Source organism: Streptomyces sp. NPDC097129, assembly GCF_055668065.1.
In genome coordinates this window covers 223354-279141 of record NZ_JBVOQE010000008.1, presented here as the reverse complement: position 1 = coordinate 279141, position 55788 = coordinate 223354, and the positions used below count along the sequence as shown (strand labels likewise).

General features: G+C 73.7%; 52 protein-coding genes (1 of these 52 only partly in view). 24 read left to right on the top strand and 28 right to left on the bottom strand.

The window, feature by feature from the left end; genetic code table 11:
• The 4 genes in view from AC0B9F_RS23910 to narI are tightly spaced (each overlapping or abutting the next) and all read left to right on the top strand, a layout consistent with a single transcriptional unit that may run on beyond the window.
• On the top strand, window positions 1-2822 hold the 3' portion of the coding sequence (locus tag AC0B9F_RS23910) for a nitrate reductase subunit alpha (protein WP_472005828.1). The gene continues 826 nt to the left of window position 1, outside the view; only the last 2822 of its 3648 coding nucleotides appear in the window; its start codon lies off the left edge, out of view; its stop codon occupies window positions 2820-2822.
• Window positions 2822-4453, top strand: coding sequence for a nitrate reductase subunit beta (gene narH, locus AC0B9F_RS23905; protein WP_472005826.1), 1632 nt, complete (start codon window positions 2822-2824; stop codon window positions 4451-4453). The genes AC0B9F_RS23910 and narH overlap by 1 nt, the downstream gene beginning before the upstream one ends.
• On the top strand, window positions 4450-5055 hold the full coding sequence (narJ, locus tag AC0B9F_RS23900; protein ID WP_472005824.1) for a nitrate reductase molybdenum cofactor assembly chaperone: 606 nt from the start codon (window positions 4450-4452) through the stop codon (window positions 5053-5055). The genes narH and narJ overlap by 4 nt, the downstream gene beginning before the upstream one ends.
• A complete protein-coding gene (gene narI / locus AC0B9F_RS23895) occupies window positions 5052-5765 on the top strand; it encodes a respiratory nitrate reductase subunit gamma (RefSeq protein ID WP_472005822.1) in 714 nt (237 codons plus the stop codon). The genes narJ and narI overlap by 4 nt, the downstream gene beginning before the upstream one ends.
• 1 nt (window position 5766) lies before the next feature.
• Here the strand turns inward: narI and AC0B9F_RS23890 are convergent, their stop codons facing one another.
• Window positions 5767-6312 (bottom strand): YciI family protein, encoded by a 546-nt coding sequence (locus tag AC0B9F_RS23890; protein ID WP_472005820.1) that lies wholly within the window; start codon window positions 6310-6312, stop codon window positions 5767-5769.
• A gap of 129 nt (window positions 6313-6441) precedes the next feature.
• On the opposite strand from AC0B9F_RS23890, the gene AC0B9F_RS23885 reads away from it, so the two are divergent.
• Both AC0B9F_RS23885 and AC0B9F_RS23880 read left to right on the top strand, forming a co-directional pair.
• Window positions 6442-6849 carry a 5-carboxymethyl-2-hydroxymuconate Delta-isomerase gene (locus tag AC0B9F_RS23885; RefSeq protein ID WP_472005818.1) on the top strand — a complete coding sequence of 136 codons (408 nt, stop codon included), beginning with the start codon at window positions 6442-6444 and terminating at the stop codon, window positions 6847-6849.
• Window positions 6843-7532 carry a DUF6882 domain-containing protein gene (locus AC0B9F_RS23880; protein ID WP_472005816.1) on the top strand — a complete coding sequence of 230 codons (690 nt, stop codon included), beginning with the start codon at window positions 6843-6845 and terminating at the stop codon, window positions 7530-7532. Before AC0B9F_RS23885 ends, AC0B9F_RS23880 begins: the two co-directional genes overlap by 7 nt.
• 107 nt (window positions 7533-7639) lie before the next feature.
• Here the strand turns inward: AC0B9F_RS23880 and AC0B9F_RS23875 are convergent, their stop codons facing one another.
• Both AC0B9F_RS23875 and AC0B9F_RS23870 read right to left on the bottom strand, forming a co-directional pair.
• Window positions 7640-8206: a TetR/AcrR family transcriptional regulator gene (locus AC0B9F_RS23875; RefSeq protein WP_472005814.1), complete on the bottom strand. Its 567-nt coding sequence runs from the start codon at window positions 8204-8206 to the stop codon at window positions 7640-7642.
• 10 nt (window positions 8207-8216) lie between these two features.
• Window positions 8217-8798 carry a sugar O-acetyltransferase gene (locus tag AC0B9F_RS23870; protein WP_472005812.1) on the bottom strand — a complete coding sequence of 194 codons (582 nt, stop codon included), beginning with the start codon at window positions 8796-8798 and terminating at the stop codon, window positions 8217-8219.
• 153 nt (window positions 8799-8951) lie between these two features.
• Between AC0B9F_RS23870 and AC0B9F_RS23865 the strand changes: the two genes are divergently transcribed.
• Complete coding sequence (locus AC0B9F_RS23865; RefSeq protein ID WP_472005810.1) at window positions 8952-9377, top strand: plastocyanin/azurin family copper-binding protein; 426 nt, start codon at window positions 8952-8954, stop codon at window positions 9375-9377.
• A gap of 58 nt (window positions 9378-9435) precedes the next feature.
• Here the strand turns inward: AC0B9F_RS23865 and AC0B9F_RS23860 are convergent, their stop codons facing one another.
• The 5 genes from AC0B9F_RS23860 to lnt form a co-directional block, all read right to left on the bottom strand.
• Complete coding sequence (locus tag AC0B9F_RS23860) at window positions 9436-10797, bottom strand: MFS transporter (RefSeq protein ID WP_472005808.1); 1362 nt, start codon at window positions 10795-10797, stop codon at window positions 9436-9438.
• A 226-nt stretch (window positions 10798-11023) separates the two neighbouring features.
• A complete protein-coding gene (locus AC0B9F_RS23855; protein ID WP_472005806.1) occupies window positions 11024-13057 on the bottom strand; it encodes a helix-turn-helix domain-containing protein in 2034 nt (677 codons plus the stop codon).
• Window positions 13058-13180: 123 nt separating this feature from the next.
• Entirely contained in the window at window positions 13181-13981 is an 801-nt protein-coding gene (locus AC0B9F_RS23850) for a 3-hydroxybutyrate dehydrogenase (protein WP_472005804.1), read from the bottom strand.
• Between the two features lie 54 nt (window positions 13982-14035).
• Window positions 14036-14515 (bottom strand): NUDIX hydrolase, encoded by a 480-nt coding sequence (locus AC0B9F_RS23845; RefSeq protein WP_472005802.1) that lies wholly within the window; start codon window positions 14513-14515, stop codon window positions 14036-14038.
• 29 nt (window positions 14516-14544) lie between these two features.
• Window positions 14545-16194, bottom strand: a complete 1650-nt coding sequence (gene lnt, locus AC0B9F_RS23840; RefSeq protein WP_472005800.1) for an apolipoprotein N-acyltransferase — start codon at window positions 16192-16194, stop codon at window positions 14545-14547.
• Window positions 16195-16617: 423 nt separating this feature from the next.
• On the opposite strand from lnt, the gene AC0B9F_RS23835 reads away from it, so the two are divergent.
• Window positions 16618-17622 (top strand): O-antigen ligase family protein, encoded by a 1005-nt coding sequence (locus AC0B9F_RS23835; RefSeq protein WP_472005797.1) that lies wholly within the window; start codon window positions 16618-16620, stop codon window positions 17620-17622.
• Window positions 17623-17759: 137 nt separating this feature from the next.
• On the opposite strand, the gene AC0B9F_RS23830 is transcribed toward AC0B9F_RS23835, so the two are convergent.
• Together AC0B9F_RS23830 and AC0B9F_RS23825 are read right to left on the bottom strand one after the other, a co-directional pair.
• Window positions 17760-18308, bottom strand: coding sequence for a hypothetical protein (locus tag AC0B9F_RS23830; protein ID WP_472005795.1), 549 nt, complete (start codon window positions 18306-18308; stop codon window positions 17760-17762).
• A 92-nt stretch (window positions 18309-18400) separates the two neighbouring features.
• Window positions 18401-19186, bottom strand: a complete 786-nt coding sequence (locus AC0B9F_RS23825; protein WP_472005793.1) for a glutamate racemase — start codon at window positions 19184-19186, stop codon at window positions 18401-18403.
• 69 nt (window positions 19187-19255) lie between these two features.
• Here AC0B9F_RS23825 and AC0B9F_RS23820 point away from each other — a divergent pair, with 69 nt between their 5' ends.
• The gene (locus AC0B9F_RS23820) at window positions 19256-20419 is read left to right on the top strand and encodes a glycosyltransferase (protein WP_472006120.1); all 1164 of its coding nucleotides are present in this window, start codon (window positions 19256-19258) and stop codon (window positions 20417-20419) included.
• A gap of 15 nt (window positions 20420-20434) precedes the next feature.
• Here the strand turns inward: AC0B9F_RS23820 and AC0B9F_RS23815 are convergent, their stop codons facing one another.
• Window positions 20435-21844, bottom strand: coding sequence for a TerD family protein (locus AC0B9F_RS23815; RefSeq protein WP_472006118.1), 1410 nt, complete (start codon window positions 21842-21844; stop codon window positions 20435-20437).
• A gap of 305 nt (window positions 21845-22149) precedes the next feature.
• On the opposite strand from AC0B9F_RS23815, the gene AC0B9F_RS23810 reads away from it, so the two are divergent.
• The 4 genes from AC0B9F_RS23810 to AC0B9F_RS23795 all read left to right on the top strand — a co-directional run bounded on the left by AC0B9F_RS23810 (window position 22150) and on the right by AC0B9F_RS23795 (window position 26912).
• Window positions 22150-22584, top strand: a complete 435-nt coding sequence (locus AC0B9F_RS23810; protein ID WP_472005791.1) for a DUF6643 family protein — start codon at window positions 22150-22152, stop codon at window positions 22582-22584.
• Between the two features lie 40 nt (window positions 22585-22624).
• Window positions 22625-23461 (top strand): MOSC domain-containing protein, encoded by an 837-nt coding sequence (locus AC0B9F_RS23805; RefSeq protein ID WP_472005789.1) that lies wholly within the window; start codon window positions 22625-22627, stop codon window positions 23459-23461.
• Between the two features lie 256 nt (window positions 23462-23717).
• The gene (locus tag AC0B9F_RS23800) at window positions 23718-24323 is read left to right on the top strand and encodes an Rv1733c family protein (protein ID WP_472006116.1); all 606 of its coding nucleotides are present in this window, start codon (window positions 23718-23720) and stop codon (window positions 24321-24323) included.
• A 153-nt stretch (window positions 24324-24476) separates the two neighbouring features.
• Window positions 24477-26912 carry a right-handed parallel beta-helix repeat-containing protein gene (locus AC0B9F_RS23795; RefSeq protein ID WP_472005787.1) on the top strand — a complete coding sequence of 812 codons (2436 nt, stop codon included), beginning with the start codon at window positions 24477-24479 and terminating at the stop codon, window positions 26910-26912.
• Between the two features lie 12 nt (window positions 26913-26924).
• Here AC0B9F_RS23795 and AC0B9F_RS23790 read toward each other — a convergent pair whose 3' ends face one another.
• Window positions 26925-29276: a hypothetical protein gene (locus AC0B9F_RS23790; RefSeq protein ID WP_472005785.1), complete on the bottom strand. Its 2352-nt coding sequence runs from the start codon at window positions 29274-29276 to the stop codon at window positions 26925-26927.
• A 298-nt stretch (window positions 29277-29574) separates the two neighbouring features.
• Here AC0B9F_RS23790 and AC0B9F_RS23785 point away from each other — a divergent pair, with 298 nt between their 5' ends.
• Window positions 29575-30438: a DeoR/GlpR family DNA-binding transcription regulator gene (locus tag AC0B9F_RS23785; RefSeq protein WP_472005783.1), complete on the top strand. Its 864-nt coding sequence runs from the start codon at window positions 29575-29577 to the stop codon at window positions 30436-30438.
• A gap of 58 nt (window positions 30439-30496) precedes the next feature.
• Window positions 30497-30967, top strand: coding sequence for an SRPBCC family protein (locus AC0B9F_RS23780; protein WP_472005781.1), 471 nt, complete (start codon window positions 30497-30499; stop codon window positions 30965-30967).
• A gap of 147 nt (window positions 30968-31114) precedes the next feature.
• On the opposite strand, the gene cds1 is transcribed toward AC0B9F_RS23780, so the two are convergent.
• Entirely contained in the window at window positions 31115-32245 is a 1131-nt protein-coding gene (cds1, locus tag AC0B9F_RS23775) for an L-cysteine desulfhydrase Cds1 (protein ID WP_472005779.1), read from the bottom strand.
• Between the two features lie 712 nt (window positions 32246-32957).
• On the opposite strand from cds1, the gene AC0B9F_RS23770 reads away from it, so the two are divergent.
• A complete protein-coding gene (locus AC0B9F_RS23770) occupies window positions 32958-33524 on the top strand; it encodes an ATP-binding protein (protein ID WP_472005777.1) in 567 nt (188 codons plus the stop codon).
• 203 nt (window positions 33525-33727) lie between these two features.
• Here AC0B9F_RS23770 and AC0B9F_RS23765 read toward each other — a convergent pair whose 3' ends face one another.
• The 4 genes from AC0B9F_RS23765 to AC0B9F_RS23750 all read right to left on the bottom strand — a co-directional run bounded on the left by AC0B9F_RS23765 (window position 33728) and on the right by AC0B9F_RS23750 (window position 37911).
• Window positions 33728-36289, bottom strand: coding sequence for an ABC transporter permease (locus AC0B9F_RS23765; protein ID WP_472005775.1), 2562 nt, complete (start codon window positions 36287-36289; stop codon window positions 33728-33730).
• Window positions 36286-37038: an ABC transporter ATP-binding protein gene (locus AC0B9F_RS23760; protein ID WP_472005773.1), complete on the bottom strand. Its 753-nt coding sequence runs from the start codon at window positions 37036-37038 to the stop codon at window positions 36286-36288. Before AC0B9F_RS23760 ends, AC0B9F_RS23765 begins: the two co-directional genes overlap by 4 nt.
• Window positions 37035-37316 carry an SHOCT domain-containing protein gene (locus AC0B9F_RS23755; RefSeq protein WP_472005771.1) on the bottom strand — a complete coding sequence of 94 codons (282 nt, stop codon included), beginning with the start codon at window positions 37314-37316 and terminating at the stop codon, window positions 37035-37037. Before AC0B9F_RS23755 ends, AC0B9F_RS23760 begins: the two co-directional genes overlap by 4 nt.
• Before the next feature lie 127 nt (window positions 37317-37443).
• The gene (locus AC0B9F_RS23750) at window positions 37444-37911 is read right to left on the bottom strand and encodes a hypothetical protein (RefSeq protein ID WP_472005770.1); all 468 of its coding nucleotides are present in this window, start codon (window positions 37909-37911) and stop codon (window positions 37444-37446) included.
• A 126-nt stretch (window positions 37912-38037) separates the two neighbouring features.
• On the opposite strand from AC0B9F_RS23750, the gene AC0B9F_RS23745 reads away from it, so the two are divergent.
• Genes AC0B9F_RS23745 through AC0B9F_RS23735 form a run of 3 tightly spaced genes read left to right on the top strand, consistent with a single transcriptional unit; the run spans window position 38038 to window position 40109 of the window.
• The gene (locus tag AC0B9F_RS23745) at window positions 38038-38592 is read left to right on the top strand and encodes a TetR/AcrR family transcriptional regulator (protein WP_472005768.1); all 555 of its coding nucleotides are present in this window, start codon (window positions 38038-38040) and stop codon (window positions 38590-38592) included.
• Between the two features lie 27 nt (window positions 38593-38619).
• The gene (locus tag AC0B9F_RS23740) at window positions 38620-39204 is read left to right on the top strand and encodes a DUF4865 family protein (RefSeq protein WP_472005766.1); all 585 of its coding nucleotides are present in this window, start codon (window positions 38620-38622) and stop codon (window positions 39202-39204) included.
• Window positions 39201-40109, top strand: coding sequence for a phosphotriesterase family protein (locus AC0B9F_RS23735; protein ID WP_472006114.1), 909 nt, complete (start codon window positions 39201-39203; stop codon window positions 40107-40109). The genes AC0B9F_RS23740 and AC0B9F_RS23735 overlap by 4 nt, the downstream gene beginning before the upstream one ends.
• 81 nt (window positions 40110-40190) lie before the next feature.
• Here the strand turns inward: AC0B9F_RS23735 and AC0B9F_RS23730 are convergent, their stop codons facing one another.
• The 7 genes from AC0B9F_RS23730 to AC0B9F_RS23700 form a co-directional block, all read right to left on the bottom strand.
• Entirely contained in the window at window positions 40191-40610 is a 420-nt protein-coding gene (locus tag AC0B9F_RS23730; RefSeq protein ID WP_472005764.1) for a PPOX class F420-dependent oxidoreductase, read from the bottom strand.
• A gap of 37 nt (window positions 40611-40647) precedes the next feature.
• Complete coding sequence (locus AC0B9F_RS23725; RefSeq protein ID WP_472005762.1) at window positions 40648-41538, bottom strand: NAD(P)-dependent oxidoreductase; 891 nt, start codon at window positions 41536-41538, stop codon at window positions 40648-40650.
• Window positions 41539-41679: 141 nt separating this feature from the next.
• Complete coding sequence (locus tag AC0B9F_RS23720; protein WP_472005760.1) at window positions 41680-42570, bottom strand: carbohydrate ABC transporter permease; 891 nt, start codon at window positions 42568-42570, stop codon at window positions 41680-41682.
• Window positions 42567-43475, bottom strand: coding sequence for a carbohydrate ABC transporter permease (locus tag AC0B9F_RS23715; RefSeq protein WP_472005758.1), 909 nt, complete (start codon window positions 43473-43475; stop codon window positions 42567-42569). Before AC0B9F_RS23715 ends, AC0B9F_RS23720 begins: the two co-directional genes overlap by 4 nt.
• 43 nt (window positions 43476-43518) lie before the next feature.
• Window positions 43519-44850: an ABC transporter substrate-binding protein gene (locus tag AC0B9F_RS23710; protein WP_472005756.1), complete on the bottom strand. Its 1332-nt coding sequence runs from the start codon at window positions 44848-44850 to the stop codon at window positions 43519-43521.
• 29 nt (window positions 44851-44879) lie between these two features.
• Window positions 44880-45698 carry a PfkB family carbohydrate kinase gene (locus AC0B9F_RS23705; protein WP_472005754.1) on the bottom strand — a complete coding sequence of 273 codons (819 nt, stop codon included), beginning with the start codon at window positions 45696-45698 and terminating at the stop codon, window positions 44880-44882.
• A 101-nt stretch (window positions 45699-45799) separates the two neighbouring features.
• Window positions 45800-46828, bottom strand: coding sequence for an SIS domain-containing protein (locus tag AC0B9F_RS23700; RefSeq protein WP_472005751.1), 1029 nt, complete (start codon window positions 46826-46828; stop codon window positions 45800-45802).
• 160 nt (window positions 46829-46988) lie between these two features.
• On the opposite strand from AC0B9F_RS23700, the gene AC0B9F_RS23695 reads away from it, so the two are divergent.
• From AC0B9F_RS23695 to AC0B9F_RS23685, 3 genes are all read left to right on the top strand, one after another.
• Window positions 46989-48065 (top strand): LacI family DNA-binding transcriptional regulator, encoded by a 1077-nt coding sequence (locus AC0B9F_RS23695; protein WP_472005749.1) that lies wholly within the window; start codon window positions 46989-46991, stop codon window positions 48063-48065.
• Between the two features lie 33 nt (window positions 48066-48098).
• Window positions 48099-48683 (top strand): TetR/AcrR family transcriptional regulator, encoded by a 585-nt coding sequence (locus AC0B9F_RS23690; RefSeq protein WP_472005747.1) that lies wholly within the window; start codon window positions 48099-48101, stop codon window positions 48681-48683.
• A 246-nt stretch (window positions 48684-48929) separates the two neighbouring features.
• Window positions 48930-49694 carry an SDR family NAD(P)-dependent oxidoreductase gene (locus tag AC0B9F_RS23685; protein ID WP_472005745.1) on the top strand — a complete coding sequence of 255 codons (765 nt, stop codon included), beginning with the start codon at window positions 48930-48932 and terminating at the stop codon, window positions 49692-49694.
• 7 nt (window positions 49695-49701) lie between these two features.
• Here the strand turns inward: AC0B9F_RS23685 and AC0B9F_RS23680 are convergent, their stop codons facing one another.
• Window positions 49702-50949 carry an ROK family protein gene (locus AC0B9F_RS23680; protein WP_472006112.1) on the bottom strand — a complete coding sequence of 416 codons (1248 nt, stop codon included), beginning with the start codon at window positions 50947-50949 and terminating at the stop codon, window positions 49702-49704.
• 28 nt (window positions 50950-50977) lie between these two features.
• A complete protein-coding gene (locus AC0B9F_RS23675; protein WP_472005743.1) occupies window positions 50978-51583 on the bottom strand; it encodes an alpha-ketoglutarate-dependent dioxygenase AlkB family protein in 606 nt (201 codons plus the stop codon).
• Window positions 51584-51642: 59 nt separating this feature from the next.
• Between AC0B9F_RS23675 and AC0B9F_RS23670 the strand changes: the two genes are divergently transcribed.
• Window positions 51643-52776 carry a methyltransferase gene (locus AC0B9F_RS23670; RefSeq protein WP_472006111.1) on the top strand — a complete coding sequence of 378 codons (1134 nt, stop codon included), beginning with the start codon at window positions 51643-51645 and terminating at the stop codon, window positions 52774-52776.
• Window positions 52777-53092: 316 nt separating this feature from the next.
• Here the strand turns inward: AC0B9F_RS23670 and AC0B9F_RS23665 are convergent, their stop codons facing one another.
• Both AC0B9F_RS23665 and AC0B9F_RS23660 read right to left on the bottom strand, forming a co-directional pair.
• Window positions 53093-53941, bottom strand: coding sequence for a class II fructose-bisphosphate aldolase (locus AC0B9F_RS23665; protein WP_472005741.1), 849 nt, complete (start codon window positions 53939-53941; stop codon window positions 53093-53095).
• A 29-nt stretch (window positions 53942-53970) separates the two neighbouring features.
• Complete coding sequence (locus tag AC0B9F_RS23660; RefSeq protein ID WP_472005739.1) at window positions 53971-54852, bottom strand: SIS domain-containing protein; 882 nt, start codon at window positions 54850-54852, stop codon at window positions 53971-53973.
• Between the two features lie 133 nt (window positions 54853-54985).
• Here AC0B9F_RS23660 and AC0B9F_RS23655 point away from each other — a divergent pair, with 133 nt between their 5' ends.
• Window positions 54986-55765: a DeoR/GlpR family DNA-binding transcription regulator gene (locus AC0B9F_RS23655; RefSeq protein WP_472005737.1), complete on the top strand. Its 780-nt coding sequence runs from the start codon at window positions 54986-54988 to the stop codon at window positions 55763-55765.
• Window positions 55766-55788: the final 23 nt, after the last annotated feature.

Here is a 55788-nt window from a genome sequence, read left to right as displayed (position 1 = left end):
GCACACCCGACGCGCACTGGATGACCGAGGCCCGGTACCGCGGCCAGAAGGTGGTCGTGGTCTCCCCCGACTACGCCGACGCGACGAAGTTCGCCGACGAGTGGCTGCACCCGCACCCCGGCACCGACGGCGCCCTCGCCCTGGCCATGGGCCATGTGATCCTGCGCGAGTGCTTCGTCGAGCGGTCGGTGCCGTACTTCACCGACTACGTCAAGCGGTTCACCGACCTGCCGTTCCTGGTGGCGCTGGACGAGCGCGCGGCCGGCACGCACGCGCCGGGCGCCTTCGTCACCGCACGCGACCTCGACCTGGCCGGGAACGCGGACCCGCAGGCGCGCCGGTGGATGCCGGTGCTCTACGACGCGGTGACCGACGGCCCGGTGGTGCCGAACGGCACGCTGGGCGACCGCTGGGGCAAGGAGAGCGAGGGCCGCTGGAACCTGGACCTCGGGCAGATCTCACCGGTGCTCACCTTCCACGGCCGCACCGGCGCGACGCAGGCCAGGGTCGACCTGCCGCGTTTCGACGGCGAGGAGGGCGTGGTGCGCCGTGCGGTGCCGGCGCTGCGGCTCGGGGACCGTTTGGTGACGACGGTCTTCGATCTGATGCTGGCCCAGTACGGCGTGGGCCGCGAGGGCCTCGGCGGCGCCTGGCCGGCGTCGTACGAGGACGCGTCGCCGGGCACTCCGGCGTGGCAGGAGGCGATCACGTCGGTGCCGGCGGGCGCGGTGGTGCGCACAGCCCGGGAGTTCGCCCGCACCGCGGAGCAGACCCGCGGCCGCTGCATGATCGTCATGGGCGCGGGCACCAACCACTGGTTCCACTCCGACACGATCTACCGGTCGTTCCTGTCGCTGCTGCTGCTCACCGGCTGCCAGGGCGTCAACGGCGGCGGCTGGGCGCACTACGTCGGGCAGGAGAAGGTGCGCCCGTACGCCGGCTGGCAGCAGCTGGCGAGCGCGGCGGACTGGGTGCGCCCGGCGCGGCAGATGGCGGGGACGCCGTACTGGTACCTGCACACCGACCAGTGGCGCTACGAGAAGTTCACCGCCGACGCGCTGACCGCGCCGACCGCGTCCGGCACCCTCTCCGGGCGGCACACCGCGGATCTGGTCGCGCATTCCGTGCGCCGGGGCTGGATGCCGTCGGCTCCCATGTTCGGCGCGAACCCGCTGGAGCTGGGCAGCAGGGTGCGGGAGGCGGGCGCCGACCCGGCGCGCTGGGTCGCCGAGGAGCAGGACGCGGGCCGGCTGGGCTTCGCCTGCGAGGACCCGGACGCTCCGGCCAACTGGCCGCGGGTGCTGACGGTGTGGCGGGCCAACCTGATCGGCTCCTCGGCCAAGGGCAACGAGTTCTTCCTGCGGCACCTGCTGGGGGCGTCCGACAACGCGAGCGCCGAGGAGGCCCCTCCGGAGCACCGGCCCCGGGAGGTGGCCTGGCGCGACGAGGCGCCGCGCGGCAAGCTCGACCTGCTGCTGGCGCTGGACTTCCGGATGACCTCGACGACCCTGTTCGCGGACCTGGTGCTGCCGGCGGCGACCTGGTACGAGAAGCACGACCTGTCCAGCACGGACATGCACCCCTTCGTGCACGCCTTCTCCCCCGCGATCAGCCCGCCCTGGCAGGCGCGCACGGACTTCGAGATCTTCCACGGGCTCGCCACCGAGATCGCCCGGCTGGCCGCGGGACGCCTGGACACGGCGTACGACCTGGTGGCGACCCCCTTGCAGCACGACACGCCGGGCGAGGCGCCGCCCGACGGGCCCACCGGCCCGCACGTCACGCTGGTGGAGCGGGACTACACGGCGATCGGCGCGAAGCTGGCCGCGCTGGGGCCGCTGGTGCAGGAGCTGGGGATCACCGTCAAGGGTGTGACCGTCAGCCCGGGTCCCGAGTGCGACCGGCTCGCCGCCCGGTGCGGCACGGCAGGCGCCGGGCCCGCGCGGGGGCGGCCCCTGCTCGACACGGACGTGAAGCTGTGCGAGGCGATCCTCGCCCTGTCGGGCACCACCAACGGCCGGCTCGCCGCGGAGGGGTTCGAGCGGCTCGCCGAACGCTGCGGCGCCGACTCGGGCCTCGCGGAGCTGGCGGCCCAGGTGGCGGAGCGGCGCGTGCAGTTCTCGGACACGCAGGCACGGCCGGTGCCGGTCGGGGCGAGCTTCGAGTGGTCCGGCAAGGAGGGACCGGACCGCCGCTACTCCCCCTTCACGATCAACACCGAGCACTTCAAGCCCTGGCACACCCTCACCGGGCGCCAGCACTTCTACCTCGACCACCCGTGGATCGCCGAGTTCGGCGAGCAACTACCCGTCTACCGGCCGCCGTTGGACCAGGCGGCGCTGGGCGAGCAGCTCGACGGGGAGCACGCGGTGACGGTCCGCTATCTGACCCCGCACTCCAAGTGGTCGATCCACTCCGAGTACCAGGAGAACCTGCTCATGCAGACCCTGGCGCGCGGCGGCCCGGTCATCTGGATCAGCGTGCGCGACGCGGAGGCGATCGGCGTGGCGGACAACGACTGGATCGAGGCGGTCAACGCGAGCGGTGTGGTCGTCGCCCGCGCCATCGTCTCGCACCGTATGCCGCCCGGCACGGTGTTCATGTACCACGTGCAGGAACGCCTGGTGAACGTTCCCAAGTCCGAGACCACCGGACGGCGCGGCGGCGTGCACAACGCCCTGACCCGGCTGCTGATCAAGCCGACCCATCTCATCGGCGGCCACGCGCAGCTCTCCTTCGCCCCCAACTACTACGGCCCCACCGGCAATCAGCGCGACGCGGTCACCGTCATCCGCCGCCGCGCCCAGGAGGTCACGTACTGATGTCCCGTCGCGAGACGACGATCGGGCGCCCCATGGCACAGGTCGCGATGGTGATGAACCTCGACAAGTGCATCGGCTGCCACACCTGCTCGGTCACCTGCAAACAGACCTGGACCAACCGCTCGGGCACCGAGTACGCCTGGTTCAACAACGTCGAGACCCGCCCCGGCCAGGGCTACCCGCGCACCTACGAGGACCAGGAGAAGTGGCAGGGCGGCTGGCGGCTGAAGCACGGCCGGCTGGTGCCGCGCAGCGGCGGCCGCGCCCGCCGCCTGGCGCGCCTGTTCGCCAACCCGCATCTGCCCTCGCTCGACGACTACTACGAGCCGTGGACGTACGACTACGAGAACCTGACCGGCGCCCCGCTCGGCGACGACGTGCCCACCGCCGCGCTCCGCTCCCTGATCGACGGCCGGCCCACACAGGTCACCTGGGGCCCGAACTGGGACGACGACCTGGGCGGCGGGCCCGAACACCTGGCGGGCGACCCGGTGTTGCGGCAGATGAACGAGCAGGTGCGGCTGGAGTACGAGCAGGCGTTCATGTTCCATCTGCCCCGGATCTGCGAGCACTGCCTCAACCCGTCGTGTGTGGCGGTGTGTCCCTCGGGCGCGCTGTACAAGCGGGTCGAGGACGGCATCGTCCTGGTCGACCAGGACCGCTGCCGGGGCTGGCGGATGTGCGTGACGGGATGCCCGTACAAGAAGGTGTACTTCAACCACCGCACCGGCAAGGCCGAGAAGTGCACCCTGTGCTATCCGCGCATCGAGGCCGGGCAGCCCACCGTGTGCTCGGAGACCTGCGTGGGCCGGCTGCGCTATCTCGGGGTCGTCCTCTACGACGCCGACCGGGTCGGTGAGGCCGCCGCCACGGCCGACGAACGGCAGCTGTACCAGGCCCAGTTGGACTGCTTCCTCGATCCGGAGGACCCGGCGGTGCGGCGCGCCGCCGAGGCGGCCGGCATCCCGCACGACTGGATCACCGCCGCCCGCCGCTCCCCGGTGTACGCGCTGATCAGCCGGTACAAGGTGGCGCTGCCGCTGCATCCGGAGTACCGCACGATGCCGATGGTCTGGTACGTCCCGCCGCTGTCGCCGGTGGTGGAGTCGCTGACCGCGTCCGGACACGACGGGGAGGACCCGGCGAAGCTGTTCGCCGCGATCGACTCCCTGCGCATTCCGCTGGAGTATCTGGCCGGACTGTTCACCGCTGGTGACGTGGCCCCGGTGGAGGCGGCCCTGTGCCGGCTGGCGGCGATGCGCTCGCACATGCGCCGGGTCAACCTCGGGGAGGAACAGGACCCGGCCATCGCCCGCGCCGTCGGCCTGGACACCGAGGGCGTCGAGGCGATGTACCGGCTGCTGGCCCTCGCCAAGTACGAGGAGCGGTACGTCATTCCGACGACGTACACGGCGGGCTCCCCCGCGGACCCGGACGCGGCCGGGTGCAGTCTCGACGGCCACGGAGGGCCGGGCATGTATGAGGCGGAGCTGTTCCACGCGCCGCCGTCCGCACCGCCCGAGCCGGAGCACGCGGGCGCGTCGCTGCGCGGCCGGGTGAACCTGCTGAACTGGAACGGCCGCGGACGCCCCGACGGGCTCTTCCCGCACGGCGGGGGGCGGCAGGCGTGAGCACCGCGGTCATCCATCAGGCGGCCTCGCTGCTGCTGCAGCACCCGGGACCCGACTGGCCGGAGCGGATGCGCCTGGTCACCGGCGCTCTGACCGGCGCCGGCGGCACGGCGGCCGAGCCGCTGGCCCGCTTCTGCGCGAGCGTCGCCGGCACCCCCGTACTGGAGCTGTCGGCCCGGTACGTCAGCACCTTCGACCGCAGCCGGCGGCGCACCCTGCACCTGACGTACTACACCGACGGGGACACCCGGCGACGCGGCCAGTCCCTGCTGGCCTGGCGGCAGTTGTACGGCGCCCACGGCTGGCGGCCGCCGCAGGACGAGCTGCCCGACTTCCTGCCGCTGGCGCTGGAGTTCGCCGCCCGCTGCCCCGAACCCGGCCGCCGCGCCCTCCAGGAGCACCGGGCGGCGCTGGAGTTGCTGCGCCTGGCGCTGCGCGACCACCGCAGCCCGTACACGGACGTGCTGGAGGCGGTCTGCCGCACGCTGCCCGGCGCCTCCCCCGCCGACCGTGCGGCGGCGCTGCGGCTGGCCCGTACGGGTCCGCCGGCGGAGACCGTCGGACTGCTGCCCTTCCCGCGCGTCAAGGAGACCGCCCGGTGAACCACTTGCACATCACCCTGTGGGGCGTTCTGCCCTACCTGGTCCTGACCACCCTGGTCGCGGGCACGGTGTGGCGCTACCGCTACGACCGGTTCGGCTTCACCACGCGCTCCAGTCAGCTGCACGAGCACCGCCTGCTCGGCATCGGCGGGCCCCTGTTCCACTACGGGCTGCTGTTCGTGGCGGCCGGGCACGTGAGCGGGCTGCTGGTCCCGGAGTCCCTGACCGAGCGGCTCGACGTCCACGAGTGGCTGTACCACGACAACGCGCTGCTGGTCGGCGGCACGGCCGGCCTGGCCACCCTGGCGGGCCTGACGGTCCTGCTGGTGCGGCGGCTGCGGGTGCCGGCGGTCCGGGCCTCGACCAGCCGCAGCGACCGGGCCGTCTACCCGGTCCTGGTGTGCGTGCTGCTGGCCGGACTGGCGGCGACGGCGACCAGCGTGCGCTCCCACCCGTACGACTACCGGCTCGGCGTCGCGGTGTGGTTCCGCTCCCTGTTCACCCTCGACCCGGACGTGACGGCGATGGCGCACGCGCCGCTGGTCTACCAGCTCCACGCCCTGCTCGGCATGGCGCTGTTCGCGCTGTGGCCGTTCAGCCGTCTCGTCCACGCCTTCACCGCCCCGCTCGGCTATCTGGCCCGGCCGTACGTGGTCTACCGCTCCCGCGGGGCGCGCCGGGCCGCGCCGGGGCGCGCCCTCGGGTCGTGACCTATCTGCGGCCGCCCGGCTCCCAGGGGTGGACCTCGACGGCGGCGTACCGGTCGGCGTCGAGCACCGCGCGAGCGGCGTCGGCGTCGGGCGCGCGGACCAGGGCCGCGGTGCCCAGCCAGAGGGCGCCGTCGTCGGACAGCAGCGGGCCGTAGGCGACGAGGTGGTCCCGGTCGGCCGGCGGTACGTCCTCGTCGGCCGCCCGGCCGGAGCCGAACCCGAGCACCAGGTGGCCGTCATCGTCGACCGGGCCGCCGGGGAACTCCCACATCGTGCGCCCCAGTATGTTGCGCCACCGGCGCAGCAGCACATCGCGGTAGACACCGGCCCGCTGGTTGGGCTCGTCGAAGGCGAACGCGCGGGCGGCGGCCGCGTCGGGCAGGTCGACGATGTGCACGCTGCCGCTGGGCAGGTCACCGGAGAAGGTGGGGCCGCGCGCGATCAGCTCCTTGTCGTAGCCGTCCATGTAGGACCAGTGGTCTTCCAGGAGTTCGGCGCGCAGGGGCAGGGAGCCGGGCCGGTCGCGGTGGTGGACGAAGAATTCCATGGCCGCAGTGTTCACCAGGTCGCCGTGCGCACGGAACCGAGTTCCGGTGGGGCCCCGGCGCCGTCGGACCGTCGACGTGCGCGAAAATGGTTGCCTGAAGTAACCAGCAGTCGCGCGAAGGGGCTCGCAGTGCCGCACATCACCATCGACTACTCCTCGCAGCTGGACGGCGCCTTCGACCGGGAGATCCTCGTGAAGGAGCTGCACACGACCGTGATCGCGGAGTCCGGCTCGACAGGGGTCTGCAAGACGTTCCTGCGCCCGTCGCAGGCCTACGTCGGCGGCCGGGCGCCCGCAGAGTCGCTCTTCGTGCACGCCGAGGTGGGTCTGCTGCCGGGCCGCTCCGAGGCGCTGAAGTCACGGCTCGCCGAGACCGTCCTGGAGATCATCGGGCGCCACCTGCCGGCCGCCGAGAGCGTGGTCTGCTCCGCCGAGGTACGGGACCTGGCCGATTCCTACCGCCTGTCCCCCTACCGCGCGAGGGGGGACCTCCGGGCAGACGCCTGCCACCCGGCCCCTACGCTCGGGGCATGGTGAGTGAATTCAGCGACGCGTTCCTCCTCGATGCCGAACGGCACGCCGCCTGGGGCGCGGCCCAGCTCGACGCCCTGACCGCGTTCCTGCCCGAGGCCCCGTGGACCGCCGACCTCGACGCCTGCCGCTACCGGCAGGGGGACGTCGAACTGCGCGTGGCCGTGCTCGGCACCTACGACACGGACGAGCAGTCCTGGATGTGGGGTTGGGCGAACCCGGGACTGAAGGGCACCGAGGCGGTCGCGCTCACCGGCGCGGTGGAGCGTTACGGGCGCGTCCACGGCATCCCCGAACTGACCGAACCCGTACTGGGGTTGTCCGCTTTCCCCGATCCACGGCGCGCGGCGGAGATGCTCGCCTTCACCGGCATGGGGGTGGCCGAGGCCCCCGGGTACATCGGCGTCGCGGCAGGAGGGGCGACGCGGGTGTATTTCCTTCCCGACGACCCGCGGGTGCCGCGCGCCGGCCTGGACCCGGTGACGCTGCCACGGACGCTGCTCACGGGCGCGGGCCTGATCGGCCGGTCGGCCCGGCACATGGTGGGCGGGTACTTCGACCACCACGGCGTCTCCCGGCGCAACGAGGACGACCGGATCGTGGCGGGTCTGCCGGGCGGCAGCGCGGTCGAGGTGCGCTTCGACGCCCTGGGCCGGATCGGGGGCGTGGAGGTGAAGGTCCTTCCGTAGAGGCGGCGTTTTCCCGCGCCTCGTCCGGTCGTGGTCCTGATGTCACTGCCTCGCAGTCAGGCCGCAGTCAGGCTGCAGTCCTGCGGCAGTCCCGTGGTGAGGAGACGTCAGGGCCGGGCGGGGACGTCCGGGGCGGGTGCCGTGATGCGGGCGACCGCCTCGGCGGTCAGGGCGCGCCCGTGCGGTTCGACGGCCAGCGCCCGGTGCAGGGTCAGCCCTTCGATCAGGGCGTCGAGCTGCCGGGCGGTGTCCGGGTCGAAGTGTTGCTCCAGGTGTGCGCGGCTGCGCTGCATCCAGGCCTGGGTGAGGGTCCGGTAGGCCGGGTCGCGGGCGGCGAGCGTGTACAGCTCCTGGGCGAGCACGAGGTCGCGCCGGCTGTCCTCGGACAGGGCGTGCACGAGGTCGGCGACGGCCTCCCGGGCCTGGTCGCGGTCCGCCGCGGCGCCGAGGTGGGCGTCGAACAGCTCCGCCATGCGGTCGGTGAAGCGGCCGAAGGCCTCGCGCAGCAGCTGGTCGATGCCCTTGAAGTGGTAGGTCATCGATCCCAGCGGAACACCGGCGCGCTGGGCGATCCTGCGGTGGGAGACATGGGCGATGCCCTCGTCGGCGATGACGTCGAGCGTGGCGTCGAGGATGCGTACGCGGCGCTGCGGGTCGGTGTGTCCGGTGGCCATGGCGGCGCGCTCACAGGCTCCGGACGGGCCGGGCGGGGTTGCCGACGGCGACGGTGCCGGCGGGGACGTCCTTGGTGACCACGGCGCCGGCGCCGATGACGGAGTCGTCCCCGATGCTCACGCCCGGCAGGACGATGGCGCCGCCGCCGAGCCACACGTTGTCGCCGATGGTGATCGGCCGGGCGGCCTCCAGCTTGTCGCGGCGCGGCCGCGGTTCCAGGGGGTGGGTGGGGGTGAGCAGTTGGACGTTGGGTCCGATCTGGCAGTCCTCGCCGATGGTGACGGCGGCGACGTCGAGGGCGGTCAGGTTGTAGTTGACGAAGGTGCGGGCGCCGATCGTGATGTTGGTGCCGTAGTCGACGTACAGCGGCGGCCGCACCTGCGCCTCGTCCCCGAGGAAGCCGAGGAGCTGCGCGAGGATCGGCCGGGCGGCGTCGGCGTCCTCGACGTAGGCGGCCTGGTAGCGGGCGGCCAGGCGCACCGCCCGCTGCTGCCGCAGGGCGATCTCGGGGTCGTCGGCGATGTACAGGTCGCCCGCGAGCATGCGTTCCAGGTTCGTCCGCCGATCGCCCGCGAAGTGGTCCGAGGTCATGCGTACGATCGTACACTCCAAAGTGTACGAACGTACGCTCTCGGCGTACGCTCTCGGGTGTACCTGCGACGCTCCCCATCGATGACGCCCTGAACAGTCCGGCATTTCCCTGCGTATGTGACATAGGGGTCGACCTCGAAGGGGATGAGCCACATGGCGATCTCGGCACACACGACCCGCAGGGCGGCCGGCACCGCGGCGGCGGCGTTCACGGCGGCGCTGGTCCTGGCGGCCTGCTCCAGCGGGGGCGGCGGCCAGTCGAAGAGTTCGGGCAGCTCCGCCGCGCAGCCCACCGGTTCGGGGACCCGGGTGACCGTCACGGAGACCGAGTACGGGCTGAAGCTGTCCCGGGCGTCGTTCACGCCCGGCACCTACACCTTCGTAGCCGACAACGCCGGCCACATCACGCACGCCCTGTCGATCGACGGTCCCGGCGTGCAGGACGCCCGGACCAAGAACATCCAGGGCGGCCAGATGGCCCCGCTGACGGTGACGCTGAAGAAGGGCTCGTACGACGTGTACTGCCCCGTGCCCGGACACAAGGCGCTCGGCATGGACAAGCACATCCAGGTCGGCTGACACGGCGGCGCCCCCCTCGCCGCGACGAAGGGGGCGTACCGAAAGGGGCCGTGGCCGTTCAGGCGTCCGCCCGCACCGGGGCCGGGGTGTCCGGGACCACCTCGGCGAGGTCCCGGCTGCGGGTCTCCTTGGCGCAGACGATCGCGACGACCGTGAGCAGGGCGGCGGCGATGACGTACAGCGCGATCGGGGTGGAGCTGCCGTAGTCGGACAGCAGCGCGGTGGCGATCAGGGGCGCCGGGGCGCCGGCGGCCACGGACGAGAACTGCGCGCCGATCGACGCGCCGGAGTAGCGCATCCGGGTCGCGAACATCTCGGCGAAGAAGGCGGCCTGCGGGGCGTACATCGCGCCGTGCAGGATGAGACCGACGGTGACGGCCAGCAGCAGGCTGCCGAAGCTCTTGCTGTCGATCAGCGTGAAGAACGGGAACATCCACAGTCCGACGCCCACCGCTCCGATGAGGTAGACCGGCCGCCGGCCGATCCGGTCCGACAGGGCGCCCCAGGCGGGGATGACCGCGAAGTGCACGGCCGAGCCGATCAGCACCGCGTTGAGCGCGGTCTGCTTGCTGAGCCCCACGGAGGTGGTGGCGTACACGAGGATGAAGGCCGTGATGACGTAGTAGCTGATGTTCTCCGCCATCCGCGCCCCCATGGCGACGAGGATGTCCCGCCAGTGGTCGCGCAACACGGCCAGCAGCGGCATCTTCTCCACGGTGCCGGTCGCCGCCACGCGCTGTTCGGCCGCGGCCAGCGCGGCCCGGAAGACCGGCGACTCGTCGACGGACAGCCGGACCCACAGACCGACCATCACCAGCAGGCCCGACAGCAGGAACGGGATCCGCCATCCCCAGTCGCCGAACGCGTCGTCCGACAGCACGGCGGTCAGCAGCGACAGCACGCCGGTCGCCAGCAACTGCCCGGCGGGCGCCCCGGTCTGCGGCCACGAGGCCCAGAACCCGCGCCGCCGGGCGTCCCCGTGCTCCGACACCAGCAGGACGGCGCCGCCCCACTCGCCGCCGAGCGCGAAGCCCTGGACCAGCCGCAGGACGGTCAGCAGCACGGGCGCCGCGGTCCCGATCGTCGCGTGGGTGGGCAGCAGTCCGATGGCGAAGGTGGCCCCGCCCATCATCAGCAGGCTCAGCACGAGCAGTTTCTTACGGCCGAGCCGGTCGCCGTAGTGCCCGAACACCAGCGCGCCCAGCGGCCGCGCCGCGAATCCGACGGCGTAAGTCAGGAAGGACAGCAGTGTGCCGACGAGCGGGTCGGAGCCGGGGAAGAACAGCTTGTTGAACACCAGCGCCGCGGCCGACGCGTAGAGGAAGAAGTCGTACCACTCGATGGTGGTCCCGATGAGGCTGGCGGCGACGATGCGCCTGAGGTTCGCCGGGGGCGGGGATGCGGTCGTTCCGGAGGCCATGTGCGCCACTTCCTCGTGTGCGGTGGGGACGGGTACGTGCTGGCACACCGTAGAAACGCGCAGGTCAGGCGGACATGTGGTGGGGCACCATAGTTCGGGGGGTGGTTATGCGTGTTGCCCCCATGCTCGCCTCCGCCGCAGGTCGGGGCCGGCCCGTTCCCTGAGGGTGCGGTGGACCCGGTGGGCGACATCTCCCGGAACGAGTACGGCTGCCCCCCTTCCCCCCTCAGGCCCCGTCCGCCGTCGCCGACAAGCGGTGCAGGCGCAGGGCGAGTTGGATCTCCAGAGTGCGGGCGGGGGTCTGCCAGTCGTCGCCGAGGAGGCGGGCGACGCGGTCCAGGCGTTGCGCGACCGTGTTGACGTGGACGTGCAGTTCGTCCTTGGTGCGCGCCGGGCTCATACCGCAGGCGAAGTAGGCCTCCAGGGTGCGCAGCAGGTCCGTACCGCGCCGTGCGTCGTAGTCGGCGACCCGGCCTATCGTGCGCTCGACGAATCCGGCGATGTCCCGGTCGCCGGCCAGCAGCAGGCCGAGGAATCCGAAGTCCTCGGCGGCCGCGCCGTCTCCCGTACGGCCCAGCAGGCGCAGCGCGTCCAGGCAGCGGCGGGCCTCGCCGTAGGCGGCGGTCACGGCCTCGGGGCGGGCGGCCAGGCCGGCGACGGGCGCGGAGGCGCCGACGGTGACCGCTTCGTGAACGGCGGTGCCCAGCTGGCGGGCGGCGGAGCGGGCCAGCGCGGTGGCCGTCTTCCCGGCCGGCAACGGGAGCAGCAGGACGGTGCCGCCGTCGCGTGCGGCGGCCAGTCCCTGCCGGGTCGCGGCCAGGTGGGAGGCGGCGGCCCACAGCCGGCGGCGGGCCTCGGCCTCCCGGTCGGCGTCGGCCGCCGGGCCGTCGAGGCGGGCGGCGAGCACGACATGCGTGGCGTCGAGGTCGGCACGCAGCCGTGCGGCCCGCTCGCGCAGCAGGCGCGGGTCGCGGTCGTGGGCGTCGAGCAGGTCGTCCAGCAGTTCGCCGCGCACGCGCTGTTCGGCCTCGGCGGCGGAGCGTCGGGCCAGCAGCAGCAGGGAGGTGACCATGGCCGCGCGCTCCAGGGTGCGCTGGTCGACCGGGTCCAGGCCGCGGTGGCCGCGCAGGACGAGCGCCCCGAGCAGTTCGCCGCCCGCGGCGACCGCGGCGATCCAGTCGTCGCCGTGCCGCACGGCGTGTCCGTCCGCGCGGGAGGCCTCCAGTGCCGCGGTGGGCGCCGCGCCGGCTTCCGCGAACTCGACCGTGCCGGAGAGCACTTGGGAGACGGCCGCGGCCACGTCGTGCACTCCGCCGCCGCGCAGGACGAGCTCGGCGAGCCGGTCGTGGACGTCCGAGGCCCGTTCGATGACGGCGCTGCGGTCCCTGATGATCTCGTTCGCCCGCTCCAGGCCGGCGAGGGCCGACCGGGTCTCGGTGAGCAGGTTGGCGGTGTCGATGGCGGCCGCGGCGAGGGCGGCGAAGGAGCCGAGCAGGGCGATCTGTTCGCGTTCGAAGACCCGGGCCCGGCGGTCGGCGGCGAACAGCACGCCGATGACGTGCGGGCCGAGCATCAGGGGCACACCGAGGATGGCGACCAGTCCCTCGTCGCGCACGCCGGTGTCGATGCTCGTGGTGTGCTGGAAGCGGGCGTCCTTGAAGTAGTCGTCGGTGACGTAGGGGCGGGCGGTCTGGGCGACGAGGCCGCCGAGGCCTTCGCCCATGCCCAGGCGCAGCTGCTGGAAGCGGGCCGCGACCGAGCCCTCGGTGACCCGCATGTAGGTGTCGCCGCGCTCGGGGTCGTTGAGGCTGAGGTAGGCGACGTCGGTGCCGAGCAGGGAGCGGGCGCGCTGCACGATCGCCTGGAGGACGGCGTCCAGGTCCCTGAGGCCCGCGAGGTCGTGGGCGGTCTCGAAGAGCGCGGACAGCTCGGCCTCGCGGCGGCGCCGGCCGTCCAGTTCGGCCCGCACCCGCAATGCGAGCAGCTTGGCGTGCTCCAGAGCGGCGATCCGCTCGGCGGGCCATCCCTCGGCGCGCGCCCGAAGCACCGGCTGCTCGTAGGCGTCGGCGGCCGCGCCCCGTGCCAGGAGCGCGAGGAAGGGCGCTTCGAGGTCGAACTGCCGGGGCGCTGCGCCGACCTGCTCACCCGCGTGCGGGGGCGCGTCGACGGGCCGGTCGTCGTCGGCCGGGCCGCCCGGATGCCGGGGCTGGGTGTCGAGCCGTGCGGGGTGCCGGTCCGACGGGACGTGATCGCGGGACATGGTCACAGGATTCCTCATCGCCCGGCCGTCGCGTCAGGCCTGTGGAAAACCGACGGCGCCCAGGTCAGTCGTGGTCCCCCCGTGGCGTCCTGGTCGGTGCACGGTCCACGCACGGCGCCCTGCTCAGTGCGCGGTCCACCCGCCGTCCAGGACGAGTGAGGTGCCGGTCATGAAGGAGGCGTGCGGGCCGCACAGGTACGCCACGGCCTCGGCCACCTCCTCCACCTCGATCAGCCGTTTGACCGCGGTGTCCTGCAGCAGCACCTCGCTCAGCACCCGCTCCTGCGGAATCCCGTGCGCCGCGGCCTGGTCGGCGAGCTGCTGCTCGACCAGCGGGGTGCGCACATAGCCGGGGTTGACGCAGTTGGAGGTGACGCCGTGGGCCGCGCCCTCCAGGGCGGCGGTCTTGGACAGTCCCTCCAGACCGTGCTTGGCGGCGACGTAGGCCGACTTGTAGGCGGAGGCCCGCAGCCCGTGGACGGAGGAGATGTTGACGATGCGGCCCCAGCCCTGCCCGTACATGTGCGGCAGCGCCCCCCGGATGAGCCGGAACGGAGCCTCCAGCATCACGGTGAGGACCGTGTGGAAGACGTCGGGCGGGAACTCCTCGATCGGGCGGACGAGCTGGATCCCGGCGTTGTTGACCAGGATGTCGGTGCCGGCGGCGGCGTGTTCGGCGGCGTCCAGGTCGGTGAGGTCCAGGACGTGGGGTTCGACAGTGCCGGGCAGGCCGGCGGCCGGTTCGGCGAGCGCGGCCAGGCCGGCCGCGTCCCGGTCGACGGCCCGGACCTTCGCCCCGGCGGCGGCCAGGCGCAGCGCGCAGGCGCGGCCGATGCCGCCGGCGGCGCCGGTGACGAGGGCGGTGCGACCGCCGAGGTCGAGCGAGGGGGCGTGGGGACCCGGGAGGGGGCTGGGCGCGGTCATGGCACGACCCTAGGCGGGGCCCCCGCCCCACCCCATGTGGTCACCCCACATACTTCACAGCGTGTTGCTGGGGTCGAACCATGTGGGTGCGTCGGACATGGCCTGCTTGATCCGGAAGCGCGCGAACTCCTGCAGTTCGGGCAGGGCGTCCACCGCGAACCAGCCGACCTCCAGCGACTCGTCGTCGTTGACCCGCGCCTCGCCGCCGACGGCCCGGCAGCGGAAGGTGATGTCCATGTACTGGCAGATGTCACCGTTGGGGTAGGTGAAGGAGTCGAGGGCCTGGACGAGCACCACCCGTTCGGCGACGCAGTGCACGGCGGTCTCCTCGTACACTTCGCGCACCGCGCAGGCCGCGGGCTGCTCACCCGGGTCCGGGATGCCGCCGATCACCGACCACGCGCCGGTGTCGGCACGCCGGCCCAGCAGCACTCTGCCGTCGTCGTCGAACGGGACGGCGGTCACGCCGGGCAGCCACAGCAGCTGCGTTCCGGCCGAGGCCCGGAGCGTGCGGATGAAGTCGGGAGTAGCCATGGGCCGACCCTAACGGGCCGGCCCGCGCGTCACCCTGCGGAGTCGGTGGACGTACGGCGGGCGTACGGCGGCACGTCACCGGCGCGCCGCCCGCGCACGCCGGCGCCGATCGCCCAGCCGAGACCGGCGGCCGCGAGGAGCACCAGGGCGATCTCGGGCGCCACGCCCAGTTCGGTCGCGGGCGTCGTGGAGGAGCGCAGCGGGATCTTCTGGACCAGCGAGTCCGCGACGAACATGCCGGTCCTCTGGGTGATCCTGCCGTCCGGCATGATGATCGCGCTGACGCCGCTGGTCACCGGTACGGTGACGGTGCGGCTGTGCTCGACGGCCCGTACCCGGGACATGGCGAGCTGCTGGTAGGTCATCTCGCTGCGGTCGAAGGTGGCGTTGTTGCTCGGCACGGAGATCATCTGCGCCCCGTGCGTGACGGTGTCGCGCACCGCCCAGTCGAAGGCGGCCTCGTAGCAGGTGGCGATCCCGACCTTGGTGCCGTGCATGGTGAAGACGCCCGGCTCGGTGCCGGGGGTGAAGTCCTGCCGGGCCATCGCGGTCCAGTCGCTGTTGATCGCGCCGACCAGCGACCGCAGGGGCAGGAACTCGCCGAACGGCTGGGTGCGGCGCTTGTCGTACGTCTGGGTGGGGCCCTTGGCGGGGTCCCACAGGATCTGCTCGTTGTACAGCTTGCCGTCCCGCTCGACGACGCTGCCGACGGAGACGGGGACGCCGACGGCCTTGACGGCCTGGTCGATGACGTAGGCCGCGTCCGCGTAGGCGAAGGGGTCGAGGTCGGAGGAGTTCTCCGGCCACAGGACGAAGTCGGGCCTGGGCTGCTTGCCCGCCTTGATCTCGGCCGCGAGCCGCTCGGTCTCGCGTGCGTGGTAGTCGAGCACGGCCCGGCGCTGGGAGTTGAAGTCCAGGCCGAGACGCGGGACGTTGCCCTGGACGAGGGCCACGGTCGCCGTGCCGTCCTCGGCCCGGTCGCTCACCAGGGTGCGCGCGGCCAGCGCCCCCGCCACGGGGACGGCCATGCTCAGCAGGGCCGCCGACGCGGCGCCGCGCCGCAGCACGCGCATGCGGCGCCCCTCCAGGAGGAGCCGTACGGTCTCGTACAGGCCGAAACCGCACAGCACGACCGCGAAGCCGAGGACCGGGGTGCCGCCCACCGCCGCCAGCGGCAGGAAGACGCCGTCCGCCTGACCGAAGGCGATCTTGCCCCAGGGGAAACCGCCGAACGGCACACGCGCGCGTGCCGCCTCGCCCGCGATCCATACCGCAGCCGCCCACACGGGCGAGGCCGGCAGCCGCGAGACCGCGGCGATGCCCACGCCGACCAGGGCGACGAACAGGGCCTCCACCGCGCACAGCGCCAGCCAGGGCAGCGAGCCGACCTCGACGCCGGTCCACACCAGCAGCGGGAGCAGGAAGCCGAGGCCGAAGAGGTAGCCGAGGCCGAGCGCCGCCTTCCAGCTGCGTCCGCGCAGCACCCAGCCGAGGCCCGCGAAGGCCGGCAGGGCCAGCCACCACAGGGTGCGGGGCGGGAAGCTCACGTACAGCAGCACTCCGCAGAGCACCGCCGCGACGGCCGGGACGAGGCGTTTCAGGCGCGCGCCGCGGGCGGGGGACGCGCTGTCGGGGTCCAGCTGGTCCGCGTGGCCCACGGATGTTGCGGTGACGGTCACTCGGGGAGTGTACGGCGGGTGACCTCGGCGTTGACAGCGCCGGCCGTCCGGTGGGCCGTTCCCGTCGGCCCCGCCCGGGGCTAAGGCCGGCGGCAACCGTCCGCGGACCGGACCGGCATCCGGAGGGCATCGTCCCTGCGTATCCGCGTATTCGGGCTCCCGCGGTTTCCCGTATCCGGGTTCCCGCGGTCCCGTATCCGGGTGCCCGAGGGTCCCGCCCCTGCGTGCTTGCCTGTCTGCGCACAACTCCTCCACAAACCGGCCATCAGCCGTTACGGTGTGCCCCAGTCCCGGCGACGCGGCCGGGCGCGGGTCGGGGGCGACCGGGTGCGGGGGGACGGGGTGGAGTCCACGGCGAGAACGTCGTCCGGGGGCGGTCCGGAACCGGACGAGGACAGAGGAAACGTTTCTGATGCGGCGGGGATGGTGCTCCTCGGCGCCTGCTCCGCGTGGTCGCTGATCACGGCGGGCCTGCACGACGGGCGCCCCGAGGGCGTGCTGCTCGCGGTGCTGGCGGTGGCGGCGGGCTGTGCCGCCGGGCGGATCTGCGGAGCGCTGCTCCCGGTGGCCGCGCCCGGTGCCGCGGCGGTGGCCGGGCTCGCTCTGGTGGCGACCACGCCGGGCCTGGCGGCGAGCCCGCAGATCAGCGCGCCACTCGGGCACGCGGGCGCGACGTCCGCGGTCCTGACGCTGTCCGCGGGCGCCGCGTGCTGTGCCGCCTGGGCGTCCACCGCACCGGCCGTGCGGCTGGCGCTGCGGCTGCTGGCGGCCGGGACCGCGGCGACCGCGGCGGCGGTCGGTTCGACCGCGGGCGTCCTCGGCTGCACGGCGGTGCTGCTCTCCTCGCTGGCCGCCGGCCGGATGCGGCACCGCGGGCTGGGCGTCGCCGGCCTGGCCGCGGCCGCCGCCGCGGTGACCGGCGCCGTGGGGGCGATCGCCGCCGGAGCGCTGCCGGCCGGCCCGGCCGCCGCTCTGGAGGGCGCGCTCTCACCGCACCGGGTGCTGCTGTGGCGGGACGCCCTGGGGCTCGCGGGCGACGACGCGGTGTCCGGGGTCGGTCCCGGCCGCTTCGGGGACCTCAGCCAGGCAGCGGCTCAGGCGCTGCCGCCTGACGGACGACCGCACTCGGCGCCCTTGCAGCAGGCGGCGGAGCAGGGCGTGGTCGGGGTGGCGCTGCTGGCGGCGGTGTTCGGCTGGGTGCTGTTCGCGCTGTGGCGCTCGCGGCGGCCCACCGCGCTCGTGCTGACTGCGGGCGCGACCCTGACCGCGCTCGCGGCGATCGCCTCGATGAGCAACGCGCTCAGCTTCACGGCGGTGTCCGTGGGTGCGGGCCTGGTGGCCGGAGTGGCGACAGCGAGGCCCCTGACGGAGGAGACCCGGCAGACCCCACCTGCCGCACAGCAGCGGAGCGACCGGCTGGTCGGGTGAGCGTCAACGGCGGTCCGGCCGGCGGCAACGCACGCACGCGTGGGCCCCCGTACGACAAAAGCCGGGGCTCCACGCGCGTGGAGCCCCGGCTTTTGTCGTACGGGCCTTTCAGGTGACCCTCCGTCCACAGCGGAGCGTCACCGCAGTGCGCCCGGGGACGTCGGCCGCAGCCGGTCGCGGATCATCCGGACCGCGGCCTCCGCGTTGTCCACGGTGATGGTGAACGTGTGCCCGTCCCACAGCCGCAGCACCACGCCCTCGCCGCGGCGCACGACCACGGCCGTGCCCTTCTCGGGCCGCCACCGGTAGCCCCAGCCGCCCCAGTGGCGCGGGGTGACGTGCGGGGCGACCTCGGCGCCCGCGATGAGGTCGAGGGGGATGCGCCGGCGGGGCAGACCGATGTGGCCGCAGCGCACCTCGAGGCACTCGGGGTCGAGCTTGAGGTCGACGTGCACGAAGGCGAGAGTGCCGAAGACGACGAGCAGGCCGGCGGCGATGCAGCCCACGACGGCCATGACGAGCGCGGTGACCCCGGAGGTCCAGGCCGAGTCCACGGCGAGCTGGACACCGAGGGCCACGCAGGCGACTCCCACCAGGGCCAGCAGCCACTGGATGCGATTCGTGGCACGTCCGTGCCAGACCACGGGCTGCGGGGTGTCGGCGTCGCGGAGGCGGTGGTCCCTCATGCCTTGAGGGTACTCAGGTTTCGCTGTGCGGGTACCGGGTCGCAGACAGTGACTGCTCCGGCGGGGTGCGCCGCCCTCCGGCGACGGTTTCCCTACGACGCGGGGCTGACCGCCGGCAGCAGCCTGCCCTCCTCGTAGGCCAGCGCGGCCTGCGGCAGCACGCCCTCGCGGCCGCTGAGCAGCACCGTGAGCGTGCCGACGGCGGGCGCCTCGGGTGCCGGGAGCTCCCCCATCCGGCGCAGCGCCTGCGCGGCCACCGCCTCGGCGGAGCCCCGCAGCGCCGGCTGGGGGCGGCCGGGCCGCTGGACGGCGGCGCGGATGCGGCCCGCGACGAGTTCGTAGTGGGTACAGCCCAGGACGACGGTCGTGACGTCCTCGGGCGTGAGGGCCGCCGCCGCGGCGACGGCGGCGTCGATGGCCGTCTCGTCCGCGTGCTCGACGGCCTCGGCGAGACCCCAGCAGGGCACTTCCGCGACCGGGACGCCGTCGGCGAAGTCGCGGATGAGTCCTCGCTGGTAGTCGCTGCCGGTGGTGGCGGGCGTCGCCCAGATCGCGACGTGCCCGCCGCCGGCCGCGGCCGGCTTGATCGCGGGGACCGTGCCGATGACCGGGATCCCGGGCTCCAGCAGGGCCCGCAGCGCGGGCAGCGCGTGCACGGTCGCGGTGTTGCAGCCGACGATCAGGGCGTCGGGCCGATGCGCGGCCGCGGCCTCGGCGACGGCGACGGCGCGCGTGGTGAGGTCCTGCGGCGTGCGCGGCCCCCAGGGCATGCCGTCCGGGTCGAGGGAGAGCACGAGATCGGCGTCGGGGCGCAGGCGCCGTACCGCGGCGGTGGCCGCCAGCAGCCCGATTCCGGAGTCCATGAGCGCGATCTTCACCCGGCCACGATAGACGATGGCCTCCGCCGGGCCGTCCCGGTGGGGCACACTGCGCAGGTGAGCGCCTTCGTGTGGATCGCCGCCGTGTCCCTCGCCGCCTGGCTGTGGCTGCTGCTGTCGCAGGGCATGTTCTGGCGCACGGACGTGCGCCTGCCGCCGCGCCGGGAGCCACGCGCGTGGCCGTCGGTCTGCGTCGTCGTACCCGCGCGTGACGAGGCGGAAGTGCTGCCCCGTAGCCTGCCGTCGCTGCTGGCGCAGGACTATCCGGGGCGGGCGGAGGTCTTCCTGGTGGACGACGGCAGCTCGGACGGTACCGGGGCGCTCGCGCGGGAGCTGGCCGAGCGCTGCGGCGGGCTGCCGCTGACCGTCGGCTCACCGGGTGAGCCGCCCGCAGGCTGGACGGGGAAGTTGTGGGCGGTGCGGCACGGCATCGCGCTGGCACGCGCGCGTGAGCCCGAGTACCTGCTGCTGACGGACGCGGACATCGCGCACGCCCCGGACAGCCTGCGCGGCCTGGTCTCGGCCGCGCGGAGCGGAGGCTTCGACGTCGTGTCGCAGATGGCGCGGCTGCGCGTGGAGAGCCTGTGGGAGCGGCTGGTGGTGCCGGCGTTCGTCTACTTCTTCGCGCAGCTGTATCCGTTCCGCTGGATCGGGCGCAGGGGCGGGCGTACGGCCGCCGCGGCGGGCGGCTGTGTGCTGCTGCGCACCGAGACGGCCGTGCGGGCCCGGATCCCGGACGCCATCCGGCACGCCGTCATCGACGACGTCGCCCTCGCCCGCGCGGTGAAGAGGGGCGGCGGGCACATCTGGCTCGGCCTGGCGGAGTCCGTGGACAGTGTGCGGCCCTACCCGCGGCTGCACGACCTGTGGCGGATGGTGTCACGCAGCGCCTACGCGCAACTGCGGCACAACCCCCTGCTGCTGCTCGGCACGGTCGCCGGGCTCGCCCTGGTCTACCTGGTGCCGCCGGTGGCGCTGATCGCGGGCCTGGCCACGGGCGACGGTGCGCTCCCGCTGCTCGGCGGCGCCGCGTGGCTGATGATGACCGGGACGTATGTGCCGATGCTCCGGTACTACCGGCAGCCGCTGTGGCTCGCTCCCCTGCTGCCGTTCACCGCGTTCCTGTACCTGCTGATGACGGTCGACTCGGCGGTGCAGCACTACCGGGGGCGCGGTGCGGCCTGGAAGGGCCGCACCTACGCGCGCCCGGACACCGTGCCCGAGGAGGGCTGACGCCCTGCCGGCGCCCTACTTGCGGCCCGGGGTCCAGTTCATGCCCCAGCCGTAGACGCGGTCGACGGTCCGCTGCGGGCTCACCCCTCGGTCGGGCACCAGGTAGCGGGCCTCGCGCTGGACGACGAGGTCGCCGCCGGTGTTGGTGATCAGCGCGAGCGCGCACACGGGCGAGGGGACGGTGCACTCGTCGAGGGAGAACTCGATCGGTGCGCCGTACTGTGGCTGGAGCGTGACCGTGGCGTGCAGGTCGGCGAACGAGCGGGCGCCCTCGTAGATGGTGACGAAGACGAGGATGCGCCGGAAGTCCCGCGTGCGGTCGAGATTGACGGTGAGGTTCTCGCCGCTCTCCACCGCTCCGGTGCGGTCGTCGCCGTCGAGGTGGATGTACGGCGGCCGGTGAAGGTCGCCGAAGGCGTTGCCGAGGGCCTGGACGACGCCCTTGCTGCCGTCGGCGAGTTCGTACAGGGCGCACAGGTCGAGATCGAGGTCGTTGTGCAGGGCGACGGCCCGTTCGCGCTTGCTGCCCCACCCGGCGAACTGCTTGCGCACCTGCCAGTTGAGGTTGACGCGCAGGGACCCCGAGGTGCCGCCCTGTTTGGTGAGCGAGACGGCCGGCGCGGCCTTGGTGAGCGTCACCTTGCTCAGCCGGACGGGCTGCGCGGGGGCGGCGCCGGCGGGCGGCGGAGGGGGCGGCGGGGTGCCGTAGGAGGGCGGGGGCGGCGGCGTGCCGTAGGAGGGCGGAGGCGGGGGCGTGCCGTAGGTGGGGGCAGGGGGAGGCGTGCCGTGGCCGGGCGCGGCGCCCGGCGGGGGCATGGTCACCGGGGGCGCGGGCGTCGCCGCGGCCGGCCACGGGTTCGGCGGTGGGGACGTGGGCCGGGTCGCCTGCGGCGCGGGAGCGCGCTGCGGTTCGTCGACCGTGATGCCGAAGTCCGTGGCCAGGCCCTCGAGTCCGCTGCTGTAGCCCTGCCCGACGGCACGGAACTTCCAGGCGCCCTGGCGGCGGTAGAACTCGCCGAGCACGAAGGCCGTCTCGACGCTCGCGCCGGTGCTGTCGAAGCGGGCGACCACACCGCCCCGCGCGGCGTCGCGCACCTCGATGTACAGGCCGGGCACCTGGCCGAAGGCGCCCCCGTCGGCGGATGCGGCGAGGACGATCCGCTCGATCGCGCCCTCCACGCGCGCGAGGTCGACCAGGAGCGTGTCGGTCACCCGGTCGCCGGCCTGCCGCTTGCCCTCGTGCCGGACGGCGCCGGAAGGGTGGGCGGGCTGGTTGTAGAAGACGAAGTCGCCGTCGGAGCGCACCTTCGCGCCGGCCAGGAGCAGTGCGGAGGCGTCCGCGTCGGGTACGCCGGGGCCCGGTCGCCAGCCGAGTTCGACGTGCAGCGCCGTGGTCGGCACCGGCGTGTTCGATCCTTTTGCCATTGACATGTCAGCCCCCATCAGTGATCACCACTCCGGGCCGCTCACCGGCGATCACGGTGCGTCATGCGACCGCAGTGTTCCGGCCGCTGCCGAGCTCCCTCAGGGTCCCATCCGAGGTGACAGGGCACAGCCCGTCAACCGCCGGTAACCCACTGGGAACTCGCGCTTTACAGGAATATCGCCGTCGTCGCTGCCCCTTTTTCCCACGTTCGCTCGGATTGGGGATCGGTGGTCACTCAGGGCACGCAAAACAACCCTCTTATCGGTCTCCCCAACCAGCACATCGTGGGCTTAACTTATGTGCCATGACCTCCCCCCGCTCCACTTATGGTGGCGGCTACTACTCCGCCTCTTTCCCGGACACCCCGATCTACGACTCCCTCGTGGCCGAACGAGGCACCCCGCAGATCGCCCCGATCCGGGTCCCCGCCGCGTACGACGCGCCCGGCAGCCAGCTGCCCGCGCTGCCGTCCGCCCTGCCCGCCCTCCCGGCGGCGCCGTCCCAGCCCTCCTACGGCTACCCGCACATGCAGCAGCCCGCCCCGCTGCAGCAGGCGCCCACGGCCTACATCCCGCAGCAGGCCACCGCGCCGCGCGGCTACCCCGGCCAGTACCCGCAGCAGCCCCGCCCGGCGGCGCCGCAGAACATGGGCTACGAGGCGATGCGCCCCGCGGCTCCCCGGCCCGCCCCGGCGCCGTACCAGGATCCGTACAACAACCAGCAGTACCGCGGCTACTGACCGCCGCGAGGATGCCGGTGCCTCCTGGCAGGATGACCCCATGGGGAACGCGGAACTGCTGTCCATACACGTCCATCCGGTCAAGGCGTTCCGGAGCCTGTCGCTCCGGGAAGCCGTCGTGGAGCCCTGGGGGCTGACCGGAGACCGGCGCTGGGTGCTGATCGACAACGGGGGAAAGGTCGTCACCCAGCGCGAACAGCCGCGCCTCGCCCTGGCCGCCGCCGAGCCCGTGCCCGGCGTCGGCGTCCTGCTGTCCGCGCCCGGCCTCGACCCGCTGACGGTCACCGTCCCGGACGCGGCCGGCACGGTGACCGCGGACATCTTCGGCGACAAGGTCGAGGCGGTGCCCGCCGACGCCGCCGCCCACGCCTGGTGCAGCTCCTACCTCGGCGAGGACGTGCGCCTGGTCCACATGGACGACCCGGCCACGCGCCGCCCGGTCGATCCCGACTACGCCTCGCCCGGTGAGACCGTCTCGTTCGCCGACGGCTTCCCGCTGCTGCTCACCACCACCGCGTCCCTGGACGCCCTCAACTCCCTGCTGGCGCAGGGCGCGTACGCCCACGAGGGCCCGCTGCCCATGAACCGCTTCCGGCCCAACGTCGTCGTGTCGGGCACCGAGCCGTGGGCCGAGGACGGCTGGACCGGCATCGCGATCGGCGACGTCGTCCTGCGCGTGGCCAAGCCGAGCGGCCGCTGCGTCGTGACCACCACCGACCAGGACACCGCCGTACGCGGCAAGGAGCCTCTGCGCACGCTCGGCCGGCACCGCCGCTTCGGCAAGCAGCTCGTGTTCGGCCAGAACCTGGTGCCCCTCTCCCCGGGCACCATCCGGGTCGGCGACCCGGTGCGCGTGCTCGACGGCTCTCCCCGCTGACCCGGTTCTCTCCCGACCCGGCTCTCCGCCTCGCCTCCTGCCCCGGCTCTCACCCCCCCGGCCCCACGACCTCCATCTGGGTCCGGCTGGATCCGGCGCCCGCGGGGAACCCTTCGCCGGGGCCCGCTCGTTGGGAGGATGAGAGGTTCCTGAGGACCGCCGGTGGGAGGTGATTTCCCTCTCTCTTCCACCGGGTTCTCCGGTGGGCGGCTCCGGACGGAGTTATCACGGAGCGGGAAGGGGGTGCGGGACGATGGTGCGAGCGATCCGCGGGCTGTGGCGCTGGCGGCGCAATCCGTTGCGCCGCGGGACGGATCTGGCGGAGGCCTGGCTGAGCCTGACGGCCCTGCTGCTGATCCTTGTCGTCGCGCCCGTGGCCGGCGCCCTCGCCGGGAGGGCCGCCGACGGCGCCCTGCAGCAGTCGGTGCGCGACCAACGGCACACACGCCACGAGGTGGCGGCCACCGTGGACCACGAGGTGGAGCGCGCCCCCGTGGAGGCGAACCCCGACCTGGCCGCCGGGCGCGACACCCGCAGCCGGGTCCTGGCCGACTGGCGGGGACCGGACGGCAGCGCGCACCACGGCCCGATCATGACGACGCTGAAGTCCCCGCGTCCCGGCGACCACTTCGCGATATGGACGGACCCGCACGGCGACCTCGCCGCCCGTCCCCTGGACTCCACCACCGCGGCCACGCACGCCGTGCTCGCCGGCGTCGGCACGGCCCTGGCCGTGGGCGGTCTGATCGAGGCGGTCAGACGGCTGATCGTCTGGCGCATGGTCCGCCGCCGCTACGCCCGCTGGGACCGCGCCTGGCTGCGGGCGGGCCCGGACTGGGGCCGGACCGGCGCCGGCAGCTGACCGCGTTCCGCCTCCGGTCAACTCACCGGCCCCGCGCACGCTACGGTGGACCGGCCGAGCTCTTCGGCAACATCCCGCGTGTGAGGGAGCCGCAGGGGCGCGCCCCGACGGCGAACGAGCCACAGTACGACGAGGTGGGGGCACAGCAACGCCATGGCACAGGGCACGGTCCAGGTGACGCACACCGGCACATCGAGGTGGCGGCGCCGCACGGGTGAGTACGCGTCGCTCGCCGCCGCCCTGGAGGCCGCGACCGACGGGGACGTCCTCACCATCGCCCCCGGCACCTACCGGGAGAACCTCGTCGTGCAGCGGGCGGTGACGCTGCGCGGCCCGGAGGGCTCGCCGGGCAGTGTGCGCATCGCGCCCCTCGACGGAGTGCCGCTGACGGTGCGGGCCTCGGCCGTGGTGCAGGACCTGCACGTGGAGGGCCAGGACGCGGCGGCGCCCGCCCTGCTGGTCGAGGAGGGCACGCCGGAGCTCAAGGACATCCGGATCGTGACCCGTTCGGCGGCCGGGGTGGAGGTCCGCGGCGGCGCGCGGCCCACCGTGCGGCGGCTGACCGTGGACAACCCGGCCGGTGTCGGCATCGCCGTCGTCGACGGTGGCGGCGGGGTGTTCGAGGACTGCGAGGTGGTCGCCGCCGGGCAGGCGGGCGTCGCGGTGCGCGGCGGCGCCCATCCGCGGCTGGAGCGCTGCCGCGTCCACCACGCCTCCGGCGCCGGACTGTCCGCGACCGGCGACGGCTCCGCGCTGGAGGCGGTGGGGTGCGAGATCTACGAGGTGCGCGGCACCGGGGTGCAGATCACCGGCCGGGCCACCGCCCACCTCACCGACTGCGACGTGCACCGCACCACCGCGGACGGGATCACGCTGGACACCGACGCGGTGGTCACCCTGGCCGACTGCCGGCTGCACGACATCCCCGAGAACGCGGTCGATCTGCGCTCGCGTTCGGTGCTCACGCTCACCCGCACGTCGGTGCGGCAGTTCGGCCGCAACGGCCTGTCGGTGTGGGACCCGGGGACCCGGGTGGACGCCAACCAGTGCGAGATCTTCGACAGCACGGGGGACTACCCGGCCGTGTGGGTGAGCGACGGCGCGACGGCCGTACTGGACTCCTGCCGGGTGCACGACGTCCCCGACGCGCTGTTCGTCCTCGACCGGGGTTCGCGCGTGGACGTCGTCGACAGCGACCTGTTCCAGGTGCGCAACACCGCCGTGTCGGTCAGCGACGGCGCCACCGCGCAGCTCGACGACTGCCGGATCCGGGACGCGGCGACCGGGGCGTGGTTCCGCGACCACGGCAGCGGCGGCACGCTCAACTCCTGCACGGTGGCGGGCACCCAGACAGGCGTGATCGTCACCAAGGGCGCTGACCCGACGGTCGAGCGGTGCACGGTCGACTCCCCCACCGAGGCCGGTTTCTACGTCTCGGCGGGCGGCCGCGGCAGCTTCCTCGGCTGCCGGGTGTCGGGCAGCGACGGCTACGGCTTCCATGTGATCGACGGCTGCCGCACGACGCTGAGGAAGTGCCGCACGGAGCGCTGCGCGCGTGGGGGCTTCGAGTTCGCCGACGCCGGCCCGGACGCCGGTTCGGGGACCGGCCCGCTGGTGGAGGACTGCACCAGCGACGAGAGCGCGAGCCTGCGGCCGCCGGCGGTGCTGGAGACGGCCGTGCAGTCGGTGAGCGGCTCGACGGGACTGCTGGGCGCGGTCCCGGACCAGCGCGCCGTCGCTCCTGAGCCGCCCGCCGCCGAGGAGGCCGTACAGTCGGCGCGCACCAGCAAGGACGTGCTCGGGGAACTCGACGCGCTGGTGGGCCTGGAGAACGTCAAGCGGGAGGTCCGCGCGCTCACCGACATGATCGAGGTGGGCCGGCGCCGCCGGGAGGCCGGACTGAAGGCCGCCTCCGCCAAACGGCATCTGGTGTTCACCGGCTCCCCCGGCACGGGCAAGACGACGGTCGCCCGCCTGTACGGCGAGATCCTCGCCTCCCTCGGTGTGCTGGACAAGGGCCACCTGGTGGAGGTGTCCCGCGTCGATCTGGTCGGCGAGCACATCGGCTCCACGGCGATCCGCACCCAGGAGGCGTTCCAGCGGGCGCGCGGCGGTGTGCTGTTCATCGACGAGGCGTACGCGCTCTCCCCCGAGGACGGCGGCCGCGACTTCGGCAAGGAGGCCATCGACACGCTGGTGAAGCTGATGGAGGACCACCGTGACGCCGTGGTGGTGATCGTCGCCGGCTACACCGCGGAGATGGAACGCTTCCTGTCCGTCAACCCGGGCGTAGCCTCCCGTTTCTCACGGACGATCACCTTCGGCGACTACGGCCCCGACGAGCTGCTGCGGATCGTGGAGCAGCAGGCGGAAGAGCACGAGTACCGGCTGGCGCCGGGCACGGCCGAGTCGCTGCTGAAGTACTTCACGGCGATCCCCAAGGGCCCGGCCTTCGGTAACGGGCGTACGGCCCGGCAGACGTTCGAGGCGATGGTGGAACGGCACGCCGGCCGGGTGGCACAGCTGGCCCAGCCGGACACCGACGACCTGACCCTGCTGTACCCGGAGGACCTGCCGGATCTGCCCTGACACCACCGCCGCTCAGGCGCTCTCCGCGCTTCGTTCGCCGTCCTGCGGCCGCGGGGAGGGCACGCCGGGCGCGCCGGGCGTCTCGGGGTCCCCCGCGCCGTCCGCCGCGGTGGGCTCCGACGGCTGCAACCGGGCCAGCAGCAGCCGTCGTTCCTCCGCGAAGGCCGGGTCGGCCTGGTAGTCGGAGTGGCCGAGGATCGGTGCGGGCAGCGGATGCAGGACGGTGCGGCCGTAGGACAGGGGGTCCTTCAGGGGCGCCCGGTCGACCTCGGGCCCGCAATCGCCGGTGAGCCGCACAGGGCCGCCGATGGGGTCGGTGAGCCGGTACAGGTTGCGCCAGCGGTCGACGTCCTGGTGCAGCGAGGCGAGGGCGGCCGGCCCGAAGTAGGCGGGGAACCAGCGGCCGTAGAGCCGCTCGATCGGGGAGCCGTAGGTCAGCAGCGCCACGCGCCGGCGGGCGGACGGCGGCAGCTGCCAGGCGGCCGCCGCGGCGAGCACGCTGCCCTGGGAGTGCCCGGAGATCACCAGCCGGCCTCCGGTGGCGCGGGTCCAGGTGGCCATCCGCCAGGTCAGGTCGGGCACCGCGCGCTCGGCGTAGCAGGGCGGCGCGAAGGGGTGCGCGGCGCGCGGCCAGAAGGTGCCGACGTCCCACAGGATGCCGATGGTGCGCCGGGCGGAGGGGTCCTTGTAGGCGCGCCGCCCCCAGGTGACGAACAGCAGGAAGCCGAGCCCTATCAGCCAGGAGCCGAGCGCCTGCGCGGTCTCGGCGGCGCCCTGGACGAAGGGGTGCGCGTTCCGCGCGGCCCCCACCGGGGTCCTGCCGCTGCCCAGCGCGCCCACGAGGGCCGCGGCGCCGAGCAGCAGCGTGGTGACGGAGGTGATCGCGACGATCCGGGGTCCGCGGTCGGTGAGCGAGGCCAGCGCGCGCACGGTGGCGATACGGCGGGTGAGGGACCCGTCGCCGGCCGCGCCGGGATAGTCGCGCCGGACGGCGGGGATCTCCGCGCGGCGCAGTTGCCAGGCCCGGTGGGTGAGCCAGCCGCACAGCGCGAGCACCACCACGACCATGGGCGGGATGACGGAGGCCTGCCAGGTGAGCAGCACGGGCGGCCCGGGGATCGAGGCGCCGGTGCCGTCCAGCCAGTCGGCGACGCGCTGGGACACGCCGCCGGACATCACGCCGCCCAGGGCACAGGCGAGCATCGCCACGGCGGGTCCGCCGAGGCCGCGCATCGCGGCGCGCCGGTCGGGCCGGGTGCGGTGCAGCAGACCGGCGACCACGCCGAGGACGACGACGAGCAGACTCTGCGCAAGGGTGATCCCGGCGAACGTCGCGTTCCCCGGCAGCCGGCCGACCGACCGCCAGCCCGGCCGTTCCCAGCCGGCGTACACCGCTGCGGCGAGCAGGAGCAGCAGCGCGGCCAGCGGCAGCCACCGCACGAGGTGCGCGTCGAGCGCGCGGTCCGGGCGGCGTTCGCTGCGGCCGCGGCGGCACACCACCCACACGACGGTGACCGCGCCGGCGGCGACGGCGCCTTCCAGCAACCGTCCGAGGAGGTCGAGCACGGCGGGTCCGCCCGGGCGGTGGTCGAAGCGTGCCGCCGCCGCGGTCAGGGCGGCGGCGACGGTGAGCAGTCCGGCGGCGGTGTGCGCGGCGCGCAGCCGGGCGACGAGACGACGGCCGTACCAGAAGCCGGGCCGGCTCAGGGCGGTGCGGCCGATCGCCTCGTCCGGTTCGACGGGGCGGTCCATCGGTTCGGTGGACTCGTAGGCGTTCCAGGTGCGCAGGGAGAGATACCACAGCAGTCCGGTGAGCGCGGCGGGGACGAGTGCGGCGAGCGCGAGCCGGCGTCCCGGGCGGCTCCACCAGCCGCCGGCGGACTCGGTGGGCGACAGGAAGCCGAGCCAGGAGTGCCGTCGCGCGCACGCGTGCGTGCCCGCGCACTGCCAGGCGGCCAGGTCCAGGGCCACCTCGCAGGCGGCCGCCACCAGCAGCACGGTCAGCGTCAGTCCGGCGAGCCGCACCAGCAGCCCGTACAGGCGCACGGTGCGGCGGCGGCCGTGGGCGGCGGGGCGCATCCAGTGGGCGAGGTTGACCACCATGAACGGCAGGAGCAGCAGCCACAGCGCGCGAGTGCCGTTGCCGGAGGTGAGGTTGCACCACACGTACGCCTCGGGCACCGGCTTGCCGCCGTGGTCGGCCGGGTGTTGCTCGGCGTCCACGTCGTCGGCGCGCCGGAAGACGGCGGCCGTGTCGTCGCCGGAGATCCGTACCGTGCGCGGATCGCCCAGCATCTTCTCGGGTGTGGCGCCCCCCACTCCGTGAACGAGGAGTTCCAGGGCCGTTGTCTGCGCGCGTTCCACTGTCCGCACTTCCCCCGCGGTGCCCGCCGTCGGCTGTGTCGTGCCGCCCCAAGGATCTCCGTTCGCGGTGGGCCGTACACCCTCCGTCACGGAATCTCCCCGATCCGTGCGGCGGCGGACCGGGCCACGGCATCACGATGACATGTGCGCGACGGGCCGAGCGGATGGCGCGCCGTACCGGGCGACGTGCGAGGATGGGACGTCCGCACACCCGGGCGGGGGCCGGTTCCTCGCCCCGGCGGGTGCGCCGGGCGGTCGGAGCAGACGGCGGTGTGAGGCGAAAGGACCGGAGCGTCACGTGAGTGAGAATCAGAACCTCCTCGCGGAGCAGCGGCGCGCCCTGATCGTGGACGAGGTCCGTCGCCGCGGCGGCGTTCGCGTCAACGAGCTGACCCGCAAGCTCGGCGTGTCGGACATGACGGTCCGCCGTGACCTGGACGCGCTGGCCCGGCAGGGTGTGCTGGAGAAGGTGCACGGCGGCGCGGTGCCGGTGGTCGAGGCGAGCACGCACGAGCCGGGGTTCGAGGCCAAGTCGGGCCTGGAGCTGACGGCGAAGGAGGACATCGCGCGGGCGGCGGCCGAACTGGTCGTGCCGGGCAGCGCGATCGCCCTGTCCGGCGGTACGACGACCTATGCGCTGGCGCACCGGCTGCTGGACGTGCCGGATCTGACCGTGGTGACCAACTCGGTGCGGGTGGCGGACGTCTTCCACGCGGCGCAGCGCACCTCCGGCCCGCGGCAGGGGGCGGCGACGGTGGTGCTCACCGGTGGCGTGCGCACCCCGTCCGACTCGCTCGTGGGGCCGGTGGCCGATCAGGCGATCGCGGCGCTCCACTTCGACGTGCTGTTCCTCGGGGTGCACGGGATATCCGTGGAGGCAGGCCTGTCGACGCCGAACCTCGCGGAGGCGGAGACGAACCGGCGGCTGGTGCAGTCGGCGCGCCGGGTCGTCGTGGTCGCCGACCACACCAAGTGGGGCACGGTGGGCCTGAGTTCGTTCGCGAAGCTGGAGCAGATCGACACCTGGGTGACCGACGCCGGGCTGCCGCGCGAGGCGCGCGCCGAGATCGCGGAGCAAGTGCGGCTGATCGTCGCGGGCGAGTCCGGACAGGATCGCGCGCTCGAACAGGACGGCGTATCGGGGCAGGCCGCAGACAACTGACGGACCGCCAGCTATCGTGACGGCCCGAACGCGCGCCGCTGCGAAGGGGGATGCACCCATGGCTCACCGACTGCGCCCGGTGGAACTCGGCTTCCTGGACACCGCCGCCGTACGGCATGTCTTCGCGCGGGAGATCACGGCCCCGCCGGAGCGGGTGTACCGGGCGCTGGCCGAGGACGTTTCGGGCTGGCCCGCGTGGTTCTCGGCGGTGGCGCTGGCCCGGCCCTTCGACGACGGCGCGCGCCGGGAGGTGCGGCTGCGGGGCGGCGTGCGTTTCCTGGAGACGGTCCTCGCGGCGAAGGAAGCGGAGGTGTACGCCTACCGGATCGACGTCACCAACGCCCCGGGCGCCCGCGCGCTGGTCGAGGAGTGGCGCCTGGCGCCGGCCGGCACGGGCACCCGCGTCCAGTGGACCTTCGCCGCCGACGGCGCGCTCCCGTTCCGGCTCGCTCTGACAGCGGCCCGCCCCGCACTGGGCCGGTCGTTCCGGGACGCGGTGACGGCACTGGACCGGCGGCTGGCGGCCTAGCCCCCACCCCACACGGCCCCCCCCCACCCACACGGCCCCCACCCACACGGCCCCCGTTCACCGCACCGCGCCTGGCGCCTGGCGGGCCCGCCCACGCAACGCCCGCCCGATCCGCCGTCCGCCCTCGTCACCCGCCGTCCGCCCTGGTCACCCGCGGTCCGGCCACACCCCCGTCGCCAGCAGCGCGTCGATCGCGGCGGTGTACGGGGCGATGTCCAGGCCCTGTTCCGTGAGCCAGGCGTCGGAGTAGTACTTGTCGAGGTAGCGGTCGCCGGGGTCGCACAGCAGGGTGACGACGCTGCCGCGGCGGCCCTGCGCCACCATCTCGGCGACGATCTTCAGGGCGCTCCACAGTCCGGTGCCCGTCGAGCCGCCCGCCTTGCGGCCGATGGCCCGCTCCAGGGCGCGTACGGCGGCGACGGAGGCCGCGTCGGGGACCTTCATCATGCGGTCGACGGCGCCCGGCACGAAGCTCGGCTCCATGCGCGGCCGGCCGATGCCCTCGATCCGCGAGCCGCAGTCGCAGGTGACGTCCGGATCGCCGGTCGTCCAGCCCTCGAAGAAGCAGGAGTTCTCCGGGTCGGCGACGCAGATCCGGGTGTCGTACTGCATGTAGTGGACGTAGCGGGCGAGGGTCGCGGACGTGCCGCCCGTGCCGGCGGTCGCGACGATCCACGCCGGTTCCGGGAACCGCTCCAACTCCAGCTGGCGGAAGATGGATTCGGCGATGTTGTTGTTGCCGCGCCAGTCCGTGGCCCGTTCGGCGTAGGTGAACTGGTCCATGTAGTGGCCGCCGGTCTCCGCCGCGAGGCGGGCGGACTCCTGGTACATCGTGCGCGAGTCGTCCACGAAGTGGCAGCGGCCGCCGTGGAATTCGATCAGGCGGATCTTCTCGGCGCTCGTCGTACGCGGCATCACCGCGACGAACGGAACGCCGATCAGCTTGGCGAAGTACGCCTCGGACACCGCGGTGGACCCGCTGGACGCCTCGATCACCGGGCGGTCCGGGCGGATCCAGCCGTTGCACAGGCCGTAGAGGAACAGGGACCGGGCGAGGCGGTGCTTGAGGCTGCCGGTGGGGTGGGTCGACTCGTCCTTGAGGTAGAGGTCGATGCCCCAGTGCTCCGGCAGCGGGAAGCGCAGCAGATGGGTGTCGGCCGAGCGGTTGTGGTCGGCCTGGACCTTGCGGACGGCCTCTTTCAGCCAGTCGCGGTAGGCGGTGTCGCTGCGGTCGACGTCCAGGGTCGCGCCGGCCGGGGTGTGCTCGATGGTGCTCACGACAGTGCTCCTCACACTTCGCGCCGACGGCGCGTCGCGCGGCCGACACACCGATGATAAGCACCCCGCGCACCACTTCTCACCTGCATAAACGCCTCTTTGGGCGGCTCAAAGCAGCGCTGGGGCACGCGTGTGCGAGGCGGGCGGGGCACCTGCGGGCGGGCGCGCTGTGACCTGGGGGGCGCATTCGGTCAGTGCGCCGGGACGAGCTGTCGCACCCTGGTGCTCACGGCGGCACGCGGGCAGACTGCCGGACGTGACGAGGCCCACAGTCCCGGGTCGTACGGGACGGGGGGTCACGTGTGCCCGGCTGGGCGCACCCGGACCAGCACATCGCGCGAGGGGGCAGGTCGGCATGGCGGAGCCGGAGTTCGCGGCCACGGGCGTGCGGATCGACAGCGGACCGCGGTCGCTCACCGGGCCGGCCAGGTCCGGATCAGCGGCGGCGCGCCGGAGCCGCCCACCTGTCACCGCAGCGCCGGCGCGTGCGGCCGGGCGTGGTGGGTGAGCACGTGACGCAGTCGGCCCGTCGCGGCGAGTTGCGCGACCACGTCGCTTGGGTCACTCTGTTCACACGTCACTTAGGGTTTACCGGCGATAACGCTGCGAACCAGCCCGCCGGCCACGACAGCAGGCGGCAGCGTCACGCGGGCGTCCTGCTGAAGATCCGTACTCCGTGTTCTTCCGGACCTCACGTCGGGGAGTCGCAGCCGTGATCAGTTACCCGAGCAGGCACTGCACGGTGGAGCTCCAAGCCCTGCCGTCGCGGATCGGCCAAGTCCGCAGAATCGTATCTGCGCAGTTGCGTTACTGGCATCTGGATCCCCTCATAGACCGGGCGACGCTCGGTGTGACGGAATTGCTCACCAACGTCCACCAGCACGCCGAGCCCGACAAGACATGCACCGTGGAGATGGAGCTGCTGCTGGACCGGCTCGTCGTCTCCGTCCGCGACCGCGACCCGCGCCTCCCGGTCGTGGACACCGCCCATTCGGCGGACACGGACGCCACCTGCGGGCGGGGCCTGTCCATGGTCGCCGCCGTCAGCGAGACCTGGGGGGCGCGCCCCGAGGGCGAGGACGGGAAGGTCGTGTGGTTCATCCTGCCCGCGCCCGCCCCGGCCGTCAGCCGTCCGGACCGTGCCCCACAGCCCGCGGCAGCGCAGCCGCCCCGTTTCGTCGAGGTCGCCGTCGAGCCCATGGGGCCGGTGGCGCCGGTGGTCGACGAGCCCGCGCCGGCTCACGCGCACGCTCCCGCCCGGTCCGCCGTTGTCGGCTGACCGGGCGGTGAGGGGCGCGGCGCCGCGCGGACCCGGGTCGGGCGTGGCCCCGCCGTATCGCTCGACGGCGCCACCGCCTCCCCCGATGCCGCTCCCACGTCACCCGGGGACTGCGCCCCCTCCCCCGCCGGCGCACCCGCGTCACCCGGCAACGGCGCACCTGACTCGAGATCGCCCCCGCGTGGATCGCACGCGCCCCCGCCTCACTCGGTGGCGATCGCCCGCAGGACGTCCAGGCGGGCCGCGCGACCGGCCGGCCTGAGTCCCGCCAGGGCTCCGGCCGCGAGGCCGACCAGCGCGACGACGGCGAGTCGGGCGGGCGGCAGGGCGAAGGCGAACGCGCTGTCCGACGCGCCGTCGGAGGCCTGGACCAGCACCCAGCCGAGGAAGGCGCCGAGGCCGAGCCCGCCGGCCGTGCCGAAGGCCGCGACCAGCACCGACTCCCAGCGGACCATGGCCCGCAGCTGGCCGCGGGTCTGGCCGACGGCCCGCAGCAGCCCGAGTTCGCGGGTGCGCTCGTGGATCGCCAGCGTCAGCGTGTTGGCGATGCCCAGCAGGGCGATCAGCACCGCGAGCGCGAGCAGCGCGTAGACCAGGGTGAGCATCATGTCGATGCCGCCTGCCGAGGACCGGGCGTACTCGGCGCGGGTCTGCACCTCCGGGTCGCCGTACTGTGCGGCGACCTTCTGCACGGCGGCCTTGCCCTGGTCCGTGCTCACTCCGTGCTTGAAGGAGACGGCGACGAGCGTGTCGGAGTCCTGCGTGCGGTGCGGGGCCCAGGCGGCGCGGGTGATGACGTAGTCGCCGGCGAGTTCGGACTGCCCGTAGACCGCGCGGACGGTGAAGGGCTGTTTCCGGCCGTCGGTGAAGGTGAGTTCGGTGGTGTCACCGGGCCTCAGACCGCGCCGGTCGGCCTCGGCGCGGGTGACGGCGATGCCGTCGCCGCCGAGGTGGCGCAGGTCGCCGCGGACGGTGCCGAGGTCGAAGGTGCGGGCGAGGGCGGCCGGGTCGGTCACGGTCAGCGCGCGTCCCTCGCCGCCGACCTGGGCCACTCCCCTGCCGAGTCCGACAGCCGTGTCCACCTGGGGCAGCCGGGCGATCGCGGGCGCCAGCTTCGGGCTGAGCCCGCTGCCGCCCGCCCCGAACGACGGGGTGCTGACGGCGACGTCACCGGCGAAGGAGCGCGAGACGGTCTGGTCCATGGTCGCCTTCAGCGAGGCGCCGAAGACGGTGAACAGGGACACCACCGCCACGCCGATCATGAGCGCCCCCGCGGTGGCCGCGGTCCGCTTGGGGCTGCGCAGCGCGTTGCGCCGGGCGAGGGCGCCGGTCACTCCGCGCAGCCGGTCGAGCGGGCTGCCGAGGAGGCGTACGGCGACGCCGGCGGCGACGGGTCCGAGGACGACGAACGCGGCCAGGGCCAGCACGGCGCCCGTGCCGGCCAGCCACACCGAGGGCGTGAGCAGCACGCCGGTGAGCGTCGCGGCGGCGGCCAGGACGATCAGCACCGCGCCGGCGAGGGCGCGCGGCCGGGAGGCGCCCGAGGTGTCGACGGCCGTCGCGCGCAGCGCGGCCAGCGGCGCCGTGCGCCCGGCGCGCACGGCCGGCAGCAGCGCGGAGCCGAGGCAGACCAGGACACCGGCCACCAGCGGCAGCGCCATCGACAGCGTACGGATCACCAGGCCGCCGTCCGGGAAGGGGAACCCGATGGCCGGGAACAGCGCCTGCAGCCCGGCGGCGATGCCGACGCCGCCCGCGAGTCCGGCGAGCGAGGCGGTCACGGCGACGGCGCTCGCCTCCACGAGCGTCCCCGCGGTCACCTGGCGGCGGGAGGCGCCCAGCGCGCGCAGCAGGGCGTTCTCGCGGGTGCGCTGGGCGACGACGATGGCGAAGGTGTTGTGGATGGAGAAGGTCGCCACGAGCAGGGCGACACCGGAGAAGACGAGCAGGAAGGTGGTGAAGACGGTGAGGAACTGGCTGGAGATCATGTCCGTGTTCTCCTGGGCCGACTCCTGCCCGGTGATCGCCTCCACGCCGTGCGGCAGCACGGGCGCGAGCCGCTCCACGAGCTGACGCTCGCTCACCCCCGGCGTGGCGCGCACCTGGATGCTCGCCGCCCGGCCCGGCCGTGCCGTCAGGTACCGCTCGGCGTCGGCCTGCGTCATCCCGGTGAACGTCACCTGCGCCATGCCGTCCGCGCCGCCGAAGGTCGCGAGGCCCACGATCCGCACCCGCACGGGGTCGGGGGTGCGCAGCACGGTGGTGCCGCCGAGGTGCAGGCCGCCCTTCTTCGCGGCGCCCCGGTTGACGACGACCTCGCCCGACGTGTGCGGGACGTGCCCCTCGGCGAGCCGGTAGGGGTTGAGCTGTGGGTCGGTGATCCAGTTGCCGGCCAGGGTGGGCGGTCCCTGACCGCCGACGGGTTTGCCGTCGGCGCCGACGAGCTGGCCGGCGCCCTGGATGTCCGGCGCGGCCGCGGCGACGCCGGGCACGCTTTCGATCCGCTTCACGAGGTCGATGCGGACGGGTTGCCGTACGCCCTGGCTCTCGCCGGGGGTGGTGATGGCGTCGGCGCTGCGGACCACGGCGTCGGTGCCGGCGGTGGCGCTGCCGAACATGGAGTCGAAGCTGGCGCGCAGTGTGTCGCCCATGACCAGGGTCCCGGCGAGGAACGCCACGCCGAGGAAGACGGCGAGGAAGGTGCCGGCGAAGCGGCGCTTGTGGGCGCGCAGGGAGGACACGCTCAGGCGTGCGGCGGCGTTCATGAGGGGGCCTCGAAGGCTTTCATGCGGTCCAGTACGCGGTCGGCGGTCGGGTCCTGCATCCGGTCGACGAGGCGGCCGTCGGCGAGGAAGACGACTTCGTCGGCGTGGGCGGCGGCCACCGGGTCGTGGGTGACCATGACGACGGTGCGGTCCATGGTGCGTACGGCCCGGCCGAGCAGGCCGAGGACCTCGCCGCCGGAGCGGGAGTCGAGGTTGCCGGTGGGCTCGTCGGCGAAGACGACGTCGGGCCGGGCGGCGAACGCCCGTGCCACGGCGACGCGTTGCTGCTGTCCGCCGGACAGCTCGGCGGGCCGGTGGTGGAGCCGGTCGCGCAGTCCGACGACGTCGATCAGCGCGTCGATCCACTCCGGGTCGCCCCGGGTGCCGGCGAGGTCCAGCGGCAGGGTGACGTTCTCGGCGACGGTCAGGGTCGGCACCAGGTTGAACGCCTGGAAGACGAAACCGACCCGGTCGCGGCGCAGCAGCGTCAGCCTGCGGTCGTCGAGGCCCGCGAGGTCGGTGCCGCCGATGCGGGCGGAGCCGGAGGTGAGGGTGTCGAGGCCGGCCGCGCAGTGCATCAGGGTGGACTTGCCGGAGCCGGAGGGCCCCATGATCGCGGTGAAGCGTCCGGCCGGGAAGGCCACGCTCACCCCGTCCAGGGCCCTGACGGCGGTGTCGCCGCTGCCGTACGTCTTGACGGCGTCGACGACCTCGGCGGCCGTCCGTACGGCGGTGGTGGTGGTCGTCATGCCGCACCGCCCTTGCGGCCGAACTGCTCTTCGAGGACGGACAGCCGGCGCCAGTACTCGTCCTCGTCGATCTCGCCGGCGGCGAAGCGGCGGCCGAGCAGCGTCAGGGGCGAGTGGTCGTCCGCGGCGGGCGGCCGCCAGGGGCCGCGCCGGCCGCCGCGCCGGGCGGTGCGGCGCAGCAGCGCGATGCCGCCGCCGATGACCAGCGCCCAGATCACCGGGAAGAGCAGGATCCACGGGCCGGGCCCGCCGTCGCCGAAGTGCGCCAGGGTCTGCATGGTCGGTCAACTCCTCGGAAGTACGCGTTCTTGCGGTGTGCTTCCGAGCCTGGCCCCGGCACCCCTCCCCGGTCGTCGTACGGCCGGCGGCAGTTGCGCGTACCTCTCCGGGAGTACGCGGCGGTGCTCAGCGGGCGGTGACGTCCCCGTGGCGGATGACGTAGGAGTACGTCGCGGAGTAGCCGATGGACGGCGTGATCAGCAGGCGGACCTTGACCGGGGCCGGTTCGGTGCTCGCGGTGGAGAAGGTTCCCACGGCGTGGCTGCCGGTGAGCGGGTACCAGAACCAGCTGTTCGCCTTGCCCACCTGGACGCGGTCGGACTCCTTCCAGGCGCCGCCCTTGTGGACGAAGACCTGCAGGCGCACCGAGGCGGCGTAGGGGTCGGTGGCCGAGCGCAGAGCGGTGAGCGTGACCTTGTAGTCCGAGCCGAGTACGGAGGTGGCGATCTCCTTGGTGCGGGACGCCTGCGCGGAGTGCCCGGCGGGCGAGGCGGTGGCGGCCGTGGCGGTGGCCAGGACGCCGAGGGTGAGCGCAGCGGCGGACAGGGCGACGGTCCGGCGGCGCGGCGGGCGGGATGCGGTGGATGCGGTCATGACGGCCTCCCTTGTCGAGGGAGACACAGCGGTCCCCCTTCACGGAAGGAGACATATCGGAAGGACTGCCGGTTGCACGTCCGCACCCGCCGGATTCTGTAACTACTAGTATGTACAGTAGGGGGCGTGAGCACGTCGGAGCGGTTGATCGAGTCCACCCGCGCACTGCTGTGGGAACGCGGCTACGTGGGCACCAGCCCGAAGGCCATCCTGGAGCGCGCGGGCGCCGGGCAGGGCAGCATGTACCACCACTTCAAGGGCAAGCCCGACCTCGCGCTCGCCGCCATCCGGCGTACGGCCGAGGAGATGCGGACCGCCGCCGCGCGCGTGCTCGACGGCCCGGGCACCCCCTACGAGCGCATCGCCGCGTATCTCACGCGGGAACGCGATGTGCTGCGCGGCTGCCCTGTGGGCCGGCTGACCATGGACCCGGATGTCATCGCGAGCCCCGAACTGCGCGCCCCCGTCGACGAGACGCTCGCGTGGCTGCGGGCCCGGCTCGCCGCGCTCGTCGAGGAAGGCAAGGAACAGGGCCTGTTCGCGCCCGGCCTCGACGGCGAGGAGATCGCCTCGGTGATCGTCGCGACCGTGCAGGGCGGTTATGTCCTGGCCCGCGCCTCCGGCTCCCCCGCCGCCTTCGACGCCGGCGTGCGGGGACTGCTCGCCCTGCTGGCGCCCTGATTCCGTCCGTCCGAGGAGGACCCCACCGTGCACGCCATGCAGTACGTGATGACGCTCCCCGCCGACTACGACATGGGCGTCGTCCGCGCGCGCGTGTCCCGCCTCGGACACGCACTGGACGCGTGGGAGGGGCTCGGACTCAAGGCGTACCTGATCCGCGAACGCGGTGTGCACGGCTCGCCGGTGAACCAGTACGCGCCGTTCTACCTGTGGCACACCATGGACGGCATGAACCGCTTCCTGTGGGGCGGTCCGTTCCAGGGGCCCGTCGACGACTTCGGCCGGCCGTCCGTCCGGCAGTGGACGGGACTGGCCTACGAGGAGGGCGTGGCCGCCGGCGCCCCGGCCGTCCTCGCCGTGCGCCGCCGCGAGGCCGTGCCGGACGGCGTGGCGCTGTCGCGGGTGATGGCGGACGCGGCGGCCGGGACGGCACGGCTGGCCGGTGAGGACGGGGCCGTGCTCGCGGCGGCCGTGGTCGACTCCAGCCGCTGGGAGGTCGTGCACTTCTCGCTGTGGTCGCGGTCCGAACCGACGGCCGAGGGCGACGTTTTCCAGGTGCTGCACCTGTCCGCGCCGGGCCGCGGGCGGCTGCCGCGGGGCCGGCAGTGGTGAGCGCCGTCCGCACGGTGCTCGGGGACGTCGAGCCGGAGTCGCTGGGGCTGTGCGACGCGCACGACCACCTGTTCTTCGCCAGCCCCCGGCTGGCGGGCCAGGAACTGAACAGCGTGGCCGCCGCGCGGGCGGAGCTGGTGGCGTTCCGGGAGCAGGGCGGCGGCTGCGTGGTGCAGTGGACGCCGTACGGGCTGGGACGGCGGGCCGCCGACCTGCCGGCGCTGTCCCGGGACACCGGGGTGCGCCTGGTCGCCGCGACGGGACTGCACCAGGACGTGCACTACGCCGAGAACGTGCTCAAGGAGCTGCGCGGCCGGCTCGCCGAGGTGTTCGTCGCCGAACTCACCGGCGGTATCGGCGCCTCGGGTGTGCGGGCCGGGCTGATCAAGGTGGCCGGCGGTTTCCACGCCCTGGACGGGCACGCCCGCTGGACGATGACCGCGGCCGCCGAGGCGCACCACGCGACGGGCGCGCCGATCGCCGTCCACCTGGAACTGGGCACGGGCGCACCGGACGTGCTCGACCTGCTGTGCGGGGAGCTGGGCGTGGAGCCGCACCGGGTGATCCTCGGCCATCTGAACCGTTTCCCGGACCCGGTTGTGCATCTCCAGGCGGCGCGGTCCGGCTGCTGGCTGGCCTTCGACGGGCCGTCCCGCGCCCACCACGCGACCGACTGGCGCATGCCGGACGCCGTGGCGGCGCTCGCCGAGGCCGGGTTCGGCGAGCGGCTGCTGCTCGGCGGCGACACCACGACCGCAGCGGCACGCTCCGTCGACGGCGGGCCGGGGATGCCGTACCTCCTGCGGCGGGTGCGGCCGCGGCTCGCGGCGGTGCTGGGCGAGGAACTCGTGACGCGCGTTCTCACTCACAACCCGGCGCGCGCCTTCGGCGTCGACTGGCGGTGAGCCTCCGATGGCCCGAGCGCGTCGGGGCCCGGCCCGGCGGTGAGCTGGTCCCCCGGCCGCTGCGGCGAGGCTGAGGGCGGCTCAGCCCGGCTGGTCGCTGTCCTTCATCTTGCCCCAGCCGTGCCAGCGTTCGACGTCGATCCAGGCACTGATCCGGGAACGTTCCCGGCGCGGGTACGGCCCGCCCATGTAGTGCGTGGCGAGCCGGTCGATGTCGGCCAGACCCTCGTCGTCGTACATCTCGGAGACGCGGCCGATGAGCGTGACGTGGGTGTACCAGTCGTCCGAGGAGAGCACGGTCAGGGTCACCCGCGGATCGCGGCGCAGGTGCTTCAGGCGGACGCGGCCCTCGTCGAGGTTGACCAGGACGCGGCCGTCCTCCCACAGGTACCAGGTGGGGGTGGACACGGGCGCGCCGTCGGAGCGCACGGTGGCCATGACACACGGGTTGGGGCGGCTCAGCAGCTCCACGGCCTCGGGCGGCAGCGGCGGCTTGGACATGGGGGTTCCTCCGTCGTGTCGGGTGTCGATGGATGGCTCAGGACGCCGGCTCGTCGGGGAAGCTGGCGAAGTACGCGGCGACCATGTCCTCGTCGGCGTGGCCCTGCGCGGCGGCCCGGGCCAGGCGCTCGGCGCTCGCGGCGGCCACGTCGAGGCGGACGCCGTGCCGTTCGCCGGCCGCCACGATCAGGCGGGCGTCCTTCTCGGCGGTCGCCACCGCGAACTGGGGCGGCGTCAGCTTGTCGTCGAGGATGAGGGCCGCCTTGGCGTGCAGGTATCCCATGTCGAGGGGGCCGCCGGCGATGAGGTCGAAGAAGCCGCCCGGGTCGACGCCGAGCGCCTTGGCGAGGGCCAGCGCCTCCCCCGCCGCCGCGGTGGCAGCGATCACCCAGCTGTTGGCGACCAGCTTGAGCCGCGTCGCGCCGGCCGCGGAGCCGTCCTCCCCGGTCCACACGGTGCGGGCGCCGACGGCGTCGAAGACGGGCGTCACCGTGTCGCGGCCCTCGGTGGGGCCGGCCGCCAGGACCGTGAGCTGCCCGGCCTCCGCGGGCTGGCGGGTGCCGAGCACGGGCGCGTCGTAGAAGAGCAGGCCGTGCTCGTGGGCGAAGGCCGCCAGTTCGGGTACGTCGTCCAGTCCGGCGGTGGTGGACTGGACCCACGCGGCGCCCCGGCGCAGGGCGGGAGCGGCCTCATGCATGACGTCCCGGGCGGCGGCGCCGTCGTACAGCATGGTCAGGACCACGTCGGCGTCCCGGACCGCCTCCGCGGGGTCGTCGGCGACGCGTACGCCGTCGGCGGTGAGCGGTTCGGCCTTGGCGCGGGTGCGGTTCCAGGCGTGGACGGTGTGGCCGGCGCGGGCGAGGTTGCGGGCCATCGCGGCGCCCATGATGCCGGTGCCGAGGACGCTGACGGTGAGCTTGTCGGTCATGACGCGGGGGTTCCTACTCATGGTGGGCGGTGCGGACCTCAGGCTCCAGCCTTCCCGGAGGCGGCCCCGGCAAGCACGCCGCGAGGGGACCCGCTGCCCCGCGTTCGGGTGACCGCCGCTCGGGTCACCGGCCCGCGGAACTCACTTGCCGATGCCCGCCGACAGCCCCCGCACGAAGTGCCGCTGGCCGATCAGGAAGACCACGATCATCGGCAGCGCGGCGATGGTCAGGCCGGCGAACAGCACCGGCCAGTCGGAGTTGAGCCGTCCGGCCATGTCGGCGAGGCCGACGGGCAGCGTCTTGAGCCGGTCGTCGGTGATGAAGACCAGCGCGAAGGCGTACTCGTTCCAGGCGAACAGGGACTGCAGGACCGCCGCCGAGACGAGGATCGGCCGGGCCATCGGCACGACCACCCGCCAGAACGTCTGCCAGCGCCCGGCGCCGTCGAGGAACGCGGCCTCCTCCACCTCCACCGGCTGGCCGAGCAGGTAGGCGCGGATGAGGAAGGTGGTGAAGGGCACCTTGAACGCCGTGTACAGCACGATCAGCGCCCAGTAGGTGTCGTAGATGTGCAGGGCCTGCAGCAGCTGGGCCAGCGGGACGATCGCCACGGTCGGCGAGAGCATCATCGCGCCGAGGACCAGCAGCAGCGCGGGCTGGGAGCAGGGGATGTCCAGGCGGGTCAGGCCGTACGCCGCCCACGCGCTGACGAGTACCACGGCGAGGACGCTCGCGGAGGTGACGAGCAGCGAGTTCAGGAGGTAACCGAGCACGCCCTGGTGCCAGGCGGCGGCGTAGGTGCTCCAGTGCGGGTGGGCGGGCAGGGCCCAGGGGTCGGAGAAGATCTCCCCGTTGGACTTCAGGCCGGAGACCGCCATCCAGAGCAGTGGGTAGAGCACGGCGATCGCGAGGCCCGCGAGTGCGGCGTGGGCGAGGACGCGCAGCGCCGCCGTGCCGGCTGTGCGGGCGCGCCGGGTGGGCGGGGCGGCGGCGGTGGCCGGGGTGCGGGACCGGTCGAGGGTGAGGGTCATGCCGTGGCCGCCTTCCTGCGGGAGTGCAGGAGCTGGACGGCTCCTGCGGCGAAGGTGATCAGGAACATCACGGTGCCGATGGCGGCGGCGTAGCCCATGTCGTCGCCGGTGAAGGCGGAGGCGTACAGCCAGGTGCCGAGGACCTGGCTGGAGTTGGACGGGCCGCCGCCGGTCATCACCATCACCTCGTTGAAGACGAGGAAGGCGCCGGAGACGGTGAGGATGACGAGCAGGGTGGTCATCTCGCGCACCATGGGCACGGTGACGGTGAAGAAGGTGCGGACGCGTCCGGCGCCGTCGACGGTGGCCGCCTCGTAGAGTTCGCGCGGGATGCGCTGCATGGCGACGGTGAGCAGCATCGTGGTGTAGCCGAAGGACTGCCACTGGCTCATGTTGATCACACCCCAGATGGAGGTGGCGGCGTCGCCGAGCCAGTCGTGCTGGAGGGAGCCGAGGCCGACGGCCTTCAGGGCGCTGTTCACCAGGCCGGCGTCCGGCTGGTAGAGGAACTGGAAGAGCAGGCCCGCCACCGTCATCGACACCGCCGCCGGGACGAAGTACACGGTGCGCAGCAGGCCGCGCAGCCGGCGCCCGACGGCCTCCTCCAGCACGGCGGCGAGCACGAGGGCGGCGCCGACCTGGAAGACCACCGACGTCACCGCGTAGAAGACGTTGTTGAGCAGGGCCTGCCAGAACACCGGGTCCGCGACCGCCTGGCGGTAGTTGTCCAGTCCGACGTAGCGCATGCCGGGCTGGAAGACGCTGAACTTGAACAGGCTGAGCCGGACGTTCTCGACGATCGGGTAGTAGACGAACAGCGCGATCAGGGCGAGGGCGGGCGCGACGTACAGGGAGTGGCGCAGCCGGTGCCGCATGCTGCCGTGGGGTGTGCCGGCGTGTCCCATGGGGGCACCTCCTTCGGGGCGGGTTCGGGGGTGTGCGGGCAGGTCACGGGGTGACCCCGTAGCGCCGGGCCTGTTCGGCGCCGCGCCGCACCTCGCGCAGGGCCGCCTGCGGGGAGGCACGACCGGCGAGGACGGCCTCGGCCGCCGACAGGTAAGGGTTGACGATCTTCTCCCCGGCCCGGGTGTCGAGCCATACGGCCATGTCGTGCCCGGCGATGACGCGCTGTGCCTTGGCGAGGGCGGGCAGTTCGGCCGCGTCGGCGGTGCCCTTGACGGCGCTGAGCCAGCCCAGGTCGCGGACCAGGGTGCGGGCCTGGGCCCGGCTGGTGAGGAACTTCAGGAAGTCGAGCGCGAGGGCCTTGTGGGGCGAGGCGTTGGAGACGAGCAGTCCGTCCGCGCCGCCCGCGATGGCCTTGGGGTCGCCCTGCGCGCCGGGGACGGCCGGCATCGGGAAGAAGTCCCAGTGGTCCGCGAACTCCTTGGGCGCGCCGCCCTGTTCGGTGAGGTAGGAGAACTCCAGCGTCTCGAGGTACTGCATGGCGGCCTTGCCGTACACCATCCGGGCCTGCGCGGACTCGTGGCTCATGCTGGTGCCGCCGGGGGCCATGCAGCGCTGCTTCAACCGGGCGAGGTCGTTCAGGGCGCGGGCGTATCCGGGGTGGGTGAAGTCGCCCTGGCCGTCGTAGTCGCGGGCGAGGACGCCGGCGGGGACCTCGGACGCGTTGAACTGGGTGAGGAGGTGGCCTGCGGGCCAGCCGTACTGGTTGCCGAAGGCGAGCGGGGTGTAGCCGGCCTTCCGGACGCGGTCGCACGCCGTGAGCAGCTCCGGGAAGGTGCGCGGCGGCGCCGTGACACCGGCCTTCGCGAACAGGGCGGTGTTGTAGGCGAACACCTTGGCGTCGACGTCGAGGGGGACGCCGTAGACGTGTCCGTCGAAGGTGAAGGCGTCGAGGGCGTTGCGCTCGAAACCGTCGCCCCAGGCCGTGCCCTTGAGCGCGCCGCTGAGGTCGGCGGCGAGCCGGCCGTCGGCGAACTTGCGGGCGTACTGGCCGGGCCAGGCGAAGAAGATGTCCGGCAGCTCTCGGGAGGCGGCGAGGACGGCGATGCGGTCCTTGTACGGCTGGTCGCCGACCGCCTGGAGTTCGATGCTGACGCCCGGGTTCTGCTTCTCGTAGGCGCGCACGGCCTGCTGGAAGTAGGGCGCGTACTCGGGGTCGGCCCACTTCTCCAGGACGGTGAGCCGGCCCTGGGGCCGGCCGTGGAGCGCGAAGTCGTTCGGGGTGACGGTGACCGGCCGCTGCCCGCAGCCGCTGACCAGCAGCATCAGCAGGGTGGTGAGCAGGCAGCCGACCACGGGGGCGGGAGTTCGGCGCATGGGTGGCTCCTGGCGGTCGGGCGGAAGGGTCAGGGGGTGCCGGCGGCCTCGAAGGCGAGCGGGTGGCCGAACGCGCCGGGCTGTGTGCAGACCTCGGCGGCGTACGCGGCGGCGCGGGCGGCCGCGTCGGCGAGGGGCCGCCCCTCGTGGTGCAGGGCGACGAGGAGGGCCGCGAGGAAGGAGTCGCCGGCCCCCAGGGTGTCGGTGGCCTCGACGGGCACCACGTCCTGGTGGTGCACGGTGCCCTCGCAGTGGATCAGCGCCCCGCGCCCGCCCCGTGTCACCACCGCCAGGCGCACTCCGGCCGCGACGGCACGCCGGATCACGTCCAGGGCCTCGGTGTCGTCGGCGTCCGGGCGGGAGAAGACTGCGGCGCGCATGGACGGCAGGAGGGGCGCGGCGTACGTCCAGGGGCGGTCGGAGAAGTCGAAGCTGACGGGGCAGGCGGCGGCCAGGCGCGGCAGCTCCTGCTCCAGGTGGCTGCAGTCTCCGGTGTGCAGGAGGTCGAAGCCGCGCAGCCAGGCGAGGTCGGCGGCGTCGGGGGTGAAGCGGGAGACGGTGGCGTCGCACTCGCCGAAGGCGCGGTTGCCGTCCTCCTCGACGTACACGGTGGCGTACGCGTTGGGGCCGTCGGCGGTGCGCAGGCGGTCGAGGCACAGGCCCTCGGCGGCGAGGGCGGCGCGGATGTGGGCGCCGGCGGCGTCGTTGCCGGTGACGCCGAGGTAGGCGGACCCGGCGCCGAGCCGGGCGGCGTGCACGGCGACGTTGAGGGCGTTGCCGCCCGGGTACATCAGGCCGCGCTGGGGGTAGCGGTCGACGACGTTGTCGCCGACTCCGCAGATGCGCATGGGGGTTCCTCGGCGGGGAGTAGGACGGGATGCGGGTACGGGACCGGCCCGGTGCGGCGCCGCACCGGGCCGGGGTGGATCAGCGGGCCGGGAGCCGCGGCTCAGTACTCGACCTGGAACATGTAGCGCCGCTTGTCGAGGTCGTGGCCGCGCACGGACTCGTAGTGGCGGGCGAGGCGGGTGCCGAAGACGTCCAGGGCGATGGGGGTGATCTCCCCGCGCAGGTGGGCGGGGACGCCCGGCAGGGAGAACATCGTCGAGTCCACGTGGTGCGCCTTCTTCGTGTACCTGTCGAGGAAGGTCTTCGCCCGCTCGGCCATCGGGCGGGTGGTGTCCTCGCCGAGGAAGAGGATCACCGGCTGGTCCTCGGTGACCACCTCGAAGGCTCCGTGGAAGAACTCACCGGCGTTGTAGCTGCCGCCGTGCTTCCACTGCATCTCCATCAGGTAGCACATGGTGAAGCCGTAGCCGGCGCCGTAGTTGGGGCCGGCCGAGAGCACGTAGGTCACCGGCTCGTCGGCGAGCGCGGTCGCGATCGACGCGGCCAGCTCCTCGCCCTCCTCCTGAGCGGTGTACAGGGCGTCGGGCAGCGCCTCGTAGGCCTGCCGCAGCGCGGCGTAGTCGCCCTCGACGCCGGTCTTCTCCAGCAGGGCGTACGCGAGCTGCCCGAACAGCACGCCCTTGGGGGCGACGACGGTGTCCTCGCTGCGGTAGGTGAAGGCCACGTGGGCGGCGTCGGCGAGCGGGCTGTCGGCGCTGCGGGTGAGGGCGGCGACCTTGGCGCCGGCCTCGCGGGCGTAGTGGGCGGCGGCGACGGTCTCCTTGGTGGTGCCGGTGTGCGAGGAGACGAGGACCAGGGAGCCCTCACCGAGCAGGGCGGGCCTGCGGTGGTTGAACTCGTCGCTGTTCATGTGGAAGACGGGGAACTGCGCCCGGGTCTCCAGCAGGTACTGCACGGGGTAGGCGGCGGTGAGCGAGCCGCCGCAGCCCACCAGGAAGACGTTGCGCAGACCTGCTTCGACGACCTCGTCGACGAAGGCGCGGGCGGTGTCGTTCTGACCGAGCGCGAAGGCCACGGCCTCCTTGAAGTCCTCGGTGATGGGCTTGAGGGGCAGGGTTGCGGTGCTCACGCGGTTCCTTCCAGGACGGGGAGGGAGAACGTTCCCAATCGCGTGCCGCACGGGGCGCGGAGTGCTGTGGGAACGTTCTCACCGGCGGTGGTGAGAACCTTCCCACCGCCCGATCCGGAGCGTCAAGACCCGTGTCGCGCCCGATAATCTGACTCCTGCCATGACGACGAACCGACGCAGCGGCCGCGCCCGCCCCGCCACCATCCCCGACGTCGCACGTGAGGCCGGGGTCTCCCGCTCCACCGCCTCGCGCGCCCTGGCGGACTACGGGTCCGTCTCACCGGAGGCCCGGGAGAAGGTGCGCGCGGCGGCCGAGAAGCTGGGCTACCGCCCCAACCAGCTGGCCCGCTCGATGATCACGGGGCGCACGCACACGCTCGGCGTGGTGGTGGCCGACATCCAGAACCCGTTCTTCGCGGGCGTCACCCGCGGCATCACCGACGCGGCCCGCGCGGCCGGCTACCAGGTGCTGCTCGCCAACAGCGACGAGGACGTCACCGCCGAGCGCGCGGCGGTGAAGACGCTGCTGGACAAGCATGTCGACGGCCTGATCGTCGCCCCCGCCTCCACGGCCGACGCCGCCCACCTGAAGGCGGCGCACACCTCCGGCTGCCCCGTCGTCCTGCTCGACCGGCGGGCACCCGGCCTGCCCTGCGACTCCGTCACCGTCGACAACCGGGGCGCGGCCAAGGACGCGGTGCGCCGTCTGATCGCGGCCGGCCATCGCCGGATCGGCCTGGTGAGCCTGGTCGGCACCGGGGACGAGGACCCGTCGGGCCCGATCACGACGGGCCTGGAACGCATCGAGGGCTACCGGGCGGCGCTGTACGAGGCGGGCATCGGGGACAGCGAGCGGTATCTGCGCCGCGGCACCTTCCACCGCCAGGACCCGGCGGCGCTGGCGGCCGGCCTGCTGGCACTGCCGGACCGCCCGACGGCCGTCTTCGCCACCGACAGCATGATCGCCCTCGGGGTGCTGACGGCCGCGCGGGCCGGTGGGCTCACCGTGCCGGACGACCTGTCCCTGATCACGTTCGACGACCCGGACTGGGCGGCGGCGGTGCGTCCGCGGATGAGCGTGGTGGCGCAGCCGGTGCAGGAGTTGGGGGCGTGCTCGGTGCGGGCGCTGACGGCCCGGATCGAGGGCGGCGGCGGGGAGCCGCAGCACATCACGCTGGATACGACGTTCATCGCCCGGGACTCCGTGGCGGCGCCTCCCACGACGAGCGTTGATTGACCGATCGTTCTGCAATGGACTAACTTCACCGGCATGGCCAGGACCAAGGAATTCGATCCGGACGCCGTCCTGCTGTCGGCCCTCGACCTCTTCTGGCGCAAGGGCTACGAAGCGACGTCCATGGCCGACCTGGTCGAGCACCTGGGGATCGGGCGCGCGAGCATCTACGCCACCTTCGGCAACAAGCACGACCTGTATCTGAAGGCCCTGGACCGCTACGGCGAGGCGCACAACCCGCTGCTCGCGCTGGAGCTGTCCCAGCCGGGGCCGGCCCTGCCCGCCGTCCGGGCGGTGGTGCGCCGGTTCGCCGCGGAGGCGGCGGACGACTCCCGCCGCGAGCGCGGCTGTTTCGTCACCAACACGGCGGCCGAACTGGCTCCGCACGACGACGCCGCCGCCCGCCGCGTGGAGCGCGACTGGGGGCATCTGGAGACCCTGCTGCACTCGGCCCTGCTGCGCGCCCGGGCCCAGGGCGAGCTGCCCGAGGGGTGCGACCCGCGCGCCCTGGCCCGCATGCTGCTGGTCCTGATGCAGGGCTTCCGGGTGGTCGGCAAGGCCTCGACGGACCCGGCCCGGGTGCTCGACGCGGCGGAACAGGCACTGGCGCTGCTGGACTGACGCCCGCCCCTGAGCGCACGCTCCGGCGGGGCGGCGTTTCACTGCCCCGATATTTGACCGAACGGTCTGGAAAGAAGGGAATCCCAGACCGTGCTCGCCGTCGGCGACGATGCAGCCAGCTTCTCCGCGGCGGCGGCCCTGTGCACGGCCGCGGCTCTCCCGCTCCTTCTCGCCCGCCCTCCGACGACGCGCTGAAGGACCCCGTTCCACCACCTCTTTCATGTGGCTCTCTCGAAGGGAACAACCATGTCCAGCAACCGTTTCTCCGGCCGCGCCGCCCTCGTCACCGGTGCCGGAACCGGCATCGGCCGGGCCGTCGCGCTCGCCCTCGCCGCCGAGGGCGCCCGGGTCGTCGTGGCCGGCCGCTCCCGGGCCCCGCTCGACGAGACCGTGGCGCTGGTCGAGCAGGCCGGCGGCACCGCCGTGGCGGAGGTCGCCGACGTCGCCCGGGCCGCCGATGTGCGGGCGCTGGTGTGCGCGGCCGTCGACCAATTCGGCGCCCTCGACGTGGCCGTGAACAACGCGGGCGTCTTCCGGGGCGCGCCGCTCGCCGACCTCGCCGAGGACGACTGGCACTCCCTGCTCGACATCAACGTGACCGGCGTCTTCCTGGCCCTGCAGGCGGAGATCCGGCAGATGCGCACCCAGCCGCACGGGGGTGCGATCGTCAACGTCGCCTCCAACCTGGGCCGGCACAAGCAGGCGCCGAACACCGTCGCGTACGGCGCGAGCAAGGCGGCCGTGGCCTCCCTGACCCGCGGGGCCGCGCTGGAGTACATCGCGGACGGCGTGCGGATCAACGCCGTCAGCCCCGGCGCCTCCGGCACGACGATGTCGCTGCGGCCCGGGGAGAGCGAGGCGGAGCGCGCCGTCCGCATGAAGGACCAGTCACCGCTGGGCCGGGTGTCGTCCACCGAGGAGGTCGCCCAGGCCGTGCTGTATCTGGCCTCCGACGCGGCGGCGGCGCTGGTCGGCACGGACCTGGTGATCGACGGGGGTGCCGCGCTGTAGCCGGAGGTCAGCCCCCGGTCAGCGCCCCCAGCGGGTCGTCCAGCACCGGCTGCCACGCCAACTCGGCCGCTCCGACCAGGCTGTTGTGGTCCAGGGAGCAGGCGAGGATGGGCACGCCGCCGCTGCGGCCCCACAGGCTGCGGTCGGCGACGACGGCACGCAGCCGCTCGGGGTCGGCGTCCAGCAGCGTGCCGTGCAGCCCGCCGAGGATGATGCGGTCGGGGTTGAGGATGTTCACCAGTCCGGCCAGGCCCAGGCCCAGCCGGTCGATGAGGGCCTCCACGGCATACCGGACGTCCGGATCGTCGTACTCCTGCCGGATCAGGTCGTTGGCCTGCTGGAGCAGTGACACCTCGGGGCCGGGATCGCGTCCGGCGGCGGTGAGCAGGGCGAGCGGGTCGGCCTCGACGTCGAGGCAGCCGCGGCTGCCGCAGTGGCAGGGGCGGCCGCCCTCCGGGTTGACGGTGAGGTGGCCGACCTCCAGGGCGAGGCCCGAACTGCCGGTGTGCAGCCGCCCGTCGAGCACCAGCGCGCCGCCCACGCCGCGGTGCCCGGTGGCCACGCACAGCAGGTCACGCGAGCCCCGTCCGGCGCCGTGCCGGTGCTCGGCGAGCGCGGCGAGGTTGACGTCGTTGGCGGCGAACGCCGGCCCGGCGATCCCGGCGTCGTGCACGCACGCGGCGAAGATCTCCCGCACGGGCGCGCCCACCGGCCAGGCCAGGTGCAGCGGGTTCAGCGCGAGGCCCTCCGGTTCGGCGACCGCGGAGGGCACGGCGAGCCCGGCGCCCACACAGCGGCGGCCGGTCTCGTGCAGCAGTTGCGCGCCCGCCTCGACCACGGACCCGAGCACCTTCGCCGGGTCGGCGTCGACGGTCTCGCAGCCGGGCGCGGTCGCGACGATCCGCCCGCCGAGGCCGACCAGAGCGGCGCGGAAGCCGTCGGCGTGGACCTGCGCGGCCAGCGCGACCGGCCCGTCCTCGGCGAGGTTCAGCCGGTGCGAGGGGCGGCCCTGGGAGCCGGCGGGGGCGCTGGGCCGGGCGTCGACGCGGATCAGGCCGAGCGCCTCCAGTTCGGCGGCCACCGCACCGGCGGTCGCGCGCGTGACGCCGAGTTCGGCGGTCAATACGGCACGGGTCGGGGCGCGTCCGGTGTGCACGAGCTCCAACGCGGGCCCGAGCGCACCGCGCCCCCGGTCCAGCCGCGTCCTGGAGGTGGTCCCTTCCCCCGCCTGCCGGGGGTCCGCCTTGCCGCTCATGGGGGATGAGTCTGTCATGATCCGCTGCTCAGGTGGCGTCCGGCCGCAGCCCGCTGACCCGCAGCGTGATGTTCAGCCGCCCGGTCAGCCCGAGCCACGGCGGTGCGGTGCCCGGCAGCACGCGCGGCACCCCGTGGTAGGCGAGGCGGGACGGCCCGCCGAAGACGAAGAGGTCACCGCTGCGCAGCTCGACGTCGGTGTAGGGCCGGGTGCGGGTGGCGGTGTTGCCGAAGCGGAAGACGCAACGGTCACCGAGGCTGATCGACACCACCGGCGCGTCGGCCTTCTCGTCGCCGTCACGGTGCATGCCCATGCGGGCGTCCCCGTCGTAGAAGTTGATCAGCGCGATGTCGTACGGCGCCACCGGCTCCGCCTGCGGGCCCAGCGCCGCGGTCACCGCGCGGCGGCCCAGTTCGCCGAGCCAGGCCGGGAACGGCTTGACGGGGGCGCCGTCGCCGTCGACGACCGTACGGGCGTAGGCGTAGGGGTACCAGTGCCAGCCGAGGCAGACCTGTCGGGCGGTCATCGTGCCGCCGCCCGGTGTGTGCACGGTGCGCAGCCCCGCCGGCGGGCGGGCCCAGGCGCGGCAGGCGTCCAGCAGCGTCCGCTGACAGCTCGGCGTCCATGGCACCATCCTGCCCCACGGGGCCTGAGCTGCGGCTCCGCTAGCCTGGACGCACCATGAACGACCGTATGACGACGCCCTGGGGCGAGCTCGCGCTGACCCGTTTCCCCGAGGACCCGCGCGACAGGCTGCGCGCCTGGGACGCCTCCGACGTGTATCTGCTGCGGCACCTGGCCGAGGAACGGGTCGATCTGTCCGGCACGGTCGTGGTCGTCGGTGACCGCTGGGGCGCGCTGGTCACCGCGCTCGCGGCGCACGCGCCGGCGCAGATCACCGACTCCTATCTGGCGCAGGAGGCGACCCGCGCCAACCTCGCGCGCAACGGGGTCACTCCGGGGGCGGTGCCCCTGCTGACCACGCAGGACGCGCCGCCGGAGCGGATCGACGTGCTGCTGGTGCGGGTGCCGAAGAGCCTGGCGCTGCTGGAGGACCAGCTGCTGCGGCTGGCGCCCGCGCTGCACGAGGGGTCCGTGGTGGTCGGCGCCGGCATGGTGAAGGAGATCCACACCTCGACGCTGGCCCTGTTCGAGGAGCTTCTGGGCCCGACCCGCACCTCGCTCGCCCGGCAGAAGGCGCGGCTGATCCTCTGCACGCCGGAGCCGGGGCGGGAGCGTCCCGCCAACCCGTGGCCGTACACCTACACGCTGCCGGACGGCATCGGCCCGGCGTCGGGGCGGCCGGTGGTGAACCATGCGGGCGTGTTCTGCGCGGACCGGCTGGACATCGGTACGCGGTTCTTCCTCGGGCATCTGCCCGCCGCCCGCGGCGCCCGGCGCGTCGTCGACCTGGGCTGCGGCAACGGCGTCGTCGGGACCTCGGTGGCGCTGGCCGACCCGGAGGCCGAGGTGCTGTTCGTGGACGAGTCCTTCCAGGCGGTGGCCTCGGCGGAGGCGACGTACAAGGCGAACGGGGTGCCCGGGCACGGGGAGTTCCGGGTCGGGGACGGGCTGGCCGGGGTGGCCTCCGGGAGCGTGGATCTGGTGCTGAACAATCCGCCGTTCCACTCCCACCAGGCCACGACGGACGCGACGGCCTTCCGGATGTTCACGGGGGCGCGGCGGGTGCTGCGGCCGGGTGGTGAGCTGTGGGTGATCGGTAACCGGCACCTGGGGTATCACGTCAAGCTGCGGCGGGTGTTCGGCAACAGTGCGGTGGTGGCGAGCGATCCCAAGTTCGTGGTGCTTCGGGCCGTGAAGAGGTAAGCCTGCGGCGCCGGGTTGTCGTTAGTCCGCGGGTGCGTTGTGCCTGCGGCGCTGGGTCGCGTTTCGGGTGCGGGTGCGCTGTGCCTGCGGCGCCTGGTCGCGTTTCGGGTGCGGGTGCGCTGTGCCTGCGGCGCCTGGTCGCGTTTCGGGTGCGGGTGCACTGTGGCTGGTCGCGCAGTTCCCCGCGCCCCTTTGATGCCTGCGGCGGCCCGTTGCCCTCCGGTGGCCGGTTGCTGTCACGCCTACGGCCGGTTTCTGGGTCGGGGCCGGGGCGGGGGGTGTCCGTCGTCCCTTGCGCCCTAGGTGACGTGGTGGGTCAGTTCAGGACGTCGATGATCCGTGTCACCTCCCGGATCATCGCCTCGCGGCCCACGCTGAGGTATTTGCGGGAGTCCACCGCTTCGGGGTGGGCGGCGAGGAAGTCGCGGATCGCCGCGGTCATCGCCTGGTTGAGGGCGGTGCCGACGTTCACCTTGGTGATGCCGCCCGCGACGGCCGTGCGCAGTTCGTCGTCGGGGACGCCGGAGGAGCCGTGCAGGACGAGCGGGAGCTGGAGGGCCTGGGAGAGGCGCTTGAGGAGTTCGTGGTCGAGGGTGGCGGTGCGGGTGGTCATGGCATGTGCGCTGCCGATGGCGACGGCGAGCGCGTCGACGCCGGAGTCGGCGACGAAGCCGCGCGCCTCGGTGGGGTCGGTGCGCGCGCCGGGGGCGTGCGCGTCCAGCGGGCGGCGGCCGTTCTTGCCGCCGACCTGTCCCAGCTCCGCCTCGATCCAGAGTCCTTGGGCGTGTGCCCAGTCGGCGGCGGCGCGGGTGGCGGCGAGGTTCTCGGCGTACGGCAGCGCGGAGGCGTCGTACATCACCGAGCTGAAGCCCGCCGCCGGTGCCTGGCGCAGCAGGGCGTCGCTCTGCACATGGTCGAGGTGCAGGGCGATGGGCACCTCGGCGGCCTCGGCGGCGGCGACGGCGGCGCGGGCGAGCGGCAGGAGGCGGCCGTAGCGGAACGTGACGGCGTTCTCGCTGACCTGGAGGACGACGGGTGCGCCGGCCTGTTCGGCGCCGGCGATGACGGCCTCGACGTGCTCCAGCGTGATGATGTTGAACGCGGCGACGGCTGAGCGGTCGACGGCGGCACGGGTGACGAGCTCGCCGGTGGTCGCGAGGGGCACGGCCTGTCCTTTCCGGGGTGTCGGGCGGCTCAGGGGGCGAGGATCACCGAGCGGGTGAGGTGGCGCGGCTGGTCGGGGTCGAGGCCGCGGGCCGCGGCGACGGCGACCGCGAGGCGCTGGGCGCGGACCAGTTCGGCGAGCGGGTCGAGGCCGCCGTCCACCCACAGTCCGCCGGTGGCCCGCACCTGGTCGGCCAGGCCCTCGGGTGCCTGGCCGAACATCCAGGTGGCGGTGCCCTCGGTGGTGACGCTGATCGGGCCGTGCCGGTACTCCATCGCCGGGTAGGCCTCGGTCCAGGACAGCGACGCCTCGCGCATCTTCAGCCCGGCCTCGTTCGCCAGGCCGACCGTCCAGCCGCGGCCGAGGAAGGTGAACTGGCGGCAGCCGACGAGCCGTTCGGGCAGTTCGGCGGCGAGCGCGGTGCGCGCGTCGGTGACGGCGGCGTCGGTGTGCAGGCCGAGGTGGGCGCGCAGCAGGGTGAGCGCGGTGGTGGCGAAGCGGGTCTGCACGACGGAGCGCTCGTCGGCGTAGGGGAGCACGACGACATCGTCGGCGGCCGCCATGACCGGGGTGCCGGGGTCGGCGGTGACCGCGGTGGTGCGGGTACGGCCGTGCAGCCGGCCGAGCAGTTCGAGCACCTCCGTGGTGGTGCCGGAGCGGGTGAGCGCGACGACCCGGTCGTAGGCGCGGCCGTCGGGGAACTCGGAGGCGGCGAAGGCGTCGGTCTCGCCCTGGCCCGCGGCCTCGCGCAGGCCGGCGACCGCCTGGGCCATGAAGTAGGAGGTGCCGCAGCCGACGACCGCGACCCGCTCCCCCGGTGCGGGCAGTGCCGCGGCGTGCGCGGCCGCCTCCGCCGCGGCGCGGGTCCAGCACTCCGGCTGGCTGTTCAGCTCGTCCTCGACATGCGTCATGCGGCTGCCCCTCCCAGGGTGTGTTTGTTTATGCAAGATATAGCGAGCTTTCGAGCAACTTCAAGCATTCGACGCCAGGTGGGGTGCGCTAGGGTCACCGGGAAGCCGACACGCAGGGAAGACGGAGGTGCGGATGTCGCGCGACGCCCGCTGGAAGGCGCTGCTGGAGCTGCTCGTCGAACGCGGCCGGCTGGACGTCGAGGAGGCGGCCGCCGAGCTGGAGGTCTCGGCCGCGACGATCCGCCGCGACTTCGACCAGCTGGCCGAGCAGCAGATGCTGGTGCGCACCCGGGGCGGCGCGGTCGTGCACGGGGTGTCGTACGAACTGCCGCTGCGCTACAAGACGGCCCGGCGCGCCTCGGAGAAGCAGCGCATCGCCCGGGCGGTGGCCGAACTGATCGCGCCCGGGGAGGCCGTCGGGCTGACCGGCGGCACCACCACCACCGAGGTGGCCCGCGCGCTCGCCGTGCGCAGCGACCTCGCCTCCGGCTCCCCCGCGCTCACCGTCGTCACCAACGCCCTCAACATCGCCAACGAGCTGGCGGTGCGGCCCCAGTTCAAGATCGTGGTGACGGGCGGGGTGGCACGGGCGCAGTCGTACGAGCTGATCGGGCCGCTCGCGGACGGGGTGCTCGGTCAGATCACCCTCGATGTCGCCGTGCTCGGCGTGGTCTCCTTCGACGTGGTGTACGGGGCCGCCGCGCACGACGAGGCGGAGGCCGCGATCAACCGGCTGCTGTGCGAGCGCGCCGAGCGCGTGATCGTCGCCGCCGACTCCAGCAAGCTGGGCCGCCGAGCCTTCGCCCGCATCTGCGCGGCCGAAACCGTGAACACGCTGGTGACGGACTCGGCGGCGGATCCGCAGGAGGTACGGCGACTGGAGGAGGCCGGGATCGACGTGGTGACGGTCTGACGAGAGCGGCTCCCTCGGCCGGG

Excerpts from the sequence above, each read along its gene's own strand:
- narH (WP_472005826.1), top strand. The coding sequence starts at position 2,822 with ATGTCCCGTCGCGAGACGACGATCGGGCGCCCCATGGCACAGGTCGCG.
- AC0B9F_RS23890 (WP_472005820.1), bottom strand. The coding sequence starts at position 6,312 with ATGGAATTCTTCGTCCACCACCGCGACCGGCCCGGCTCCCTGCCCCTG.
- AC0B9F_RS23880 (WP_472005816.1), top strand. The coding sequence starts at position 6,843 with ATGGTGAGTGAATTCAGCGACGCGTTCCTCCTCGATGCCGAACGGCAC.
- AC0B9F_RS23875 (WP_472005814.1), bottom strand. The coding sequence starts at position 8,206 with ATGGCCACCGGACACACCGACCCGCAGCGCCGCGTACGCATCCTCGAC.
- AC0B9F_RS23870 (WP_472005812.1), bottom strand. The coding sequence starts at position 8,798 with ATGACCTCGGACCACTTCGCGGGCGATCGGCGGACGAACCTGGAACGC.
- AC0B9F_RS23865 (WP_472005810.1), top strand. The coding sequence starts at position 8,952 with ATGGCGATCTCGGCACACACGACCCGCAGGGCGGCCGGCACCGCGGCG.
- AC0B9F_RS23860 (WP_472005808.1), bottom strand. The coding sequence starts at position 10,797 with ATGGCCTCCGGAACGACCGCATCCCCGCCCCCGGCGAACCTCAGGCGC.
- AC0B9F_RS23855 (WP_472005806.1), bottom strand. The coding sequence starts at position 13,057 with ATGTCCCGCGATCACGTCCCGTCGGACCGGCACCCCGCACGGCTCGAC.
- AC0B9F_RS23850 (WP_472005804.1), bottom strand. The coding sequence starts at position 13,981 with ATGACCGCGCCCAGCCCCCTCCCGGGTCCCCACGCCCCCTCGCTCGAC.
- AC0B9F_RS23845 (WP_472005802.1), bottom strand. The coding sequence starts at position 14,515 with ATGGCTACTCCCGACTTCATCCGCACGCTCCGGGCCTCGGCCGGAACG.
- AC0B9F_RS23835 (WP_472005797.1), top strand. The coding sequence starts at position 16,618 with ATGGTGCTCCTCGGCGCCTGCTCCGCGTGGTCGCTGATCACGGCGGGC.
- AC0B9F_RS23830 (WP_472005795.1), bottom strand. The coding sequence starts at position 18,308 with ATGAGGGACCACCGCCTCCGCGACGCCGACACCCCGCAGCCCGTGGTC.
- AC0B9F_RS23815 (WP_472006118.1), bottom strand. The coding sequence starts at position 21,844 with ATGGCAAAAGGATCGAACACGCCGGTGCCGACCACGGCGCTGCACGTC.
- AC0B9F_RS23810 (WP_472005791.1), top strand. The coding sequence starts at position 22,150 with ATGACCTCCCCCCGCTCCACTTATGGTGGCGGCTACTACTCCGCCTCT.
- AC0B9F_RS23805 (WP_472005789.1), top strand. The coding sequence starts at position 22,625 with ATGGGGAACGCGGAACTGCTGTCCATACACGTCCATCCGGTCAAGGCG.
- AC0B9F_RS23795 (WP_472005787.1), top strand. The coding sequence starts at position 24,477 with ATGGCACAGGGCACGGTCCAGGTGACGCACACCGGCACATCGAGGTGG.
- AC0B9F_RS23780 (WP_472005781.1), top strand. The coding sequence starts at position 30,497 with ATGGCTCACCGACTGCGCCCGGTGGAACTCGGCTTCCTGGACACCGCC.
- AC0B9F_RS23765 (WP_472005775.1), bottom strand. The coding sequence starts at position 36,289 with ATGAACGCCGCCGCACGCCTGAGCGTGTCCTCCCTGCGCGCCCACAAG.
- AC0B9F_RS23760 (WP_472005773.1), bottom strand. The coding sequence starts at position 37,038 with ATGACGACCACCACCACCGCCGTACGGACGGCCGCCGAGGTCGTCGAC.
- AC0B9F_RS23755 (WP_472005771.1), bottom strand. The coding sequence starts at position 37,316 with ATGCAGACCCTGGCGCACTTCGGCGACGGCGGGCCCGGCCCGTGGATC.
- AC0B9F_RS23750 (WP_472005770.1), bottom strand. The coding sequence starts at position 37,911 with ATGACCGCATCCACCGCATCCCGCCCGCCGCGCCGCCGGACCGTCGCC.
- AC0B9F_RS23730 (WP_472005764.1), bottom strand. The coding sequence starts at position 40,610 with ATGTCCAAGCCGCCGCTGCCGCCCGAGGCCGTGGAGCTGCTGAGCCGC.
- AC0B9F_RS23725 (WP_472005762.1), bottom strand. The coding sequence starts at position 41,538 with ATGACCGACAAGCTCACCGTCAGCGTCCTCGGCACCGGCATCATGGGC.
- AC0B9F_RS23720 (WP_472005760.1), bottom strand. The coding sequence starts at position 42,570 with ATGACCCTCACCCTCGACCGGTCCCGCACCCCGGCCACCGCCGCCGCC.
- AC0B9F_RS23715 (WP_472005758.1), bottom strand. The coding sequence starts at position 43,475 with ATGGGACACGCCGGCACACCCCACGGCAGCATGCGGCACCGGCTGCGC.
- AC0B9F_RS23710 (WP_472005756.1), bottom strand. The coding sequence starts at position 44,850 with ATGCGCCGAACTCCCGCCCCCGTGGTCGGCTGCCTGCTCACCACCCTG.
- AC0B9F_RS23705 (WP_472005754.1), bottom strand. The coding sequence starts at position 45,698 with ATGCGCATCTGCGGAGTCGGCGACAACGTCGTCGACCGCTACCCCCAG.
- AC0B9F_RS23695 (WP_472005749.1), top strand. The coding sequence starts at position 46,989 with ATGACGACGAACCGACGCAGCGGCCGCGCCCGCCCCGCCACCATCCCC.
- AC0B9F_RS23690 (WP_472005747.1), top strand. The coding sequence starts at position 48,099 with ATGGCCAGGACCAAGGAATTCGATCCGGACGCCGTCCTGCTGTCGGCC.
- AC0B9F_RS23685 (WP_472005745.1), top strand. The coding sequence starts at position 48,930 with ATGTCCAGCAACCGTTTCTCCGGCCGCGCCGCCCTCGTCACCGGTGCC.
- AC0B9F_RS23680 (WP_472006112.1), bottom strand. The coding sequence starts at position 50,949 with ATGAGCGGCAAGGCGGACCCCCGGCAGGCGGGGGAAGGGACCACCTCC.
- AC0B9F_RS23675 (WP_472005743.1), bottom strand. The coding sequence starts at position 51,583 with ATGGTGCCATGGACGCCGAGCTGTCAGCGGACGCTGCTGGACGCCTGC.
- AC0B9F_RS23670 (WP_472006111.1), top strand. The coding sequence starts at position 51,643 with ATGACGACGCCCTGGGGCGAGCTCGCGCTGACCCGTTTCCCCGAGGAC.
- AC0B9F_RS23660 (WP_472005739.1), bottom strand. The coding sequence starts at position 54,852 with ATGACGCATGTCGAGGACGAGCTGAACAGCCAGCCGGAGTGCTGGACC.
- AC0B9F_RS23655 (WP_472005737.1), top strand. The coding sequence starts at position 54,986 with ATGTCGCGCGACGCCCGCTGGAAGGCGCTGCTGGAGCTGCTCGTCGAA.